We start from the raw sequence: 57,671 nt of genomic DNA on the forward strand, positions 1-57,671 counted from the left end.
GCGGGCGGGCCGGCCCCCCCCCCCCCCCCCCCCCACACCCCCCGGGGGGGGGGGGGGCCCCCCCCCCCCCGCGACCCCCACCGGCCCGCAGCTGCCGTACTACCGCCTTCTCAGAACAGACTGAGCAGTGCCTCCGCAGGGTCCGTCAGGCCCGTCTCGCCGTCCGGCAGGGGCAGTTCGAACCAGACCGTCTTGCCGCGCGGCGTCCGGCGTGAGCCCCACGCCGCGCTGAGCAGGCCGACCAGCTGCAGCCCCCGGCCGCCCTCGTCGGTGTCCCGCGCCCTGCGGCGCCTGGGCTGGACGAGGCCGGAGTCCCAGACCTCGCAGACCAGGGTGCGGTCGAGGAGGAGGCGGAGCCTTATCTCGCCCTCGCCGTACCGCAGGGCGTTGGTGACCAGTTCGCTGACCAGGAGCTCGGCGGTGTCGACCAGCGGCTCCAGGTCCCAGGTGAGGAGCTGGCCGCGCGCGTACTCACGGGCGCGGCCCACGCTGCGCGGCTCGCGCGGCAGCGTCCAGTCGCCGACCGACTCGGCCGGCAGCCCCTGGACACGTGCCATCAGCAACGCGATGTCGTCCTCGCCGTGGTGCGTGTCGAGGGTGTTGAGGACGTGGTCGCAGACGTCCTCCAGCGGTCGGGAGGGGTCGGTGAGGGCGCCGACGAACGCCTGGAGGCCCTCGTCGAGGGGGTGGTCGCGGGATTCGACCAGGCCGTCGGTGTAGAGCGCGAGGAGGGCGCCCTCCGGGAGTTCGACCTCGACCTCCTCGAAGGGCTCGCCGCCGACGCCCAGGGGCATGCCGGGCGGCACGTCGAGCATCAGGGCGTCCTCGCCCGGTTCGACCAGTACGGGGGGCAGGTGGCCGGCGTTGGCGAACGTACAGCGCCGGGTGACGGAGTCGTAGACGGCGTACACGCAGGTCGCGAGGTAGACCTCGGAGAGGTCGGCGTCGCGGGGCTGGCGGGCCGTGCGGGTGGCCTGCTGGACCCCGCCGGGGGTGCCGAGGCCGCGGGCGATCTCGTCCAGCGCGGAGAGGACCTCCGCCGGTTCCAGGTCCAGCAGGGCCAGGGTGCGGACGGCCGTACGGAGTTCGCCCATGGCGACGGCCGCGCGCAGGCCGCGGCCCATCACGTCGCCGACGACCAGCGCCGTGCGGTGGCCGGGGAGTTCGATGACGTCGAACCAGTCGCCGCCGACCTCGGTCGCCGCGTTGCCGGGCAGGTAGCGGCAGGCGATGTCCAGGCCCGAGGCCTCGGGGTCGCCGGGCGGGAGCAAGGACCGCTGCAGTATCAACGCGCGTTCGTGCTCCCGGCGGTACAGGCGCGCGTTGTCGATGCAGACGGCGGCGCGGGCCGCCAGCTCCACGGCCAGGTCCCGGTCGCGGTCGCCGAACGGCTCGCTGCCCTTGGTGCGGGCGAACTGGGCGAGGCCGACGATCGTGTCGTGGGCGACCATCGGGACGGCGAGGGTGGACTGGACGAGCCCGCCCTCCTCCGCCGGCACGTGCTGCGGGCGGGCGGTGCGCAGGGCGTCCGCGCACGGGGAGTTGAAGGGGTAGTGGTGGACGGCGCCGACGGCGACCGGGGCGCCGCCGCCCACGAAGGGCTCGTCGGAGACCGCGCTGGCGAAGGCCACCCGGCGCAGTTCGGCGCTGCCGTCGGCGAGCCCGGGCGGGGTCTCGTCGCCGGCCAGCAGGCCCTGGTAGAGGTCGACCGTCGCGAGGTCGCAGAAGCCGGGCACGACCACGTCGAGGAGTTCGCGGGCGGTGGTCTCCAGGTCGAGGGAGTTGCCGATGCGGGCACCGGCCTCGTTGAGGAGGGCGAGATTCCGCCGGGCGGCGGCGGCCTCGCGGGCGGCGGCGCGGCGGGCGGTGATGTCCTGGCCGAGCCAGGCGATGCCGATCGGGCGGCCGGTGCCGCTGTGCACCCGGTAGAGGTTGATGGACCAGTGCCGGCGTTCCTCGGAGCCCGGCACGAAGCCCGTGACGTGCATGTCCGTGATGGAGTTGCCGCTCTCCAGGACCCGGCGCATGGTGGCCGCGACCCGCTCGGCCTCGGAGCGCGGCAGGTAGTCGTGGACGCCCTTGCCGCGGTGGTCGTCGGGGGTGCCGCCGAAGATGGAGGAGAACCGCACGTTGGCGCGGCGGATCCGCAGGTCGGGGTCGATCAGCAGGAAGCCGAAAGGAGATTGACCGAATATCGACTGCGAGGCCGCGAGGTCGGTCTCGATGCTGCGCAGGGTACGGACGTCGACCACGATGCAGACGGCGGCGTGCTCGCCCTCGGCGGTGCGGGTCGGCATCACGTAGACCTCGGCGAGGCCCTCCTCGCCGCGTTCGCCGTCCGGGCCGTCGGGCATCCGGAACGGCACCACGCCGGTCCACTCCCGGCCGTCCAGGATCTCGGCCATCTTCCGCTGGCCGTGCTCGCGCAGGTCGGGGTCGACGAACGCCTCGATGGGGTCCATGCCGACGGCGCGCTCGGCGGGGATGCCGAAGACCTGCTCGGCACGGAGGCTCCACTGGTCGACCAGGCCGCCGGCGCCGATGGAGAACGAGGCGACCTTGATGTAGTCGTAGATCGAGCCGGGCGGACTGCTCTGCCACATGGCGTCGCCAGGGGCCGCGACGACCTCCGCGGTCCCCGCCCTCACGCCGTCCGACGGGTCCTCGGACTCCGTGGCCTTAGCTGGTATCTCGCTCACGCGAACCGTCCCCTCCAGCTCACCGCGCCCGGCACCGGTCACCGGATGCGGCTGCCCGCAGTATCCAGCACTACGGTGCCGCCTGACACGGTGTTCACGATCACAGCACGGTCCCGACGATTTCCGGACCGGACCGTGACAACACTCCCAGTCTTCTAACCAGGGAACACGCCGTCGAATCACGCACTTCGGCACCCGTTCTCCGGCCACTCCCGCGAGTGGACGGCGGGGTACGGCGTGTACACCCCCGTTCACCCCGTTCACCCGGGTACGGCCAGCTCGAACCAGACCGTCTTTCCGGTGTCGCCGGGCCGGGTGCCCCAGCTGCGCGAGGAGCCGGCGACCAGCTGCAGGCCGCGGCCGCTCTCGTCGTCGGGACTGGCGGCGCGTTCGCGCGGCGGGTCGGGCAGCGGGTCGGACACCTCGACGCGCAGGGTGTCGGCGAGGTCGGCGGGGCGGACGAGGCGGACGCCGATGGGGCCGGTGGCGTGCCGCAGCGCGTTGGTGACCAGCTCGCTGACGAGCAGGGCGGTTATGTCGGCGAGGGTGTCCAGGCCCCAGCCGCGCAGTTGGTCTCGGACCGCGGTACGGGCGGTGCGCACGGCGCCCGGTTCCGCGGGAAAGGTCCACTCGGCGGTGTCACCTTCGGTGTCGATCACACCGATCACTTCCCGTGCAGCGTGCCCGCCCATGTCCGGTTTCATGGGGTTAATGGGCACATACCCGATATCCGGGATGCAGTACCGCACTGAAAGGCGCACTGTGGTGCGAACGGCTTACGCCGGGGGGCCGTGCGCCTGGTCGGGCGGGGGGTGCGGGTGACGGGCGGCTGCGGGTGAGTGGGGGCTTGTCGCGCCCACGCGGCGGTAGCCGCACATTCAACACAGCCCCGCGCCCCTATGGGGCGTTCCAGCTCGCGGCGATCTTCTGAACCGCCGGGACGTCCTGGTCCAGCCAGTTGACGGTCCAGAGCTGCTCCGGTGTCAGCCAGCGGAGTTCGTCGTGGTCCTGGAGGGGTTTGGGGTCGGGGGAGCCGGGGCGGAGCCGGGCCGTCCATACCTGGAGGACGTACGGCGCCTTCAGGGGCCACTCCCCCGGCACGCGTGCCAGCGTCTCCGTCTCGACGCCCAACTCCTCGCGGAGCTCGCGCACGAGGGCGTGTTCGGGTGTCTCGCCGGGCTCCACCTTGCCGCCGGGCAGCTCCCAGCGGCCGGCCAGGTCCGGGGGCGCGCTGCGGCGGGCCGCGAGCAGGCGGCCGGCGTCGAGCAGGGCGGCTCCGACCACCACGATCCGTTCGCTCATGGGCCGGAGCCTACGGGAGGGTCAGTTACGGCCGGCGCCGTCCCCGTTGCCGTTGGTGTGGCCGATGCGCTCGACCCAGTAGAGCTGCTTGTGTCCGCGGTCGTCGAGACTGTCGGCGATCTTCTGCGCCTCGGCCCGGGTCGCGTACCGGCCGACCCGGTAGCGATTGCCGTTGTCGTCCTGCCGTATGACAAGCCAGGGGAGAGAGACCGTGCCTTCCGTCATCGCGCCCCTCCGATTCTCCCGGCTCCCGCCCATCCCCGCCCCGCTAAGGAAACCGCACTCCGCATATGCCCGAGCGTACGCCTAACCTTTACGCAGCGAATACGCCTTTTCACAAAGAGGTACGCAACCAGCCAGAACGGTGGGGGCGCACGATGACGAATGCGCCGCTCGCACGCCTCCCGCTTCGGGTCGCGGGCATGCCGGGAAGAGCCGGGGCCACCTGGGAGAACGGCCGGATTGCAACGGCGGGGCACGGGTCCGTACCCCGGTGGTGAAGGTGTCAACTATCGCAAGGGTGTGCGCTACTTCACGGGCAGGTGGTACGAGGCACGGTAGCGGTCGGCCGGGATGACGACGTCGGCGGTCTCCACCGGGCGGCCGGAGGCGTAGTACGTCCGCTGGATCACCAGGACGACATGGCCGGGGACACCGCCCAGGGTGAGCAGTTCCTCGGCGAGACCGGGGCGGGCGCCGACCTCCTCGGTGACGTTGTCCACGATGACGTCGATGGCGCGCATCCGCTCGACCACGCCCATCCCGCCGAGGGGGCCCTCCTCGGGCAGCATCACGGGGGTGCGGCCGGTGACGGCGAGGGGCTCCCAGGAGGTGGAGAGCATCATGGGCTCGCCCCCGTCCCGGAACAGGTACCGGGTGCGCATCACGCGGTCGCCGAGGTGCAGGCCGAGCCGGTCGGCGATCGCGGCGCCGGCCTCGGCCTGCTCACTGCTGGACTCCCAGGTGCCGCGCGCGGCGGCGTCGGACTGCTCCTGGCGGAACGGGGTGGCGCCGCCGGCCGGCCGGAACCCGGAGCGGGCCACCCGCCGGGGCACCGGCCGCTCGCGCACATAGGTCCCGGAGCCGGAGCGGCCCTCGACCAGCCCCTCCGCCATCAGCACCTTGCGGGCCTCCAGGGCGACGGTGTCGGAGACGCCGTACTCCTCGCGGATGCGGGCCTGGGAGGGGAGCCGGGTGTGAGGCGGCAGCGAACCGTCGACGATCTTCTTGCGGAGATCACCCGCGACACGCAGATACGCCGGCTGCTCACCGAAAGTCACTGGCCGCTCCCATCAGGTTGTACAGACAGCTACAGCCTGGCAACCGTGGGTTGTGCCGTGCAAGCAAAGGCCAGAGAATCACTCGATGTGATGACATGCGGCCGGGGAAGCCTTTACGCAGGCACTTTCTCCCCGTTATGGCCGCGCTCACACCTCCATGCCGGAGCCACTTCCTCCGCTGCCGGAGCCGTCGCCTCCGTCGTCGTACGAGGGCGGGGTCGTGGCGAGGCCCAGAGCCTTGCGGGCGGTGACCGTCCGCTTCGGGTCGAGCAGCGCCGAGCCCTTGTCGTAGTGGCCGTAATAGGTGTCCACGTCCGTGGACTTGGCGGCCTTCGCCCATTCCGCGCGGGCCTTGCCGAGGTCCGCGACCAGGTCGTCCACCGGGCCCTTGGCGTCCTGGGGCCAGGTGTGGGCGCGCAGCATCACGCTCTGCTGGGAAAGGGCCGTGGTCACCCGCTCCGCCCAGGCCCGGTAGCCGGGCAGGTCGTCCTCGACGTACTCCGCGTCGGGGACGGTGTCGAGCGCCGCGGTGAGGACGTGCGCGGCGCCGAGGTAGGCGACCTGGTCGGCGTCGAGCACGCTCTCGTCGTTGCGCAGCGAGCCGGACAGGGTCCTGCCCTCGGTGGTGTTGCCGAAGACGCAGGCGACCTCCCGGTCGCCGAACTCCCAGCTGTCCTCACTGGGCGTGAAGTAGTACACGTCGACGTCGCCGGGGATCGCCCAGCCGTCCATCGCGTACCCGTCCTCCAGGCCGTAGCAGCGGTCACTGGCGGAGTCGCCGACCTTGTCGTCGCCCGGGTAGGACGAGCCCTTGAGGCGGTAGGTGGCGAAGACCTCGCCGTCGTGCGCCTTCGCGCAGTCCACGGCGGTGACGTCGGAGACCAGGTCGCCGGTGAGGGTCCCGTCCGGAGTGTCGAAGCAGTCGCCGGTGGACAGGGAGAGGCTGGAGCTGTCGCTCGCGCCCTCCTTGACGCCCTCCCAGAAATCGGCCGCGCCGCCGGTGGCCAGCACCAGCACCCACAGGGCCAGTCCGAGCCCGGAGAACACCGACCCGGTGACCGCCATCGCCCTGCCCCGCTCGCCCCGCCGGCGGATCTGGCCGAGCGCGACCAGCCCGAGGACCAGCCCCACCCCGGGCAGGCAGCACAGCAGCCCGAGCACCAGGGAGGCGATGGCGAGTCCGTTGACGGGCGCCGGGACGGCGTAGGGGCTGTACCCCTGCCCCCAGCCCTGGTACGGCCCCGGATACGGCGGCTGCTGCCCGTAGGGGGGTGGCTGCTGCCCGTAGGGAGGTGGCTGCTGCCCGTACGGCGCCTGTGGGTACTGCGGGTACTGCGGCAGGCCCGACTGAGGCGGCTGATACGGCCCTTGTGGCTGGTGGGGGCCGGGGGGCGGAGGTATGGACACCGGTACCGTGCTCCTGAGGGGGCGTCGGGCCGCGCGGAAACGGACGGCTGGACTGACGTACGACTGCGCGCATCGTAAGCGCGCCGTGAACGGGGGCGGAATGAGGGTGGGGAAGGCGGCTGCCCCGCCGGGCGCCCTGGCCTTCGGCCGTCCCTTCGGCTCTCCGCCCTTCCCCGAGCACTCCTGGGAGGACGACGAATGAACGACACCGTCAGCGCCGTCAACGCGCTCTGCGCGCGCTGGGCGCGGCAGACCAGACAGGGCACGGTCTTCTCGGCCGCCGGTGTCTGGCCGTTGCTGGCCCTTCTCGCCGACGGCGCCGGCGGACCCGCCCGGGACGAACTGACCCGCGCCCTGGGGATGCAGGCGGACCAAGCGGTCGCCGGTGCGCGGGAGTTACTCGCCGGGCTCGACGCGATGTCCGGCGTCGAGTCGGCCCTCGGACTGTGGACCGACCGGGCCCTGGAGGTGCGCGAGCCGTGGGCGGCGGGGCTGCCCGCCGACGCGCACGGGATGCTCGGCCCCGATGTGGCGGCCTCCCAGGAGGCGCTGGACGGCTGGGCGGCGAAGCGCACCGGCGGGCTGGTCGAGCGGATGCCGGTCAAGCTGGCCGAGGGCGCGCGGATGGTGCTGGCGACCGCGCTGGCGCTGCGCACCGACTGGCGGCACCCGTTCCGGGAGACGGTGCTGCGGCCCGGCTCCGGGCCCTGGCAGGGCCGTACGCTGGCCGGTCTGCACCGCAGCAGCGTCCGTCCGGACCGGATCGGGGTGGCCGCCGGGCCGGACGGGCACGTCACCACGGTGAAGGTGCCGGGCGACAACGGCATCGACGTCCATCTCCTGCTCGGCGCGGAGGGGATGGCGCCCGGACAGGTGCTGCACACGGGCATCGCCGTCCTGGAACGCGCCCTCCCGGTCACGACCGGCGGCCATCTCCCCTACGGGCCCGCCGGACCGGGCGTGGTCGTGGAGCGGCAGCCGTCCGTCACCCCCGATCCGGTCCGACTCGACGTGACGACCCCGGGCTTCACCGTCCGCGCCGACCACGATCTGCTCCAGCTCCACGCCCTGTTCGGCCTGTCCACGGCCGCGGACGCCCGCGAGGGCCACTTCCCCGGCATCAGCCCCGCACCCCTCGCCATCGGGGCGGCCGGGCAGTCCGCCGTCGCCGAGTTCGGGCCGCTGGGCTTCCGCGCCGCCGCGGTGACAGCGGTGGTCGCGGCGCCGGGCGGCGGGCCGCCGCGGTACACACACGAGTCCACGGTCGTGCGGGTCACCGTGGACCGTCCGTTCGGCTTTCTCGCCGTGCACCAGGAGAGCCGGTTGGTGCTGGCGGGGGGATGGGTCTCGGAGCCGACGGAGGCGAGTTAGCCCTCGGGGGGGGGCGCGTCGGTCGGGTGCGGCGCCGTGGTGGCTGGTCGCGCAGTTCCCCGCGCCCCTGAGGGGGCGCTGTCGCTCGGCCAGGTCTCAGCCTGAAGGGAGTTCGTGTCCGACGGGTTTGCGTGGCGGGTGCACCGCACTGGTGTGGGCCGGGCAGCACAGGGGCAGCCGGATCGTGAAGACGGTGCGGCCGGGCTCGCTGGTGACCTCTGCGCGGCCGCCGTGGGCGGTGGAGACGGCGGTGACGATGGCGAGGCCGAGGCCGCTGCTGCCGGTGGCGCGGGAGCGGGAGGCGTCGCCGCGGGCGAAGCGTTCGAAGACGCGGGGCAGGAGGTCGGGCGGGATGCCGGGGCCGTCGTCGGCGACGCGGATCACCGCCTGGCCGGCGTCGGTGCGGACGGTGACGGTGACCCTGGTGCCGGGCGGGGTGTGGGTGCGGGCGTTGGCGAGGAGGTTGGCGACGACCTGGTGGAGGCGGTCCGGGTCGCCCTCGACGAGGACCAGCTCGCCGGGCATCAGGAACTCCCAGCGGTGGTCGGGTCCGGCCGCGCGGGCGTCGGCGACGGCCTCGGCGAGCAGCGGGCCGAGGCCGACCTCCTCGCGGGCCAACGGGCGGCCGGTGTCCAGGCGGGCGAGGAGCAGCAGGTCCTCGACGAGGGTGCGCATCCGGCCGATGCCGGACTCCATGCGGCCCAGCGCGTAGTCGGCCTGCGGGGCCGCCGTCCTCGGGGCGCGGCGCACCAGTTGGAGGTGGCCGGCGACGGAGGCGAGCGGGGTGCGCAGTTCGTGGCCGGCGTCGGCGAGGAAGTCGCGCATGCGCAGTTCGGTGGCGTAGCGGTCGGCGAGGGCGTTCTCGACGTGGCCGAGCAGCCGGTTGACGGCCTCGGCGAGCCGGCCGGTCTCGGTGGCGCAGTCGGCCTCCGGGACGCGCTCCAGGGAGCGGACCTCGCCGTGTCCGAGCGGCTCGCGGGAGATCCGGGTGGCGGTGGCGGCGACGCGCTGCAGGGGCCGTAGCTGACGGCCGATCACGGTGGCCGCGACCAGCGCGGCGACGGCGAGGGCGGCGGCCGCGACCGCGGACTCGACGGCCAGCAGCCGGCCGAGCATCTGGTTCACCGGACGCACCGGTACGGCGGTGACGATGGTGATCTCGGCGTCCCGGGAGTCGGCGCGCACGGCCTTGGCGCGGTAGCCGCCGCGGCCGGGCAGGTCCAGGGTGCGGTGGTGGCCGTCCGCCTCGACGGTGGCGAGGATGCGGCGCTGCGCGGCGGTCGGGGCGGTCAGCTGCCCGGCGTCGTCGACGACCGCCGCGTGCCGGACGGCGCCCCGGCGGCCGCTGACGGAGACCCCGATGGTGCCGGCCGGGACCCCGAACGCCCTGAGGTAGGGCAGGCCGCTGGTCGGGGCGCCGATCTGGCCGCGGGCGGCCGCCGAGTGCTCGGCGAGGGCGTCCAGACGCTGGTCCAGGCCGGTCATCAGGTAGGTGCGCATGGCCAGTCCGGTGATGGTGATGATCACCACGGAGAGCGCGGCCAGCAGCAGGCTGCTGGAGAGGATCATCCGGGAGCGCAGGCTGCGCGGGCGGTGGCGGCCGGGTCTCGGGGCGCTCGGGGCGCTCGGGGCGGGTGTCGTCCGCATCGCGCTCACCGCCGCGCTTCGGCGGGCTTCATCAGGTAGCCGACGCCGCGCACGGTGTGGATGAGGACGGGCAGGTCGCGCTCGATCTTGCGGCGCAGGTAGCTGACGTAGCTCTCGACGATGCTCAGGTGCCGGTCCTCGTCGGTGGCCCAGACGTTGTCGAGGAGTTCCTCGCGGCCGAGGACGCGGCCGGTGTGGCGCATGAGGTAGCGCAGCAGCTCGAACTCCCGGCCGGTGAGCCGGACCGGGAGACCGGCCCGGTGCACCTGCCGGGTCTCCTCGTCGAGGGTCAGGTCGCCGACGACGAGCAGCGAGGCGCCCGGCCGTCCCGCGTCGCAGCGGCGCAGCAGGGCGCGCAGCCGCAGCACCACCTCGTCCAGGTCGAACGGCTTGGGCACGTAGTCGTCGGCGCCCGCGCGCAGGCCCGCGACCCGGTCCTCGACGCTCTCCCGGGCGGTCAGGAACAGCACGGGCAGGTCCGGCCGGTAGGCCCGCAGGCGCCGCAGCACCTCCAGGCCCTCCAGGTCGGGCAGCCCGCGGTCCAGGACCACCGCGTCGGGCCGGAAACCGCGGGCCGCCCGCACCGCCGCCGCGCCGTCCAGCGCCCGGTCGGTCTGCCAGCCCTCGGCGCGCAGCACCGTGGCCAGCAGGTCGGTCAGGTCTTCCTCGTCGTCCACGACCAGGATCCGTGGGGTACCGGTGGATAACTTCATGGCCGGTGACCGTCCACCTCCCGGCCGTGAGACGCGTGGGTGCGGACTGTGAAAGACCTGTCGGGTGCTGTTGCTCAGGCGCCGCCGGTGAAGCGGAGCCTGAGGGTCCGGGCCTCGGGGCGCAGGGCGAACTCGGGCCAGACGTCCGGTCCGCAGGCGCGGGAGCCGAGGCCGTGCTGGGCCGCGTCGACGATGAGGTGGCTGGTGGTGGACTCCGGGAGTTCGAAGGGGTGGGCGGCGCGGTCGATCTGCTGCGGGGTGTGCCGGGCGAGGGTGAAGCCGGGGCGCCGGCCGCGGGTGTCGGGGAGGGCCTCCACGCGCAGGGCCGCGGTGCCGTCGCTGGTCAGCGTGAGCCGGCGCACCTGGGAGCGGTGGCCGGTCTCCTGGGGGCGGGCGTAGTCGACGGAGAGGTCCCGCACGGTGGCCGAGAACCGGCCGGTGCGGGCCGCGCGCAGGCTGTCGGGGTAGGACTCCAGCGGGCCGAGGCCGAACCACTCCGCGCCGTCCACGGGGGCCGTGGCGTCGGGCAGTTCGAAGCGCACCCCGATCCGCGGCCACACCGTCCGCCAGCCGTGCGCGGGCTGGATCTCCACGCGCAGTTCCAGTGCGCCGTCGTCCAGCGTCCAGACCGACTCCACCATGACCGACAGGGCGGAGTCCGCGGCCGAGACCCGGTCGACGGTGCGCAGGGCGTCGGCGGCCTGCTCCACGGTGACGCGCCGGGCGGTCAGCCGGTCGAGGCCGTCGCGCCGCCACAGCTCGGCGCTGGACACGTCGGCGAGGCTGGCGTCGCTGCCCTCCAGCCGGTCGGCCGTGCCCTCGTCGTTGTCGGTGGGCGCCCGGAACAGTTCCAGCCGCGGGCCGGTCACCGGGCGCCCGGCGAGGCGGGTGAGGGCGCCGCCGGTGAACTCGGCGATGCCGAGCGTCAGCGTGCCCTCGGCGGGCCGCCAGCCGGTCCGCGGCCGTACGGCCGGGACGGGACGGGGTGTCGAGCAGTCCAGCTGGGCGGTGGCGATCTCGTGCCCGGCGGGGGCCCAGGCCGTCTCCGCCGCCAGCACGGCCTCGACCGTCAGCCAGGTCTCGGCGTCGGCCGCCACGGCGACCGGCGGCAGCGCCACCCGCGCCGACTCGCCCGCCGCCACGGCCGGGACCTCCCACTCCCCCGCCTCCACGGGGGTTCCGTCGTGCTCGATGCGCCAGCGGAAGCGCAGGTCGGAGGTGTCGGCCGAGTGCCGCAGGTTGGTGAGGGCGAGCTTGCCGCCGTCGAAGGCGAACCGGATCGGCTGCACGACCGCCTTGAACTCGTGCAGGCCGGGCGTCGGCACGTCGTCGCTGAGCACCATGCCGTCCATCACGAAGTTGCCGTCGTGCACGACCTCCCCGAAGTCACCGCCGTAGGCGTAGTACGGCGTCCCGTCCGGGGCGGTGGCCGAGATGCCGTGGTCGCGCCACTCCCAGACGAAGCCGCCGTGCAGCCGGGGGTGACGGTGGACGAGTTCCTCGTACTGGTCGAGGGCGCCGGGGCCGTTGCCCATCGCGTGGGCGTACTCGCAGAGCAGGAACGGCTTGGTGCGCTGCCGGGCGCCCTGGGCGGGGGTGCAGCCCAGCAGCGGGAAGGTGGAGCCGTCGATGCCGATCTGCTCGGTCTCGGGCACGGTGGAGTACATGCGGGAGTAGACGTCGGTGTAGTCGCCGGTGTAGTCGCCCTCGTAGTGCACGGGACGCTCGGGGTCGCGGGCGTGCACCCAGGCCGACATGGCGGCGAGGTTGGCGCCGGTCCCGGCCTCGTTGCCGAGCGACCAGATCACGACGCTGGGGTGGTTCTTGTCCCGTTCGACGGTGCGCTCGACGCGGTCCAGGCAGGCCGCGCGCCAGGCCGGGTCGTCGGTCGGGTTGCCCGTCCAGCCGACCTTGTCGAAGCCGTGGGTCTCCAGGTCGCACTCCAGGACGACCCAGAAGCCGAGTTCGTCGGCGAGGTCGAGCAGCCGGGGGTGCGGCGGGTAGTGGCTGGTGCGGATGGCGTTCACGTTGAACCGCTTCATCCGGGCCAGGTCCGCGCGGGCGTGCGTCTCGTCGAAGACCCGGCCGCGCTCGGGGTGCGCCTCGTGCCGGTTCATCCCGTGGAAGACGACCCGGCGGCCGTTCACGAGGAACCGGTCGCCCCGGATCTCGACCGTGCGGAAACCGGCCCGCAGGGTGACGGTCTCGGCGGCCGAGGACACGGTGACGTCGTACAGGCGGGGCAGTTCGGCCGACCACGGCTCGACGCGCGCGAGGTCGACGGGGGCCACGTCGGCCGCCGTCGCCCACACCCGCTCGACGCCCAGTTCGGGGATGCGCAGGGTGACGGGGAACGCGGTCGCGTCGGCGGTGACCTCGGCCTCGATCCGGCCGCGTCCGTCGTCGTAGGCCGTCCGCAGCCAGACGTCCTCGATGCCGCCGGCCGGGCGGGCCAGCAGGGTGACGTCCCGGAAGATGCCCGGCAGCCACCACTGGTCCTGGTCCTCCAGGTAGCTGGCCGCCGACCACTGGTGGACGCGTACGGCGACGACGTTGTCACCGGGGCGGACGGCGGAGGTCACGTCGAACTCGTGGGCCAGCCTGCTGCCGCTCGCGGCGCCGATCTCGACGCCGTTCACCCACACCTTGAACAGCGACTCGACCCCGTCGAACCGCAGCACGACCCGTTCGGCGTCCGACCAGCCGTCGGGGACGTCGAAGTGGCGGCGGTAGTCGCCGGTGGGGTTCTCGTCGGGGACGTGCGGCGGGTCGATCGGGAACGGGAACTGGATGTTCGTGTAGGCGGGACGGCCGTAGGCGCCGTCGCCCTCCAGCACCCAGTGGGCGGGCACCGGGATGCTGTCCCAGCCGTGGTCGTCGAAGTCCTCGGACGGGAAGTCCTCCGCCACCGCCGCCGTGGGCGACAGCCGGAAGCGCCAGAGCCCGTTCAGCGAGCGGGAGGGGGCGTCGGAGTGCAGCCACGAGCGGGCCGGGCGCAGGGCGCCGTGCCAGGGGGCGGGGTCCGATACGTACGCGGAGAGCTGGGAGGGCAAGAGTGCTCAACTTTCTTGGAGATGAGGGGCGTTGTTGGGGGGCGGGATTGGGGGCGGTCAGTGGAGTACGACGGTGCGGATCTCCCAGGGGCCGAGGAGGAGGTCGAGTCCGTCGCGGACCGGCTCGGCGGCGAGCGGCCGGCCGAGCAGGTCGACCGTGGTGGCCGCGGTGAAGGCGCCGGTCACCCGGACGGCCCGCGCGGTGTCGCTCAGCGCGGCCAGCCGGAGTTCGATGCCGGGCCCCTGCGGGTCGTCGGTGACCCGGCGGATGCTCGACACCTGGACGTCCCGGCCGTCGACCCGCAGCCCGGCCGTGTCCGGGGGCAGCCGGCCGCCGGGCGGCGCGGTGCCGCGGGTGACCAGGACGTCGCCGCGGAACTCCTCGGCGAGCGCGACCGCGTCGGCGCCCTGCCAGCCGGACGCCCGGGGCAGCACGGCGAACCGGTTCTCGATGCGCGTGCCGAGGTCCTGGGCGCCCGGGGCGGGGATCTCGCTCGCCGCGGGTTCGTCGCGCAGGGGGTGGATGTTGACGCTGATCGAGCCGATGGCGCGCAGCAGGGTGACGGCGAGTTCGCGGCCGTCGCCGACGAGTTCGTACTCGGCGGAGTGGTCGAGCAGCACGGTGGCCGGGCCGGCCGAGACGAAGCTGCTCGCGGGGAAGGTCGGGAGCGGGTACTCGCCCCAGCCGCCCTCGGCGGTGAGTCCGCGCTCGGTGACGGCGAACTGCCCGGCCGAGGCGGAGGTGGTCACCGGCCGGGGCAGCGGCACGTGCAGGCGCAGCCGGTGGTCGGCGGAGCGGTTGAGGAACGCGGTGGAGACCCGGACGAAGGGCTCGCCCGCGCGCACTTCCACCAGCGTCTCCACGGGGGTGGGCACGGTACGGGCGGCGCGCCGGTCGCGGTCCTCGGCCGAGAGCGCCTCCGGCCAGTCGTAGACCCGGGTGACCAGCAGCCTGGCGCGCAGCGGGCCGGCTTCGAGGAGTTCGACGGCGACCCGGGCCGGTTCGGACACCAGGACGTCGTGGGCCGGGGGCGCGTAGTTGTAGCTGTCGCCGCGGTCGCCGCCGTCGACGAGCCGGCCGACCCCGGTCAGGACGGTGCCGTCGGAGCCGGTCACGTCCAGGGTGCCGTCGGCGGCGACGGCGGCCTCGACCAGGCCGTTGGCGAGGGTGTCGGCGGTCGCCGTCACCGGCTGCGGCGCGGGGGCGGGGGCTGTGGGCCCCTCGCCCGGCCCGACCCGGAAGGCGGCGAGACCGGCGGCGGGGACCGGCAGCGCCACCAGCGCGGTGGCCCGGGGCCGGGCCAGGGTCCGCACCCGCCACTCCCCCGGGTGGGCGGCGGCGGCAGCGGCCACCTCGCCGCGCAGGGTCATCAGGTCGAAGGGGCCGTCCGGCACCTCGGCGAGATGGAAGACCAGCGCGTTCGGGGTGAGTTCGTAGCGGTCGATCAGCAGGCCGAACAGCTCACGGCGGTGGATCCGGCGGAGCACGCGTTCCAGCTGCGAGGCGTCGAGCCGCTCGTCGCTGAGGACGGTCGGGGCCTGCGCGACCGGCTGCACGGGGTGCGTCGAGCCGTCGGCGGTGGTCGCGACGAGCGCGCTCCCCTCCGGGGCGGCCGCCACGTCCACCTCGACCAGTGCGGTACGAGGGGAGGGCAGCGGGTTGGCGACCAGGTAGCCGTCGCCCGGCACCCGGGCGGCGGGTTCGGCGAGGGCCGCGTCCCGGACGGCGCGGGCGGTCTGCGCGGCCTCGGCGAGGCGGGCGGCGACCTGGTCGCAGGTCTCGTCGGTGCCGGAGCCGACCACCGAGTCGTGCGCGGTCGACTCGATGATCTTGTGCCAGGCGAGGTCGAGGAAGGCGGACTCGTCGCGCCGCGACCACAGGGCGTTCATCCGCTCGGCGTGGTCCACGGTCCGCTCCGCCACGGCCATCCGCTGCTTGAGCCCGAGCCGCACGGACAGCACACCGGGCAGGATGTTGCCCCGGACATGGCTGCGGAGTTCACCGGTGACGACGGCGGTCGCCTCGTCCCGTACGTGCTTGCGGAGGTACTCGTCGAGCGTGGCGACGGTGATCGGCCGCTCCTCGGTGGACGCCTGCCGCAGCCACTGCGCGAGCCGCGGGTCGGGCGCGTTGTGGTCGGTGCCGGACATGGCGAGGACCGGGTCACCGCCCCACCGCCCGGCGGTCATCGCGGCGTACTCGGCGAGCGCCTGCCGGATCCGGTCCGGCACCAGCAGCACGTCGAGGCCGTTGTCGTAGCCGTCGAAGAGGAACTCGGTGCGGACCTCGGAGCCGTCGGGGGCGCGCCAGCGGAAGGCGTGGCCGTCGACCGAGCCGGGCACCCCGCGCCACAGCGCCGCGTGCTCGATGCCGGCCCGGGCCAGGATCTGCGGCATCTGCGCGATGTGGCCGAACATGTCCGGCAGGTAGCCGATCGGCATGGCGCCGCCGAGCCGCTCCGCGGCCGCCCACCCCATCCGCAGGTTGCGGACGATGGTCTCGCCGGTGCAGAGGAACTCGTCGAGCAGGATCAGCCAGGGGCCGACCGCGAGCCGCCCCTCCCGGACGAGTGCGGCGACCCGGTCGCGGTGCTCCGGCCGCATCTCCAGGTAGTCCTCGACCGCGGCCATCTGCCCGTCGACGGTGAACCGGAAGTCCGGGTCCGACTCGGCCGTCTCCAGCACGGTGTCCAGGGCGGTGACCAGCCGGTGCCGGAACACCTGGAACGGCTCGTACCACTCACGGTCCCAGTGGAAGTGGGGAACGAAGACGGCCGGGTCGGTCATGGTGGGGAGCGCCTTCCGCGTGTGGGGGGTCACTTGAGGGAGCCGGCGGCGAGTCCGGTGCGCCAGAACCGCTGCAGGAGCACGAACACGATGATCACGGGCACGATCGACACCAGCGAGCCGGTGATCACGGACTCCTGGAGCAGCGGGGAGCGGGCGGTCTGCCCGTTCCAGGTGAACAGGCCGAGGGTGATCGGGAACAGCGACTCCTTCTGCAGCATCACCATCGGGAGGAAGAAGTTGTTCCAGATGCCGACGAACTGGAACAGGAAGATGGTCACCAGCGCGGGTGACATCAGCTTGAACGACACCGAGAAGAACGTGCGGAACTCGCCGGCGCCGTCGAGCCGCGCGGACTCGATGAGTTCCTGCGGCACGGCGGCGTTCGCGAAGATCCGCGCGAGATAGACGCCGAACGGGCTGACGATGCTGGGCAGGAACACCGCGAGATAGGTGTTGACCAGTCCCACCTGCGAGAACAGCAGGAACAGCGGCAGCGCCAGCGCGGTGGAGGGGACCAGCACCCCGCCGAGGACGACCGAGAACAGGAACTCCCGGCCGCGGAAGCGGAACTTGGCGAGGGCGTAGCCGCACAGTGCCGAGATCAGGGTGCCCACGGCGGCGCCCAGTACCGCGTAGACGACGGTGTTGAGGATCCACCGCACGAAGATGCCGTCGTTGAAGGTGAACAGGGTGCGCAGGTTGTCGAAGAGCTGGAAGTGCGAGAACGCCAGGCCGTTGGTGGCGGCGAGGTCGCCCTGCGGCTTGGTCGCGGCGACGATCAGGAAGTACAGCGGCAGCAGGAAGTAGACCGCCAGCACGAGCATCAGGGCCATGACGGCCGTCCGGCTCATGCCGTTCTCCCGGACGCGGGGTCGGTTGCTCACAGGCCCGCCCTCTTCGAGGTCAGTCGCATGAAGCCGAAGCTCAGGACGAAGGTGATGACCGCGATGACCACCGAGATGGCGGCGGCCTGCTGGTAGTTGTTCCCGACCGCCACGGTGTACGCCAGCATGTTCGGGGTGAACGTGCTGGAGATGTTCGAGGAGATCTGCCGCAGCACCGCCGGCTCGGAGTACAGCTGGAGCGTCCCGATGATCGAGAACACCGTGGTCATGACGATGGACGGGGCGATGATCGGGACCTTGATGCGCCAGGCGATGGTCCAGTTGCCGGCTCCGTCGATCCGCGCGGCCTCGTAGAGCTCCTGCGGGACGGACTGCAGCGCCGAGAACATGATCAGCATGTTGTAGCCGGTCCACAGCCAGGTGGAGACGTTCGCCGCCGACCACAGCACGGCGCCCGGGCCCAGGAAGTCGGGGTGCAGACCGATGCCGTTCAGCAGGTCGACGACCGGGCTGAGCTGCGGCGAGTACAGATACGACCACATGATCGCGGCGATGACGCCGGGCACCGCGTACGGCATGAACGCGGTGATCCGGAAGAAGCCCTTGAGCCTGAGCAGGGGGGTGTCCAGGATCAGTGCCATGACCAGCGCGGCGAACAGCATGACGGGCACCTGCACGATGCCGAACAGGCCGATGCGGCCGATGCTGGACCAGAACTCGTCGTTCTGGAACACCTGCGTGTACTGCTCGAAGCCGCCGAACGTCGTGTACGAGGTGCCGTACTGGCCGCCGGAGCGGCGCACCACGCGGAAGCTCTGCCAGAGCGCGTAGCCGACGGGCACCAGGTAGAACAGCACGAACGGCAGGAAGAAGGGCGTCAGGAACGCGACGACGGTGCCGGCCCGGGGGCCGCCGGCGTCCAGGCGCGGACGGCGGCGGCCCCGGGGCGGTGCGGGCACCACGTCGGTGGGACGGGTGGCGGTGTCGGTCATCGAGCGGTCACTTGCCCGCCGTCGCCGGGATCGCCTGGTCCTTCATCGACTTCAGCGCGGCGGACTGGGCGGTCGCGAGGGCGTCGGTGAGCGTGCCGTCACCGGCCGCCGCCTTGGCCATCGCGTCCTGCAGCGCCAGGTTCACCGTCTTCTGGGTGGGGCCCCAGGCGAAGTCGGTGTCGATCTTCTTGGAGGACGCGGCGAAGACGTCGAATATCTTCTCGTTGTTGTAATAGGGCACGCCCTTGGACAGCGCCGGGAGCTTCAGCCCGTCGTTCGCCGCCGGGTACAGGCCGCCCAGCTGGTTCTCCATCGCGAGGGCCTCGGGGTCGGTGTTGAGCCAGGTGTTGAACTCGACCGACTCGTACAGGTGCTTGGCGCCCTTCATGAACGCGACGGTCGAGCCGCCCCAGTCGCCGGACGTCCCGTCGGCGCCCCAGGTCGGCATCGGGACGATCGACCACTTGCCGGCCTGCTTGGGCAGGTTGTCGCGGAGACCGCTGTAGCCCCAGGCGGCCCCGATCTGGGTGGCGATCTGGTTGTCCTGGTAGGCGGCGAACATCTGCGTCGACCCGTTGGCGAGGTCGGTGCGCACGAGCTTGTCGTCGATCAGCTTCTGCCAGTAGCCGGCGACCTCCTTGCTCTTGTCCGACTCCACGGTGACGTGCCACTGGTCACCGGAGTAGCTGTACATGTTCGCGTTGTTCTGCCACAGGAGCCCGTTGAACCACTCGGCGTTGTTCGGGTCGAAGAAGGTGATGGTGAGCTTCGGGTCGGCCTTGTGCAGCTTCTGGGCGGCGCTCTCGTACTCGTCCCAGGTCGTCGGGATCGCGACGCCGTACTTCTTGAAGAGGTCCGTGCGCACGTACATGGCCATCGGACCGGTGTCCTGCGGAAGGGCGAACACCCCGGTGCCGCCGAAGCTGGACTGCGACCAGGTCCACGGGACGAACTTCGACTCGGCGGCGGTGGCCGCCTTGCAGGCCGAGGCGTCCACGAAGGCGTCCTGGGAGCGCAGGGTGGGCAGCTCGTCGTAGCCGACCTGGGCGAGGTCCGGTGCCTTGCCGGCCTTCAGCGCGTTGCCGATGGCGCCGTACTGGTCGTTGGAGATGTTCTTCGTCTCGACCTGGATGTCGGGGTGCTTCCGGTTCCAGAGGTCGACGACCTTGTCCATGCCGTTGACGGTGTTCCAGTACTGGAGGGTGACCTTGCCCTTGCCGGGCGCGCAGGAGGCGGCCGACGCCTTGTCCGACGAATCGGACGAGGAGCATCCGGCGAGTACGACGATGCCGGCCGTGGCGGCGGCGACGGCGAGGCGGGTTCTCGTGGCTGTGCTGCTCATATCTTCCGTTCCAGAGATCGCCTGGCAAACGTTGTCAGGCGGGTCGACGTTGACACCTGGAGGCGGATGCCTTCTGGTTGGAACAAGGGGCCGAGAGCGGTACCGTGAGCGCTCACGGGAGCGGTAACGGGAAGTGATTGGGAGTGTGGGCTCCGCTCCGGCCGAGTGTCAAGGCTCAGGACGGCGGGCGGGGGGCATACTCGGTGTCCCTGCGACGCGGGCGCGTCGGCAATTACGCGGAGGTGAGTGATGGCGTCGTCGGGGACCGGACCCCGCAGGGTGACGATCGACGATGTGGCCGAGGCCGCCGGGGTGTCCCGGCAGACCGTGTCACGGGCGCTCAACGACAAGGGCGAGATCGGAGTCTCCACCAAGCAGCGCGTCCTAGACGCGGCCCTCGAACTGGGGTACCGGCCGAGCCGGTTCGCCCGGGGGCTGGTCCGGCAGGACACGTTCAGCGTCGGACTGGTGATCCCCGATCTGCTCAACCCGTTCTTCACCGAGGTCGCCGCCGCCGCGCTGGAGGCGGCCCGGGCGCGCGGCTGGCACGTGGTGGTGTACGACACCGGCGACCGCGTCGAGGAGGAGCGGGGCACCCTGGAGGTGATCGCCTCCCAGGTGGACGCCGTGGTGGGCTACCTCAGCCTGCCCGAGGACGAGATCGCCCGGCTGACCCGGGGGCTGCCCGTCGTCCTCATCGACCGCAAGCACCGCACCGAACGGTTCAGCTCGATCCGGATCGACGGCGAGGCGGGCGTCCACGCGGCGATACGGCACCTCACCGGGGCGGGCCACCGCAATATCGGCATGCTGGACCACGCGGAGCGGTCCGAGCCGAGCGTGCGGCACGAGTGGTTCGACGGCGCGATGTCCGCGTGCGGACTGGACTCCGGGGCGGTGGCCCGCGCGGACCAGAGCGTCGAGGGCGGGGAACAGGCGCTGCAGGAACTCCTCGGCCGGCACCCGGACCTCACCGCGGTCTTCATCTTCAACGACATCATCGCCATCGGGGCGTTGCGGGCCGCCCGCCGACTGGGCCGCGAGGTGCCCCGGGACCTCGCCGTGATCGGCTTCGACGGCCTGCGGCTGGGCGCCCTCGTCGAGCCGCCGCTGACCACCGTCGCCCTGGACACCCGCGGGCTCGGCGCGCTCGCCGTCGAACAGGCGGCACGCCTGCTCACCGGGACCGGCCCGCTGCCCGCGGAGGAACTGACGGTGGGGGCGCAGCTGCGGTTGCGGGAGTCGGCGTAGGGGAGTGCGGGCGCGCGGCTTGCGTTGGTCGTGCGGCTTGGGGTCGTACGGCTTTCACGCCTCCGCTCTCTCGACGGGGTTCCCGTCCGTCATGCCCAGGCGGGCCTGTTCCTCCTCGACGATCCGGCGGGCCAGGTCGGTGTCCGACACGTCGACCGCGTCCGGGGTGGCCTCGGCGACGGCGCTGCGGCGGGCGTAGGCGTCGAAGAGGCGGGTCTTCCTCTCCAGCATCCGCACCAGGCGCTCGTCCACTCCCCCGGTGGCCAGCAGCCGGTGCACCCGGACCGGTCTGACCTGGCCCATGCGATGGGCCCGGGCCACCGCCTGGTGCTCGATGGTGGGTTTGATCTGGGGTTCGCAGATGACGACGACGGAGGCGGCCTGCATGTTGAGGCCGACGCCCGCCGCCTGGATCTGCGCCAGGAGCACCGCGGGGCCGGGGGCGGCGGCGAAGTCGTCGACGATCTGCTGCCGCCGGGCCGCCGGGACCGCGCCGGTGAGCGGGCCGAGGAGCGCGGTGCCGTCGGCGAGTTCCTCCCGGACCACTCCCAGGACGTCCTTGAAGTAGGAGAAGACCACGGTCTTCTGCCCGTTCTCACCGGCCTCCCGGACGATCTCCCGGAGCCGCTCCAGCTTGGCCGACTTCTCCGGGCGCAGATAGGCGGCCCGGCGCATCGCCATGAAGTTGCCGGCGCGCACGGCCTCCCGGTACGCCTCCTCGTCCGAGGCGCTCAGCTCCTCCCACTCGTCGGTGTGCTGGAGGCTGGGGAGTTCGGTGAGCACGTCGTCCTGGTTGCGCCGCAGGTAGACGGGGGCGACGGCCCTGCGGAAGGCGACCGAGCCGGCCAGCGCGTCCCCCTCGCCCAGCGCGTCCGCGACCCCGCCGTCCAGCATCCCGACCAGGCTGCGGAACTCCGCGACCCGGTTCTCCATCGGGGTGCCGGTCATGAAGAGGGTGCGCGCGCAGCGCTCCGCCCACTCGGCGACCGCCTGGGACCGTTTGGCCTTCGGGTTCTTCACCGAGTGCGCCTCGTCGACCACGAACAGGCCGACCTCGCCGCCGCCCGGTACGGGGAATCCGCGCAGGGCGTCGAAGGTGGTCACGGCGACCCCGCCGCGTCCCTTCCAGTCGGCGAAGGCGTCGTGCCGGTCGGGGCCGTGGAGCAGCAGGACGCGCAGCGCGCTGCGGGCCTCGACCTCCCGGGTCCAGTTCACCAGGACGCTCGCCGGGCACACGACCATGAAGTGGCTCTGTCCCTCGGCGGCCAGGTGGGCCAGGACGGCGATGGCCTGGATGGTCTTCCCGAGCCCCATCTCGTCGCCGAGGATCACCTTGCGCTGGGCGAGCGCGAACCGTGCGCCGAACGCCTGGTAGCCGCGCAGGGAGACCCGCCGGTGGGTGTCGTCGAGGTGCTGGGTCCGTACCCGTTCGGCGACCTCGTCCGGCAGGAAGCCCTCGGCGGCGGCCGCGTCGGGCGCGCGTCCGGAGATCTCCGCGAGCAGGCTGTAGTACTCGGCGGAGCGGAGTTCGAAGTCCGCCCAGGCGGCGAGGTCGGAGGCCGGGCCGCGCAGCAGGTCCACCGAGGCCTGGGCGAACAGTTCGGGCAGCCGGGCCCGTTCCGCCTCGTCCGCCAGCGCGCGGATCGCGGTCACCGCCGCCAGCGCGCGGGCCTTCTTCTCCCGGCCCGCCAGCAGCATCCGCAGCCGCCCGGCGGCGGGCCGGGCGTCGGCCAGCAGCGGGTCCAGCCGCTGCGCCAGGGCACCCGCCCGGTCGACGGCGCGCCGGGCGTCCGGGCCGGCCTCCACGAGGGTGTGCAGTGCCGTGACGAGCGCGGTGGTGTCCGGCTCCGGACGGTCCACGTCGATATGGACGGCCACGGTCTCGTGCGCGGCCTCGGAGAGCCTGCGGGCCGCGGCGAGCACCTGGTCGACGGTGCGCTGCCCGACGCCGGGGATCTGCCGCAGCCGGTAGGGACCGGCGTCCAGGACGCTGCCCACCGTGCGCAGCCCGCTCTGTTCGACGCCGCCCAGCCGCAGCCGGCCTCCGGTGACGTCCTGCAGCCGCGCGACCGGAATGGCGTCGAGTTCCCGTCGTACCGCCGCGTCGTGAATCGGTGTCAGCACCGCCCGTACCGCCTCGACGGCCCTGCCGTGGTCGCCGACCACGTTCCGGGCCGCCCCGGCCAGCCGCGCGCCCCTCGCGACCACGTCCCGCTCGTCCCGCCCCACGCGCCCGCCCCCCGCCTTTCGCCGTTCCCCCATCCTCCCACCGCCCCCGCCGGCCCCATCGGTCGTACGGGGCACCCGCCTCTCGGGCTCCGCCCGGCGCGTCGCTACAGTTCTCGATCACATGACCGACACAGGAACACCACAGGGAACTGCCGTTCCCCGCCCCCGGGTTCCCGTGCTCGGCCGACCGATTCTCCGGGGGAGCACCATGAGACGCAGCATCTTCCTGACGGCGGCCACCGCGACCGCGCTGTCCGCCTCGCTGTTCACGGGGCTCGCCCCGGCCCGGGCGGACGGCGCCGCCGGGCCCGTGCTGACCGACGCCGACGGCTGGTACAGCCAGCCGGGCGTGCTCTTCGTGACGGCGCACTCCGACAGCCCGATCACCCGTATCACGGCCCACTTCACCCCGGTGGACGCGCCGGACGGGGCGCCGGAGGCCGGATCGGCCGAGGACTTCACCCAGTACCTGGGGCAGGACGCCCGGTCCGGCACCTGGCGGGCGCCGGTCCACCTGGCGGACCTCGGCGACTACCGGGTGACCGTCGACCTCCAGGACGCCTCCGGGGCCACCGTCGCCGGTGCCGTCTCCCCGTACCCCCTGGAGTACCGGACCACCGTCACGATCCCCGATCTGACCGCGACCCCGAGCGTGCCGGACTACCTCCACCAGGAGGTCACCGTCGGCGGCACCGTGGTGGCCAAGGACCCCCGGGACCCGGACGCCCCCGCCGCCACCGACGGCATGACCGTCGCCGTCGACACCGGTCACGGCCGGCTGACCGCGACCGCCGGCGCCGACGGCCGCTTCACCACCGCCTTCGTGCCCACCGCACCGTACGTCCAGTTCTCCGCCGCGCCGCAGGCCTCCGGCGCCTACCCGGGGGCGGTCGACGTACCGACGTCACCGCAGTACCTGCACACCGCGCAGGCACCGGTCCGGTTCACGGCCAGCACCCACGCCCTGGACCTGAAGCAGGGCGCCACCGGGACCGTCACCGGCCGCGCGGAGATCCGGACCACCGCCGGCTGGCAGCCGCTGCCGCACACCGCGATCACGCTGCAGGGCGACGGGGTCGTGGCCGGCGAGACCACCACCGACAGCCACGGCTCCTACACGCTGCACGTCTCCTCGCTGAGCCCGGCCCCGGACGCCGAACTCTTCGCCGGAGCCGACGGCCTGCCCTTCCAGCAGCTCGCCGCCGAGCCCTTCAGCCTGCATGTCGCCTACACCACCGACACCGGCATGAGCGCCTTCCTCGACGACGACGGGACCCTGAAGGCCTCCGGCTACGTCCTCTTCGAGGACGCGCACGCGAAGTGGCCCGCCAGGCCCACCGTCACCCTGCAGTACTCCCAGGACGGCAGGACCGGCTGGAAGAACGCGACCACCATCCCCATCAAGATCCGCCACAACAAGCCGCTGGTGGACGAGACGTTCGCCCGCACCCTCACCGCGCCGGACACCGACGCCTACTGGCGGGCCCGCTTCGACGGCAACCCCGACCTGGCGACCAGCACCAGCAAGCCCGTCCACCTCTACCGCTACGCGACCCGCGTCACCGGCTTCCACGTCTCCCCCGACCCGGTCCGCAAGGGCCACCCGGTCACCTTCGGCGGCACCCTCCAGTACAAGAAGGGCACCACCTGGAAGCCGCTCTCCGGCGGCGCCCCCACCCTCTACTTCAAGCCCCGCGGTTCCCGCACCTACCACTACGTCTGCGAGCTGGGCAGCGACAGCCACGGCCACCTCATCGGCAGCACCACCGCCCAGCAGGACGGCACCTGGGCCCTCGCCATCAGCCGCGAGACCGGAGCCCACTACCTCAGAAGCAGCCGGGTCACGGACTACGTCGACGTCCGCTGACGCTGACGGACCGCCGGCGCGCGGTGTGGCAGGAGCATCCACGCGACACCGTGCATCAGTCCAGCAAGTCCGTCGGCCGTCTGCCGTGGCCCCACCGGGCCGCAAGGCCCTCTCCGAGCCGACGGGCGACTGCGCACCACGAGCGCCATCACCACCGATCCCAGAACGACGCTCGCAACCTGCACGGTCACCCTGGCCGAGATGGTCCCCGCCGATAACGATCCGGTGGTCGTCGTGGGCACCGCGTATCCCGTGCTCTACGCGCGCGACCTGGTCGTCGGGCCCGCGGGTGCAACCGCCGCCATGGGCCGGAAGAACGTGAACCGGGCGGCAGGCGAAGCCTCCAGCCCCGTCGGACGAGCGCCTGCGTCGGTGTCACCACGCCCTGGGGTATCGAGGTCAGCGGTGTGTGGAACCGCTGGTCGGACCGGGCCCGGCGCCCATCGCCGTGCCCTTCTCCGTCTCACTGGACCCCCAAGGTCGTGCGCGACGTCAGCATGACCGGCGCCCGGCTCAATCACCGGGTGCACTACGCGGGTGTACGGCTGCTGTCGCACAGGCGCACCGCGTCACTGTTCGAAACCCGCTGGGGCACAGGGTGCGGCTCGGATCCGGTGACCGGCTCGATCTGCGCCTGGAGGTGGGCACCCGGAGACCCACGGGTGACCTACCCACGATCAAGCACCCCTCAATAGGGTTGATTGACATGGGCAACCGCGTCGCCCAACGACAGACCGGCCGGAACTCGATGTCACGAACTGATGCGGTGTGGGAATGATCAGTAGTGACTACGCGTGGATCCTGCCGTCGGTGATCGCCGCCGGATGGATCCTGTCGTGGTGGGGACCGCCGCGGATCCGGTCGATCCTGCTGTCGGTCTCGGCCGTCGTCGCCGTGCTCTGCCTCGCCGTCGGAAACCTAACCAAGGGCGAGCCGGTCAGCCCGGAAGACGCCAGCTGCTCACCGGCCTTCACATGTATGTACTGGCACCCGATCTACTGGGTCGAGGCCGGGCTGATCGACTTCGGATGCTGCCTGGCGCTGCTGGTCGTGACGGTCCTCGTCGACACAGTCGTCCGCCTCGGACGCAGGGCCTTTGCCGGCTCACCACGCTGACCGGTCCTCCAGCGGACGGTCCGCTGTGAAAGTGATGCGTTGAGGGGCCGGCTTCCCGGGAAGCCGGCCCCTCAACAGACGTTGAAGTGGAACGTTTGACATAACGCTCGGACCCGCGAAAACACGGCGTCCGGAGGACGAGGTCGGCGCAGAATCAGCGCGGCCGTACAGAACCAGACCTTCGGCAGCTTCGAGGGACTCGTTGAAACAGCGAGCCTCGTATCGTCGCCGACCAGAACAACGACGGGCGCGCCGTCTGCGCGATCTCGACTGTTCGGTGGACTTGTCGACGCCTGGCGTTCCGAGCGGCGCCAGGGCCAGGCCGTCTACTGCCGTGGCGCGTAAGCACTCACCTTCGGAGACGGATCGCGACAGAAGCCGCAGTGGCGATGCCGAGGAAGATCGTCAGCTCGTGAACCCTTGCGAAGAACGACGTTGAGCTTGCCGCACACAGCGCGGAGAGATTGGTACCCTCAGCGCTCGCCGAGTTCCCGGAGACGCGCATCGGCAGCGACACCGGTTTCCTGCCGAACCGTGTGCTGGATCGCGCGGCACAACGTATAGCGGAACGATAAAATCCGAATACCGAGTCTCCATGGTAACACCGGGCGCTCCTAGCACCATCAAAGATGGGAACACCAGTTCGCTATCGATGACCTTGGGCCTGCGGCTCGATTACGTAGCAAGGGCGTTGCCTTGAAGGGCATTTCGGGATCTCCACCTATGACGGCATAGGACGGTGCTAGCGTGACGGACCGTGTATCACGATCTGTCCCACCCGCCTCACTTGCCTGATGAAGGACTGGTTCGCCGTGTCAAGGCACTGGCTTGCACGGTGCCGTTGCAGGCTTTGGACCAGCGCAAGGCGTCGCTGGAATGGGCGGATGCCAAGATCTATCACATGGCAGAAATCGCGCTGCACACGATCGATCAGGTCACCATCGCGATGGACTTCGACACGGGAGCCGAGCACGCCAAGGTGCTTGAGCAGGTGCGGCACTTCGTCGCGACTCAGGCGCCCGACAGAGGTGACGCCGAGCATGCTGCGGTCGCCGACTGGGTGCTCCAGAGGCTGATCAATGTCGGTACTGTTGAACGCGGATTCTCTTGGCCTTATGGACTGGTCGGCGACGAGGGGTCCTACAGCCGCTTCGATTTCGAGTTCAAATTGCTGGTGGAGCAGTCGACGCCCGACGGCTTTTCGCTGCGGGCGACCGACGAGGCCATCAACGTGCTCGTCGGTGCATTGGACACGGACGTGGAGTCCGCGCAGATCGCCGCCGAGGTCAAACTCGACAACCTCATCAGACGGGGCAGGCTCGCCGATGCGAAACTCGCCGCCGAACAGGCAAGGTACCGCACGGTTCAGTACGGAGAGACCCTGCGTCGTTACCTCGACGCCACCCGTCGCGACGTACGCACCGTGGACTGGGAACGCGTGGTGCCGGACCTGCTCCTGGAGGCACTCCAGCACATTGAGGGCCGCTACAAGGCGGAACACGCCATCCTGACCAACATCACCGCAGCACGAGACGACTCCGACGATCCACGCCACAAACAGCGGGCAGCGGAACTCGTCGAAATCGTCCGCGACTGCATCCGCCGTCACATGCAGCTTCAGAAAGCCGTACAGGAAGCGGGCGACCAGTTCCGTTCCGAGCAGGACCGTCAGTTGTTCTCCGGTGAACCGCAGCGCGCAGCGCTCCATCTACATGGACAACTACTGGTACCACTGCTCGCGCTGTCGGTGGGCAAAGCGCTCGGGCCGGTACATGACTTCTTCCGAGGGGCACTCGCCCCGGCACCCCCCGAAGTCCTCACACTGCCCTCGCTGGTGGAGCGTCTCCTGCAACCGCCACTGGAGTCACAGCGGTTCGCCGGCGAGATCCGAAAGCCGGCACCCGATCCCGTTGTGGAACAGGAGTTGTTCACCTCCGAGCACTTCAGGCAGGCGCGCGAGATTCTCTCTCTGCCAGCTGGCTCGGCGTTGTTGAGTGACTTGCTCGCTCGCGCACGTCGTCATGAACCGCAGGTCGCCCGGCTGGTGATGCATCTGGCCGCGCACGCCTTCAACCCAGCCGTCGGGGACGCGGTACGTGAGGAAAACTCCGAGGTGCTGATCGCCGTGCCCACCGGGGAGGCTCTGGACAGCAGAGAATTCGGTGGCGATGAACTGTGGCTCACGACCGCCGGAGTAAATCACACCGTTCCCGGATCGCAAGGACCCGACTTGGCTCGGTACGAGGAGTTCGGTGATGAGATCCCGCTTCACGGATGACGACGCCGAACAGGCTGCGCAGTTGCTCGCCTTCGCGCTGCGCCCCCGGCTGTTGCCGAGCCGTGACAACGCCTATCGCGAACTCCTGCGCCGTTACCGCCACGACGGTCCGTTCCGGACCCTTACCTGGCGGATCGCCACTGGCCTGGGGCTCAGGGTGCTTGGGGAACACGAGGACATCGGCCTCGCGATCGCGGCCGTCGGAAGTTCTCCCTTCGAAACGAAGATGGAGACTTACGCCCGCCGCACCCAGAGAGAAGGCGGCTACACCGAGCGCTTTCTGCACGGCATCATCCATCTCGCCGTCGCTGCGGTGTCCTTCCCCCGGCCGGACGACCTGGCCAACAATGAGTACGTCGGCAGGGTCGGCGTCGATGTGGTAGACGCCGTCGTCCGTGAAGCCTGTGACCGGCTGCGGGAAAAGGCGGCGTCCCGTGAGGAGTCGGCCGACGTCCCCAGTGACGCACCGGAACTGGAGTTGGCGTGGCACTCGTATGCCAACCGTCCCGAGGCGTTCCCCACCAAAGACAAGCGCCGGGCGACAAGCACCACGAAGGGCATGGTTTCGCGGGCTTTGAACTTCCTTGCGGAGCAAGGCTTCCTGACACAGGTCAAGAATGCCGGCGAGGACATCTTCCAGACCACGCGGCGCTATCAGCTTCAGGTGCGCGAACTCGCGGCCACCAGCGCTTTCGAGGAGTTGGTGGCGTTGGGAGTGGTTCCGCCCATGGCGGTGGCGACCACCCCCGGGACCACGATGGAGGGTCTGGAGGATGTATGAGCTCTCCAGGGTGCTCCTCCAGTCCGTCGGGCCCAAGGCAGCGCGCTACGAGAACGTTCTCCTGGACTTCAGCGGCGTCGGGGACCCCATCGCCGACCGCCCCATCGCCTTGTTCAACGTCGGGGACGGTCAGCCTGTACGGCGCCCGTCCCCGGCCACAGTGCTCTTTCTGGAGAATGGCGGCGGCAAGTCCGTACTGGTCAAGCTGATCTTCTCCGTTCTACTCCCCGGGGCCCGTCAGGTGGTGGGTGCTCGTGATCCCCGTACCCTGAGCGGGTTCGTGCTCGACGGCGATGTGTCCCATATCGCGCTGGAGTGGACGCATGCCCGCAGCGGGCGTCGGCTGGTGACGGGCAAGGTCGCCGAGTGGCGCAACCTCAAGGCATCGACAGAGGCGTCCAATCTGACGGAGCGCTGGTACCACTTCCGTCCCACGCGGCGGACCACTCTCGACACGCTTCCAACATCCGAGGACGGCCGTTATCTGCGGTTGGCCGAATTCATCGGTGACCTCGACAAGGACCAACGAGTCGATCCAGAGCTGGAGTTCAAACATTTCCGTGTCCAGTCGGAGTGGACCGAACGGCTTACGGACCTCGGCCTGGACCCTGAACTTTTCCGCTATCAACGAGCGATGAACGCCGGAGAAGGCGAAGCGGCTGATGTCTTCTCCTTCACCACCGACGCTGCCTTCGTCGAGTTCTTGCTCTCGGCCGTACTGTCGACGGGGCCGGCACAGGACCTGGCCGAGCTGCTGAACTCCTACGGCGACAAGCTTGGCCGACGCGGCGCGCTGGCCTTGGAGCGGGATTTCGTGGCCGGCGCGCTGGAGTTTCTCGAACCGCTGGCCGGTGTACATACCATCGCGCTCAGCGCCCAGGAGGAACAGCAGACCGCAAGGAAGACACTGGACGCCTTCGTCCGTTCGGTAAAGGTACGTGCCTCCCAGGAGGAAGAGGCGGCGGAGACCAGCGAAGGAATCGCCGCACGTCTCGGCAAGGACTTCCGGCGAGCCACCCTCCAGCATGAGAAGCTCGTGGCCGCGGCCCGGGAACTAGGGCGTCTCACCGCGCTGTTGAAGCTGCGCGAGGCCAAGGATGAACAACAGCAAGCGCGCAGGGCGTGGGAACAGGCCAAAGCGACCGAGCGCGCCTGGGACATCGTTCCCCGTCTGGTCAAAAGCCTGGAAGCGACTGCCAACGCGAACCGGCTGCGTGAACTGGTCCGCCAGACCCAAGAAGCGGCTCTCCCGGCGCTGCGGGCCCGGGACAACGCCCTCCAGGTTCTAGCCGGAGCGCTGCGCACCATGTCACGGAGTCTCACCGAGCAGGCAGAGACGGCGCGGCGCGCAGCCGAGGAGGAACACACCCTGGCCGAGCAGGCCCAGGTCGCGCACAACGCGGCAATCAGCCGCGCGGCCGAGAACCAGGCACGGGCCAGGGCGTTCGAAACCCGTGTGCAGGAAGTACGGGACACGGTCGCTGGCGCGGTGCGCGACGGCTTGCTGAGCGAGGGCGTGACGGCGCGTGACGCCGTACGCCAGGCCAAGGAGGAGGCCGGGAAAAACGCCGAGGAGATCGCCCGGCAAGAGTCCTCTGTGGAGAACGCGACGGAGCTTCACGAAGCCTCCCACCGAGCCTGCCAGGACTCCGAGCGGGCCGTGGCCACGGCCCGGCACGCCCTCGACCTGGCTCACCGCGACTGGACGGCCGCCGACACTCGCACCCGCGTCCTGGAAGCGGAACTCCAGCCGCTCGCCCTGCTGGACATCGACCGCCTCGATCTGGAGGTGGACGCTCCCCGCCTGGCCGGCAAGCTCGGTCACCGACGTGACGCAGCTGATGCGGCCAGGGCCGAAGTCCGTATCGCCATGGCACGTGACGAACGGGCCAGGCTCGCGCTGGAGACCAACGAACTGCTGCCGCCATCCCCGGAGGCGGCGGAAGCATGCGAGACGTTGCAAGAAGCCGGTGTCGACGCCTACACCGGCTGGGACTACCTCGCCGGAATGCCCCGGGTCGAGCAGCGCCGTAAGCTCATCGAACGCATACCGCACCTGGTCACGGGCGTGCTCCTGAACGACCCCGAGCAGGCTCCCCGCGCGGCAGAAGTCCTGGCCGCCCGGAAGTTGTGGCCCAGTACGCTGGTGAGTCTGGGAACCACCACCGCGGTGCACGAACCAGCCGAGCCACTTTCCGGGCTGGAGTACGTGGTGCCCCCGCATCCGGCTCTCTACGACGAGCGGGCGGCGGGGGAGGAACGGCTCGCCCTCGGCCGCCGCCACGACGAACACCGGGCACGTATGGCGGAGCTGGACTCCCGACAGCGTATGTTCGTCTCTCTGCTCACTCGCCTTGAGGAATGGCAGACGGACTTCCCTGAGGGAAGCCTTGCCGAGCTCCGCGAGAAGGTCACCGCCCGGACAGAGGCGCACGACGACGCCCGACAAGCACTGGCCCGGCAGAGCGAGAAACGTGAACTCGCAGCCACTCGCCTCAAAGCCCTCCGCGAATCCATCCCCCCGCTCCGTGCGGCACAGTCGGTACTGGAAGCCCGCAAGTCCACGTTGAGTACGCTGGCCGGGCAGGAGGACCGCATCCCCGGCTGGCAGAGCGCCGTGGAGGAGGCCCGTACGGCGGAGGGCCGGGAACGAGAGGCCGCGCAGCAGGCCGAAACGGCCGCCGGAGGTCATCGGGCCGCCAGTGCTGAGCATGTACGCACCATGGACCGTCTGACCGGCTCCGCGCATCGCCTGACCGCCGAACTGGACGAGCTTCCGGGCGCCGAGGCGGTGCCGGAAAGTCACGCGACGGTCCCGGCTGAACCTCTGACCGTGCTGCGCCGGGCTTACGAGGCTGCCGCGATCGAGTACGAACGGGCTGCTGTCGGGGCCGACCTGCTCTCCGACATGCGTCAGGCGGAGCAACGAGAGAAGGAGGCGGCACGGGAGCTGGACGAGGCCCTTCCCGAAGTCCGCGCGGCCGCCCAAGCGTTGCTGTACGGCCCTGACGGCGTGGACGGCGCGACCCGGGCTGCCGCCCGACGCCGCGCCGAGCAGACGGTCTCGGACCGCCACACCGCGTCGGCCGAGGCAGATGCTCTGGTCGCAGAACACCGAGCGGTCCTCAAGGACTTCCCGGAATCGCTCACCGACGTGGACCTCGCTCCCTACGGCGCACCTCTGCACGTCGTACACGGCATGCGCCTGATCGAAGCGGCGGAGCACGACCGGAACGAGGCCGAGCGTATCCGGCGCGAACTCGGCTACCACAGTGAGCGTGCCGAGGCCACCGCTGTCAGCCTGCGCTCCTCCGCCAAGAACTTCGCGGACCTGATCACCGTGCTGTCCCGTTCGGCCGAGCCTCGCGAAGACGACGTCCCGTACGAGGGTGGTGTCGCGGCCGCCGGGGACAGGCACACCGTGCTGAAGACCGAATATGACCGGACCGGGACGAAGGCCGAGACGGCACTCGCCGAAGAAAGGACACTGACCGATCAACTCGTCGGATTCGCGGCGGAGGCGCGGTTCGGGGCGTTGACGTCTTCCAGCCATGCAGTCATCCAGTCCTGCCCTCGTGCCGACATGCCGAACCGGGCCGCTGAGTGGAGCGATAGCCTCCGTCCCAGACTGCGCAGCCTCACCGTGGACCTGGACTCCATCGAACGGCACCGTCGACAGATCGTGCTCCAACTGTGCCAGCAGGTCCAGGAGGCGCTGCGTACGTTGAAGCGGGCACAGACTCTTTCCCGGCTTCCCAAGGGGCTGAGGGAATGGTCCGAACAGGAATTTCTGCGGATTCGCTTCACCGAGGTCTCCGAACAGGCGCTGGAGGACCGGCTCGGCACTGTCGTGGACGAGACCGCCGAGGCAGCAATCCGAGGAAAGGAGATCAAGAAGGACGGCCTGACCCTGCTTCTGCGAGGCGTGACCGAAGCGGTGGCCCCGAAAGGGTTCCGGGTGCGGATTCTCAAACCGGATGCCGTCCTGCGCACGGAACGGGTGCCGGTCTCGGCCATGAGGGACGTGTTCTCAGGTGGTCAAGTACTGACTGCGGCCATTGTCCTCTACTGCACCATGGCAGCGCTGCGCGCGAATGAGAAAGGCAGAGTGCAAGACCGCCGGAACTCTGGCGTGCTGTTCCTGGACAACCCGATCGGTCGTGCCTCGGCCGGCTATCTGTTGAGGCTTCAGCAGTCGGTCGCCCGTGCGCTGGGGGTCCAACTCGTCTACACCACAGGTCTGAACGACCTGGCGGTCCTGGACTCGTTCCCGCACGTGATCCGACTGCGCAACGACGCCGACCTGCGTGAGCACCGCAAGTACCTCACCGTGGTGGGTGACAGACGCAAGCACCTTCTCGAACCGCTCGAAAAAGGCGACGGCCCGGTGATCACGTCCATTAGATACCACGCCCGCGCCCGTGCGGAGCATGACCGTCACCAGGATCCCGAGGAAGAACAGGACCGTTGACCGACCTGAGTCGTCCCGCGCGTGACTTGCTGGATGCGTTGCGTGAAGATGCTCGTACGCGTAAGAAATGGGACGGTACATATAAGACCGGCGTCCATTTGCCGCAACTCCGCAGCGCCTTCCGCGCGGTACCTCGTCCGGTCATGGACGACGAACTGGAAGCGGCGGCTTTGCGCCGCTATTTGGGCGAGTTGTACCGGCACGGAGTCGTCACCGCGATGAACGGCGACGACGGGGAGAAGATTCCGTTACCGAAGGGAGTTTGGCTGCTCCCCATGCGCAAGAGGGTCCCGAAGATCAAGGAACAGGCCCCTGCCTGGCATCCACGGATGCGGGAGGCGGCCCGCCACTGGGACGGTGCCAGGCACAGAACCAGGGTCGGCCTGCGGGCGCTCAACAACTGGTTCCTCTCCGACCCTGATCTGACGCCTGTCCCGATACGCGAGCGCGCTCTCGATGTCTTCGGCAGCCGTGCCTACTCCGGATACTTCGAAGTCGAGGAAAAGGCGTTCGATGAATTGGAAGGCTCCTTCTTTTCGAACCAGGGCGCCTTGCACGAGTTGGTGCAGGCATATTCGACACCGCCTCAACTCGTCACCGAAAGGCTCGTCCAGGAAGGTGGCGGCTACTACGGCCAGATCGGTGACGGTGACGTTCTGCTGGTCGTGGAGAACGTCACCACATGCTGGTCGTTGATAGAGGCGTTGGACGGGACAGGGGATCACTCGGTCGGCTACGTGGTCTGTGGGATGGGGAAGGCGTTCTTGGCTTCGCTCGCCAGTACCAAAATGCTTCGACGCGGCAAGATCGCGGAGATCCGCTACTTCGGCGATCTCGACCCCACGGGGCTGCATGTGCCTGCTGTAGCCGCCGAGAGGGCGGCCAAAGACAGAGACCTTCCCGATGTGCTCCCTGCGGTCGGTCTCTATGACGCGCTGCTACGCATTGGCACACCGTTGCCGCGCAAGGAGAAGCAGCAGGAAGCCGACCGAGTCTGGTGGCTCGACCCTTCGCACCGGGCCCAAGCGACCGCCCTGATGTACAGCGAGGACCGCCTGGCCCAGGAGTGGGTCGGCCTGCGTCATCTGAACGGGAACAGCTACTGGCTCGAGGGCTTGCACAGATGAACGGGAACTTCGCACTCCCGGGCCGTGATCCGAGTTTCATCGGACGTACCGAACTGGTGGACGAAGAGCTTCCTGGGCTCCTCGACCGGGAGAGAGACGGGGGTACCGGTCCTGCTCAACGGCCGGGCGGGCATCGGTAAAACGGTGATGAGCGGTGAACTGGCGCATCGGCAGCGCTCCCGGTATGTGGATGTGGGTTGGATCGACGCGGCAGCCGCCGGTTCCGGCCGTCTCGCCGAACGGGTCGACGCCTGTCTGGCCGCATTCCACGGCGGAACGGGACCTCGTCTCCTGGTGCTGGACGGAGTGTCGACCCCGGAGGACGTCGTCGGGTGTTTGCCCCGAGACGAGACCAGAGTCCTGATCACCTCGCGGACCGACGCAGGGCTTTGGCATCGAGTCGCCCGTGTGATCCAGGTGCCAGTGCTGTCCCGGAACGAGTCGGTCTGCCTGTTGAGGACTTTGGTCCCTGCCCTTGGGGAGGACGATGCCTTACGTCTGGCGGGTGCGTTGGATGACCTGCCGCTTGCCCTGGAGAACGCGGCGAGTTGGCTGACGAGCGGCATGACGCCGCAGCAGGTGCTGGAACAGTTGGAGGCGAGTGCGTCGAGTCTTCTCGGCGGGTGTCGCTCAACCGATTTTCCAAGATCGCTGGCAGGCCGACTCTCGGAAGCGATGAAAGCGCTCGCGACCGGATCACAGGAAGAGCGGTGGATGCTTCGGCTTCTTCACGCACTGGCCGTTCTCGGCCCGAAGCCGTTTCCCACCCGTGCGCTGCGGGGCGATCGGTGGGAGATGCCGGACGGGGAATCGCAGTACCTTCTGACCCTCCCCACGTTGCACCGCAGGCTGGGAGGTCTGCACGACCGAGGCCTGATAAATCTGCGGGCCGGGTGGGCGGAGCTCGACGACATCAGCGGCGCGGTGATCCGAGATCTGCTCGCCGCCCGCCGTCAGGACCAGGCCGGTGCCTTTGCGTTGGCAGAACAGTTGTTGGTGGCGGCGGTACCAGAGCGTGCGGCATCGGAGGAAGCCTGGAGCGATTGGGCTCTGGCCGCTCCTCCCGTCCTCGCATTCGATCCTGCGAGCATCCAGACAGGGCCGGGGCGAAAAGCACTGCTTGACACATACAGCTACCTGGTCGACAGCGGCAGATACATGGAAGCCATCGACGGTCTCGGCAAGCTTCGCGCGGCATGGGCGGAGTACCTCACCTGCCATCGTGACGATGACCTTGTGGTGATGTCGGTACTGGCTCGCGCCCACTTCGGATGCGGACACTTCGAAGACGCCGAGCAACTCAACTTGCAGGTCTACTGGGAGCGGGAGGAAAAACTGGGGCCCCGCCATCCCGGAACTCTGGAAGCTTCGGTGTGTTATGCACTCGATCTCGGTGCCAAGGGCTACTACTCAGAAGCGTGCAATCTTGCCGAACAGTCCTGGCTGGAACAGTGCAGGCTCTTCGGTCAGGAGAGCCGGCAGGCGATGCGTACAGCAAGCCATATGGCACGGCTTCGGACTCCACAGGACCCCGACCACGCTTACCACCTGGGCCGGCGCGTTCACCGCCTCCAGGTGAAACACCTCGGCGTCCACCACCAGCACACTCTCGACACAGCCCATCACCTGGCACTCTGTCTCGTCGCCCTGAACGAATTCCGGCAAGCTCTCCCGCTGCTGAAGGAGACCCTGAAATATCGGCGGGATACCTTGCCTCCCGGTCACCCCGACACTCTCTGGACCGCTGCACACTACTACCTGCTGTCGGCCGACTTGGGTCGCCAGGTGCCCCAGTCAGCCCTGCGAGGGACTTACGACGGCCTTCGCGGATTTTTCGACGGGGATCACCAAGTCGTGCGCCTCCTGGCGGCAATGGCAGAGTGCTGACCATGTGGCATCAAGTCCACATTGCCTAGCGAGCCGCTGCTGGAGCGCCCCCCCACCTGAGCAGATCTTCCGAGACGGTTGCTCCGTAGTGTTTGCGTCCTTGATGAATGAATTCGAATCAGCCACTCGCCGTTCTCTCAGCGAAATCCCCGGCCCGCAGCCAGTTCGCTGCTCCTGGAACGCGTGGCTGCCTGCCAACGGGATGGGCGTCCTGTCCGTGGGCGACAGCCCGGTGTTTCCATCCGACCCCGATGGGCTACGGCTCCATGGGACACATGCGCTGAGTACAGGCATCCCACTCCATGCACCGCCATTGGTTCGTCAGGCCGCAGGAAGCCGTCAGCGGGTGTACGGATCGGCCAGCGACAGTGGTGTCCGAGCCGCTTCCAAAGCTGACTCCGGAAAGGCAGGGCCGGCGGTGTAGAAGCGGGCACGAGTACGGCCGACCGGTGTCAGAACGCCAGCCGCAACCAGGTCCCGCAGGTCGCGTTGGGCCCGCTGCAGGCTCAGATCCTCTGCTCGTTCGTAGCGTGTACGACGCACCCTCCCGGACATCGCCACATCATGCAGAGCGGACACCACCCTGTCCTCCAGCCCCCGGACCTCCGCGAACTCACCGAGCAGAAGCCACACCCGACTCGAGCGATCCAGGCGGCTGTGTACGGTCTGCGCCTGCTGGTGATATGCAGTGAGGTTGAAACGGACCCAGTCGGAGACGTCCTGGTCCGGGCGGTAGGTGGCCCCCCGGCGCTGCAACTCTCGGTAGTACTCCCAGGTGTTTCCGGGGCGCCCCAGCCAAGCCTCGATCGAGGAGAACTCGGGGGCCAGCTCTCCCTCTCGCGCGATCATGAGGGTTTGCAGGGAACGGGACATGCGGCCGTTTCCGTCCGCCCACGGATGGATGGAAACGAGGTGCAGATGCGCCATGGCAGCCCGTACGAGCGGGTGCGTGCCGTCGTCCGCATTCAGCCACTCGACCAGTTCGCCCGTCAGCGCCGGCACATCAGCCGCGTCCGGCGCCGTGTATGCCGCGATGCTGGGGTCTCGGGCGTCCGTCACATACACCGCTCCGCGCCGCCACTGCCCCGCCGGCTTCCGCGAGGTGTGCCGGTGCCCCTGCAACATCCAGTGGAGCGCGTTGAGGAGTTCCTTGCCATAACGGAAGTCCGCGACATCGTGCAGTGTCTGGATGTAGGTCATCATCCGCTGATAGGCGAGCGTCTCCTCCCGATCCTCCTCGGAGACATCGACATCCCGCTCGCCTTCCAGAAGGTCCTCGACGTCGACCGTGGACACTTTGAAACCCTCGATCGAGTTGGATGCAGCCACCGCATCCGCGGTCAAGAACTTACGCAGCCCTTCGGTCCACTTCGCCGGAGTCGACCGAACCTGCAGGCGCAACGACCGGCGAAGGTCTTCGACCTCACCGAGAACACGCTGGTCCTCGGCGTTGAGAGCAGGCGTGGGGAAGAGCATGGTCCCACCATAGAGTGACGTAAATATTACGTCAATGCGTCAGGCTCTGTCGACGGTTCCGGCATCAAGTGCACACTTGATCACCGAAGGGGTCGAGCCCACACGAGGGCCCGACCCCGAATCCGCACGTCAAATCGATCGCATCAACGTAAAGTAATTCAGCGATCACACGTTGAAGCGGAACTCCACCACGTCCCCGTCCTGCATGACGTAGTCCTTGCCCTCCATGCGGGCCTTGCCCTTGGCGCGGGCCTCGGTGACGGAGCCGGTTTCGACGAGGTCGGTGAAGGAGATGACCTCGGCCTTGATGAAGCCCTTCTGGAAGTCGGTGTGGATGACGCCGGCGGCCTCGGGGGCGGTGGCGCCCTTCTTGATGGTCCAGGCGCGGGATTCCTTGGGGCCGGCCGTGAGGTAGGTCTGCAGGCCGAGGGTGTCGAAGCCGACGCGGGCGAGGGTGGCGAGGCCGGGCTCCTCGGCGCCGACGGACTCCAGGAGTTCGAGGGCGTCCGCCTCGTCGAGCTCGGCGAGGTCCTGCTCCAGCTTGGCGTTGAGGAAGATCGCCTCGGCGGGGGCGACCAGGGCGCGCTGCTCGGCCTTGAAGGTGTCGTCGGTCAGCTCGTCCTCGTCGACGTTGAAGACGTAGAGGAAGGGCTTGGTGGTGAGCAGGTGCAGGTCGTGGAGGAGCTCGGCGCGCTCCGAGCCCTGGAGGATGCCCTGGGAGAACAGGGTGTCGCCCTTCTCCAGGATCTCCTTGGCCTCCTCGACGGCCTTGACCTTGGGCGCCACGTCCTTCTTGATGCGCGACTCCTTCTGGAGGCGCGGCAGGACCTTCTCGATGGTCTGCAGGTCGGCGAGGATCAGCTCGGTGTTGATCGTCTCGATGTCGTCCTTCGGCGAGACCTTGCCGTCGACGTGCACGACGTTCTCGTCCTTGAAGGCACGGATGACCTGGCAGATCGCGTCGGACTCACGGATGTTCGCGAGGAACTTGTTGCCCAGGCCCTCACCCTCGGAGGCGCCGCGGACGATGCCCGCGATGTCGACGAAGTCGACCGTGGCCGGGAGGATCCGCTGCGAGGCGAAGATCTCGGCCAGCTTGGTCAGACGGGCGTCGGGGACGCCGACCACACCGACGTTGGGCTCGATCGTGGCGAACGGGTAGTTGGCCGCCAGCACGTCGTTCTTGGTCAGGGCGTTGAACAGGGTCGACTTGCCGACGTTGGGCAGGCCGACGATTCCGATCGTGAGCGACACGTTGCGACTTCCCGTAGTGAGTGGGTGAGTGAGCCGGGGGGCTGCCAGTGCCGGCGGGCCGGCCGATCCACCAGTTTACGGGGTTCGGGGCCCCGGGCCGGCGGTCGCGTCGAACACCTGGACAGGCTCTGCTCTTCGGCTTGGTTTCGGCGTGTCCGGGTCGCGATTGGGCACATTAACCGACCTAAGTTGGTCCGGTGGAGCATCACAGGACCCGACCCCGACAGCACGGCCCACGCCGTGGCGCCCCCCGGGCGCCGCTGCCACCCCAGGCGAGACGGCGGCCCGCGACGGCCGAGCGCCGGCCCGCCGGGGGAAGGTCCCGCACGGCGCCGGTGGACGCTCCGAAGAGGCTGCCGAACCCGCGGCTCACCGGGCTCGGCTGCGGCCTGTTCTGCCTGGCCGCGATGTTCCTGCTCGGCTTCCTGGACGACCTGCTGTTCGGCGCGTCCCTGACGGTGTACGGCGTGCTGTTCCTGCCGGTGTGCGCGCTGACCGCGCTGTGGGTGCGCGGGGGCGATCTGCTGACCGCCCCCGTCGTCGTCCCGATCGCCTTCGCCGCCGGCCTGCTCACCGTCTCCGACGGCGGCGGAGGCTTCCTCGGCGGCCTGATGGGCCTGGTGACGGCCCTGTCCACACAGGCCGGCTGGCTCTACGGCGGAACGCTGATCGCCGGGGTGATCGTCATCGTCCGTCGGATCCGGCTGATCCGACGCCGACGCCGGCTCAGGGCCTGAGCCGGCGGTCCGGAGGCCGGAGGGCCGGGCGGCAGAGGGACGGGCCGGGCGCGCTAGGAGGCGTGGTGCGCCGCGCGCATCGCCGCGCCCACGATCCCCGCGTTGTTCTGCAGCTGCGCCGGCACGATCTCGGCCTTGATGCCCTTGATGTACGGCAGGAACTTGTCGGCCTTGCGGCTCACCCCGCCGCCGATGATGAACAGGTTCGGGGTGAACAGCATCTCGACGTGGGCCAGGTACTTGTTGACCCGGTGGGCCCAGTGCTCCCAGCTCAGCTCCTCGTCCTCCTTGGCCTTGCTGGAGGCCTTCTTCTCCGCGTCGTGGCCGTCCAGCTCCAGGTGGCCCAGTTCGGTGTTGGGGACCAGCTCGCCGTCGACGAACAGGGCGCTGCCGATGCCGGTGCCGAAGGTGAGCAGGAGGACGACACCCTTGCGGCCCCGGCCGGCGCCGAACTCCACCTCGGCCACGCCGGCCGCGTCCGCGTCGTTGACCACGGTCACCGGGAGGCCGCCGAGCCGCTCGCTGAACAGCGTGCGCGCGTCGGTGTCGATCCAGCTCTTGTCGACGTTCGCCGCCGTACGGATGTGCGTGCCGTCGCTGATCACCCCCGGGAAGGTGAGTCCGACCGGGCCGCTCCACCCGAAGTGGTCGACGACCTGCTTGACCCCGTCGGCGACGCCGTCGGGCGTCGCCGGATGCGGGGTGAGCACCTTGCACCGCTCCTGGGCCAGGTCGCCCTTGTCCAGGTCCACGGGAGCGCCCTTGATCCCGGAACCACCGATGTCCACACCGAAGATCTGCATGGCTCCACGTTACGTCGTACGACTGACAGTCACGACGCCGGACGGCCCGCGATCACACAGTCGTACGACCCGCGGTCACACCGTCGTACGACCGGCCCTCACGCCCCGGCGCCGCTGCCGCCGCGCTCGGCGACCAGCGTGGCCGCCTCTTCGCGCAGGTCACGGCGGAGTTCCTTGGGCAGCGAGAAGGTGATGGACTCCTCGGCGGCCTTGACGATCTCGACGTCCCCGTAGCCGCGCTCGGCGAGCCACTCCAGGACCTCCTCGACCAGGACCTCCGGGACGGAGGCACCGGAGGTGACACCGACCGTGGTGACACCCTCCAGCCAGGCCTCGTCGATCTCGCTGGCGAAGTCGACCAGGTACGCGTCGCGGGAGCCGGCCAGCTTGGCGACCTCGACGAGCCTCTTGGAGTTGGAGGAGTTGCGGGAGCCGACCACGATGACCAGCTCGGCCTCGGCGCCCATCTGCTTCACGGCGAGCTGACGGTTCTGCGTGGCGTAGCAGATGTCGTCGCTGGGCGGGGAGATGAGCTGCGGGAACTTCTCCTTGAGGGCGTCGACGGTCTCCATCGTCTCGTCCACGCTCAACGTGGTCTGGGAGAGCCAGACGACCTTGGACTCGTCGCGGACCTCGACCTTGGCGACGTCCGCCGGGCCGTCGACCAGCTGGATGTGGTCGGGGGCCTCGCCGGAGGTGCCGATGACCTCCTCGTGGCCCTCGTGCCCGATCAGGAGGATGTCGTAGTCCTCGTTCGCGAAGCGGACGGCTTCCTTGTGGACCTTGGTGACCAGCGGGCAGGTGGCGTCGATGGTGGCGAGGCGGCCGCGTTCGGCCTCCTCGTGGACGACGGGGGCGACGCCGTGCGCGGAGAACATCACGATGTTCCCCGGCGGGACCTCCTCGGTCCGCTCGACGAAGATCGCGCCCTTCTTCTCCAGGGTCTGCACGACGTACTTGTTGTGCACGATCTCGTGCCGGACATAGATCGGGGCCCCGTACTGCTCCAGGGCCTTCTCGACGGCGATCACGGCGCGGTCCACACCCGCGCAGTAGCCACGGGGGGCGGCGAGCAGGACACGGCGGCCAGGCGAAGCAGTCATGGCACCCATCGTAAGGCCGCGTTCGGGGGGGCGAAGATCGCGTCCGGGTGACGATCCCGGGGAGACTGACGGAAGAGCGGACGAGCGGGAGACATACGGCCGCGGGAGGCACAGATGTCCGGGACCGGTACGGCGACCCCGCCGCCGCCCGAAGCCGGTGGACGCGGCCGGTTGCGGCGCAGTCTCGGCTTCCGGGACCTGGTGGTCTACGGGCTGCTGTTCATCGCCCCGATGGCGCCGGTCGGCATCTTCGGCACGCTGGACGCGAAGTCGCACGGCGCGGTGGCCCTGGTCTACGTCGTCGCCACGGTGGCGATGGCGTTCACCGCGTTCAGCTACGCGCAGATGGTGCGGGTGGTGCCGCTGGCGGGGTCCGTGTTCGCCTACGCGCGCGTGGCGCTCGGGAAGGAGGCGGGGTTCGTCGCCGGATGGATGGCGATGCTGGACTACCTGCTGATCCCCGCCGTGGCCTATCTCTTCTCGGGCATCGCGATGAACGCGCTGGTGCCGGAGGTCTCGCGGTGGGTGTGGACGGCGCTCGCGGTGGCCGTGACGACCTTGCTGAACCTGTGGGGTGTCCGGGCGGCCGCCCGCGTCGGCTTCCTGGTGCTGGCCATGGAGATCACGGTGCTGCTGGTGTTCATGGTGTCGGCGGTCGTGGTCCTCGCGCGGGACGGCGCGCAGCGGGGGCTGTGGTCGCCGTTCACGGGGGACGGCACGCAGGGCGCGTTCGCGCTGTCGGCGGTGCTCGGCGCGGTGTCGGTGGCCGTCCTGTCGTATCTCGGCTTCGACGCGATCGCCACCTTCGCCGAGGAGGTCACCGGCGGTTCGGAGAAGGTCGCGCGGGCGCTGCTGTTCTGTCTGGCGCTGGCCGGCGTGCTGTTCGTGGCGCAGTCGTACCTGGTGGCGCTGCTGGAGCCGACGACGTCCGCGCGGCTGGCGGCGGATCCGGCCGCCCAGGGGGCCGCCTTCTACGACGCGGTCGACGTCTCCGTCGGGACCTGGCTGCACGATCTGGTCGCCGTCAGCAAGGCGATCGGGGCGGCGTTCGCTGCGCTGGCCGGGCAGGCGGCGGCCGGGCGGCTGCTGTTCGCGATGGGCCGGGAACGGCGGCTGCCGCGGGTGCTGGCCAGGACGGACGGCGGGGTGCCGCGGGTGGCGGTGGGGTGCGCGGCGGTGATCACGCTGGTGGCGGCGGTGTGGGCGGCACGCCGGGGCGACGGGATGGACCGGCTGGTGTCGGTGGTCGACATCGGGGCGCTGGCGGCGTTCACGTTGCTGCACGCGAGCGTGGTGAGCTGGTTCGCGGTACGGCGGGAGGGCGGCGGGCCGGTGAGCTGGTGGCGGCATGTGGCGATGCCGGTGGCCGGGGCGGCGATCACGGTCGCGGTGATCGCGGCGGCGTCCGGGGCGGCGCAGGTGGTGGGGGCAGTGTGGTTGGCGGTGGGGCTGTTGGTGCTGGTGGCGCAGCAGGGGTTGCGGGGCAGCTGACCTGGGTGCGGGCGGCTGCCGTGGATGCGGACGGCTGACCCGGGTGCGGGCGGCTGGCCTGGGTGGGAGAGCGGGCGCTGTCAGTCGGCGCCGTTACGCTCGCCGCATGGCTTTGAACACGTCCGCCGAGACCCCTGTCCCCGTCGGTGAGATCTCCCGGCTGATCGGCGGGTGGATCGACCGGCTCGGGGCCGTCTGGGTCGAGGGGCAGATCACCCAGCTGTCGCGGCGGCCGGGGGCCGGGGTGGTGTTCCTGACCCTGCGGGATCCGTCGTACGACATCTCGATCGGCGTCACCTGTTTCCGGCAGGTGTTCGACACCGTGGCCGATGTGGTCGGGGAGGGCGCCCGGGTCGTCGTCCACGCGAAGCCGGAGTGGTATGCGCCGCGCGGGCAGCTGTCGTTGCGGGCGGTGGAGATACGGCCCGTGGGGGTCGGGGAGCTGCTGGCGCGGCTGGAGCAGCTCAAGAAGACCCTTGCCGCGGAGGGGCTGTTCGCCGCCGGGCGGAAGAAGCCGTTGCCGTTCCTGCCGCAGCTGATCGGGCTGGTGTGCGGGCGGGCCTCGGCCGCCGAGCGGGACGTGCTGGAGAACGCCCGGCACCGGTGGCCGGCGGTGCGGTTCGAGGTGCGGAACGTGCCGGTGCAGGGCGTGCACGCGGTGCCGCAGGTCGTGCAGGCCGTGAAGGAGCTCGACGCGATGGAGGAGGTGGATGTGATCATCGTCGCGCGCGGGGGCGGCAGCGTGGAGGATCTGCTGCCGTTCTCGGACGAGCAACTGGTGCGGACGGTCGCCGAGTGCCGTACGCCCGTGGTGTCCGCCATCGGGCACGAGCCGGACAACCCGCTGCTCGACTACGTCGCCGACCTGCGCGCCTCCACCCCCACCGACGCCGCCAAGAAGGTCGTCCCGGACGTCGGGGAGGAGCTGGAGCGGGTGCGGATGCTGCGGGACCGGGCCCGGCGGTGTGCCGAAGGGCTCGTGGCGCGGGAGGAGCGGGGGCTGGCGCACGCACTCGCGCGTCCGGCCATGGAGGACCCGCACCGGATGGTCGACGAGCGGGCCGATCACATCGCCTCGCTGGTCGACCGTTCGCGGCGCACCGTCGGGCATCTGCTCGACCGCGCCGACTCCGAGCTGACGCACACGCACGCGCGCGTGGTGGCCCTCTCCCCCGCGGCCACGCTGCAGCGCGGGTACGCCGTGCTGCAGAAGGACGACGGCCAGGTGGTGCGGGACCCGGCGGACGCCGCGCCGGGCGAGGCCCTGCGGGCGCGGGTCGCCGAGGGTGAGTTCACGGTGCGGGTCGACGGCTGACACCGCGCGAGCAGACGAGAAAGGTGTGTTGATGAGCAGCAGGACGGAAGAGGCCGGTCTCTCCTACGAGCAGGCGCGGGACGAGCTGATCGAGACCGTACGGCGGCTGGAGGCCGGCGGGACGAGCCTGGAGGAGTCCCTCGCGCTGTGGGAGCGGGGCGAGGAACTGGCGAAGGTGTGCCGGCGCTGGCTGGAGGGTGCGCGGGCCCGGCTGGACGCGGCGCTGGCCGAGGAGGAAGCGGAGGAGGAAGAGACCGAAGAGGGAGAGTGAATGGGCGGGCGAATGTGAAGCGGATCACCACGCCCCGCTTTTTGTTGAAGCTTGAACCTTCCTCGCGTACGGTGATGCCGTCAGCCTATCCGGACCACGGTCCGGTACGGATCGGACGTCACCCCCGAGGAAGTTCCGCAATGTCTCTCGTTCTTGACCCCACCGCCCAGGACCTGCTGTTCCGCGAGGCCCGCACCGCGAACACCTTCACCGACGAGCCGGTGACCGACGAGCAGGTGCAGGCGATCTACGACCTGGTCAAGTTCGGCCCGACCTCCATGAACCAGTCGCCGCTGCGCGTCACCCTGGTCCGCTCCCCCGAGGCCCGCGAGCGCCTGGTGCAGCACATGGCCGAGGGCAACCAGAAGAAGACCGCCACCGCCCCGCTGGTCGCGATCCTCTCCGCGGACAACGAGTTCCACGAGGAGCTGCCGGCGCTCTTCCCGCACTTCCCGCAGGCCAAGGACCTCTTCTTCGGCGAGCGCTCGGCGCGTGAGGGCAGCGCCGCCCTGAACGCCACCCTGCAGGCCGCGTACTTCATCATCGGCGTCCGCGCCGCCGGTCTCGCCGCCGGCCCGATGACCGGTCTCGACCTCGCGGGCGTCCAGAAGGAGTTCCTGGACGACGACCACACCCCGCTGATGGTCGTCAACATCGGCAAGCCGGGCCCGGACGCCTGGTTCCCGCGCTCCCCGCGGCTGTCCTACGACGACGTGATCACGACCGTCTGAGTCGCGCCGCACCTGACGCGAGAGGCCCCCGGCAACGGCGCCGGGGGCCTCTCGCGTCAGGTCAGGGGCGTCAGGACATCTTCAGCGCCGCGGCCATCTTCGTCAGCTGGGTGAAGGAGGCGGTGCCGGCCACCACCGTGGTGGAACCGTGGGTGCCGTCCAGCACCAGGGCGTCGTAGCGGCCGCCGGTGTAGTGCGTCCAGGTGCGGTCGCCGATCTTCTCGGTCCTCTTCGTGGCCGACGCGCCCTGGCTGGCGTCGGTGATGAAGTCCGCGGGCTTCTGAGTGGACTGCTCGATCTGGACGTACTGACCGTCGGGGGTCTGGTAGCCGAGGTGCCAGCGGTCGCCGTCCTCGCCCTGGAAACGGACCGAGGTCGCCTTCCAGCCGGCGGACAGGCCCTCCGGCGCGGCCACCGGATAGCTCGCCGCGCGCCGTGCCGTCAGCAGCTCGACCCGGTAGTCGACGCGCTGGATGTCGGGAGCGTGATCGTCGTGCGGGACGAGCAGGTAGATGAAGCCCGCCGCGAGACCGATCAGGGCCAGGGAGAGAATCATGTCCCGGACCGTCTTCTGCTTGCCGTTCGTGCCTGCCACGCCCCCTATCGTCGCAGGTGCCCCCTGCGCTCATCCGTGGGGTCCCCTGCTCATTTTGTCAGCCTGACGATAGAGTCGACGGGAAAACCCTCATCCGGCCGTCGTCGTATCAGAAAGGTGCGCTCCGATGACCGAGAATCATCATCACCTGCCGTCCGAACTCGATGTCCCCTCCGAGGCCCCCGACCGCAACCTCGCCCTGGAGCTCGTCCGGGTGACCGAGGCCGCCGCGATGGCGGCGGGTCGCTGGGTGGGCCGCGGCGACAAGAACGGCGCCGACGGTGCCGCCGTGCGCGCCATGCGGACCCTCGTCTCCACCGTGTCGATGAACGGCGTGGTCGTCATCGGCGAGGGCGAGAAGGACGAAGCGCCGATGCTCTTCAACGGGGAGCACGTCGGTGACGGAACCGGTCCCGAGGTCGACATCGCCGTCGACCCGATCGACGGGACGACGCTGACCGCGAAGGGCATGCCCAACGCGATCTCCGTGCTGGCCGCGACCGAGCGCGGGGCCATGTTCGACCCGTCCGCCGTGTTCTACATGGACAAGCTGGTCACGGGCCCGGAGGCGGCGGACTTCGTCGACATCAACGCGCCCATCTCCGTCAACATCCGCCGGGTCGCCAAGGCGAAGCGGTCCTCGCCGGAGGGCGTGACCGTGGTCGTCCTGGACCGGCCGCGGCACGAAGGGATCATCAAGGAGATCCGGGAGGCCGGGGCCCGCATCAAGCTGATCTCCGACGGTGACGTCGCCGGCTCGATCTACGCGCTGCGCGAGGGCACCGGCGTCGACATGCTGCTCGGCATCGGCGGCACGCCCGAGGGCATCATCTCGGCGTGCGCGGTGAAGTGCCTGGGCGGAACCATCCAGGGCAAGCTGTGGCCCAAGGACGACGCGGAGCGGCAGCGGGCGATCGACGCCGGGCACGATCTGGACCGGGTGCTGACCACGGAGGACCTGGTGACCGGGGAGAACGTGTTCTTCGTCGCGACCGGGATCACCGACGGGGAGCTGCTGCGCGGTGTGCGGTACCGGTCGGAGACGGCGCTCACCGAGTCGATCGTGATGCGGTCGAAGTCGGGGACGGTGCGGCGGATCGACTCCGAGCATCGGCTGCGCAAGCTGCGGGCGTACAGCACGATCGATTTCGACAAGGCGAAGTAGGGCTGCGGCGCGTTCCGGGGAGGGGGTGCGGCTGCGTCGGCGGCTGCGGGTGCACCGTGGCTGGTCGCGCAGTTCCCCGCGCCCCTAGGAGGTTGCGCCTGAGGGTGCTGCGAGGTGCCGCTGGTCGCGCCCACGCGGCGGCAGCCGCACATCAGCACAGCCCCGCGCCCCCAAGAGAAGGGGCGCCGGCCCCCTGCGGAGTCCAAAAGGCGCCCTCTGTGCGGAGAGGGCGCCTTTTGTCAGCCTGCTTGGGGTATGCGGTTCGCCGTCGTCGCTCGGGCCGCCTTCTTCAGTTCCATGTCGCGGCGCCTGCGGCGGGCGAGGACGACGCGGCGTTCGGCGGCGGTGAGGCCGCCCCAGACGCCGTAGGGCTCGGGCTGGAGCAGCGCGTGTTCGCGGCACTCGACCATCACCGGGCAGCGGGCGCAGACCCGCTTGGCCGCCTCCTCCCGGGACAGCCGGGCGGCGGTGGGCTCCTTGGAGGGTGCGAAGAACAGGCCAGCCTCGTCGCGCCGGCACACCGCCTCGGTGTGCCAGGGGGCGTCTTGGTCCCTGTCCCGCACCGGCACCCGCTGGGCCGGGACGGCAGCGACCTGCAGGGACGAATGCGGCGGTTGCAGCACGGTCTACTCCTGACGACGGCTTCGCGAGCGAGAGACGATGCAGCAAGGCCTACCCGCTGTGCGCGGGCCTATGCACAGCGTCCCCAACGGCCGTGGTGCGGCGGCCTGTTCACACCCCCGGGCGCCGCTCGCCGTGGAGAGATTCGCGACCGTCAACGGTCCAGGTGTTTGCGCAACTTCCTGTCGACCTTGTCGTGCACCCGCTCCAGGATGTCCTCGATGAGCTTTCCGCGCCTCGGCCGCGCCTCCACGTTGCCGAGGACGGCCCAGCCGTCGATGTAGACGACCGGGGCATCGGGGTCGATCGAGTCCAGGGTGTCCGCCTCGAAGTTGCCGAGCACCCCGCCGCCGGTGCCGCGCAGCGACACGTTCTCCGGGACGCGGATCTGGATGTCACCGAAGACCGAGATCGCCTTGATGTAGACCTGCTGGTACTCGAAGATCGCCTCGCTGAGGTCGATCTCGACCGAGCCGAAGACCGAGTACGCGTGCAGGCGGCGGCCTGCGCGCCAGCGGCCCCGGCGGACGGCGCTGCTGAAGACGGCCACCACGTTGGCGTCCGCCTCGGCCGGGAGCGCGCCGGGCTCCGGTCGGGGCGGTACCGGCGTGTAGGGCGGGGCGGCCGGGCGGGCGTGGGCCGCGGGCAGGTCCCGTATGAAGACCTCCAGCTCGCCCACCGTCTTGGCGCCCAGCACCCCCTCCACGCGCTCGGCGTGCTCGTCGGCGGTCAGGCGCCCCTCGGCGAGGGCCTCGCGGAGGATGTCGGCGATGCGGTCACGGTCGGCGTCCGAGGCGCGCAGCTCGGCCACCGGCGCTCCGGCACGCTCCTGACCGGCACGCTCCTGAAGGGTCTGCTTCTGAAGGTCCACGGCAGCAGCGTACCGAAACGCGATAGATCGCGACTACCCCTCGTCGCGACCTGTGGAAAACCCGTGCCGTTTCGCATGTTCCTCGAACTGAGCCTTACCTCACAGGCTCTCCGTCGGCGGCAGGTTCTACGCTGGTGAGCGCCCGCCAGCGTCGGCGGGCGGCCGTCCGTCAGAGTGAGGAATGGGCTGAGATGCCTGAGTTCGCGTATACCGATCTGCTCCCCCAGGGCGAGGACACCACCCCGTACCGGCTGGTGACCTCGGAGGGTGTGTCCACCGTCGAGGGACCGGACGGGCGGACGTTCCTCAAGGTGGAGCCGGAGGCGCTGCGCAAGCTCGCCGAGGAGGCGATCCACGACATCCAGCACTACCTGCGGCCCGCCCACCTCGCCCAGCTGCGCCGGATCATCGACGACCCGGAGGCGTCGGGCAACGACAAGTTCGTCGCGCTCGACCTGCTGAAGAACGCGAACATCGCGGCGGCGGGTGTGCTGCCGATGTGCCAGGACACCGGCACGGCGATCGTGATGGGCAAGCGCGGGCAGAACGTGCTGACCGAGGGCGGCGACGAGGCGGCGCTGAGCCGCGGCATCTACGACGCGTACCTGAACCTCAACCTGCGGTACTCGCAGATGGCTCCGCTCACCATGTGGGAGGAGAAGAACACCGGGTCGAACCTCCCCGCCCAGGTCGAGCTGTACGCCACCGACGGCGGCGCCTACAAGTTCCTCTTCATGGCGAAGGGCGGCGGCTCCGCCAACAAGTCCTTCCTCTACCAGGAGACGAAGGCGGTCCTCAACGAGGCCTCCATGATGAAGTTCCTGGAGGAGAAGATCCGTTCGCTCGGCACGGCGGCCTGCCCGCCGTACCACCTCGCGATCGTCGTCGGCGGTACGAGCGCCGAGTACGCGCTGAAGACCGCCAAGTACGCCTCCGCGCACTACCTGGACGAGATCCCGGCCGAGGGCTCGGAGCTCGGGCACGGCTTCCGGGACAAGGACCTGGAGCAGAAGGTCTTCGAGCTGACCCAGAGGATCGGGATCGGCGCGCAGTTCGGCGGCAAGTACTTCTGCCACGACGTGCGTGTGGTGCGGCTGCCGCGGCACGGCGCGTCCTGCCCGGTCGCCATCGCGGTCTCCTGCTCCGCGGACCGGCAGGCCGTCGCGAAGATCACCGCCGAGGGCGTCTTCCTGGAGCAGCTGGAGCGGGACCCGGCGCGGTTCCTGCCCGAGACCACCGACGAGCACCTGTCCGACGAGGACGTGGTGCGGATCGACCTCAACCAGCCGATGGACGACATCCTCGCCGAGCTGACCAAGTACCCGGTGAAGACGCGGCTCTCGCTCACCGGTCCGCTGGTCGTGGCCCGTGACATCGCGCACGCCAAGATCAAGGAGCGGCTGGACGCGGGCGAGGAGATGCCGCAGTACCTGAAGGACCACCCGGTGTACTACGCCGGTCCGGCCAAGACGCCCGAGGGCTACGCGTCCGGTTCCTTCGGCCCGACCACGGCCGGCCGTATGGACTCCTACGTCGAGCAGTTCCAGGCCGCCGGCGGCTCCAAGGTGATGCTCGCCAAGGGCAACCGCAGCAAACAGGTCACGGACGCGTGCGGTGCGCACGGCGGCTTCTACCTCGGTTCCATCGGCGGCCCGGCGGCGCGGCTCGCGCAGGACTGCATCAAGAAGGTCGAGGTCGTCGAGTACGAGGAGCTCGGGATGGAGGCGGTCTGGAAGATCGAGGTCGAGGACTTCCCGGCGTTCGTCGTCGTCGACGACAAGGGGAACGACTTCTTCCAGGACCCGGCGCCCGCGCCGACGTTCACGACGATTCCGGTGCGGGGTCCCGGGCTGGCGTAGCACCTCGGGTGCGGCGGGGAGCGGATCTCGCCCCCGCCGCCCCTACCCGTCCCATCCCAGGGGGCCGCGCCCCCTCACCCCCCGCTTCGGCCTGAACGGCCCCGTCCTCAAACTCCCCCAGAGGGGGCACCCCCGGACGGGCTGGGTGGTGCCAGGGCCGTGGGCGGGGTCGCGCGTCAGTGGGGGATGCAGCCGAACCAGTTCACCGTGTCGCCGTCGGCGGTGTAGCCCATGCAGCGGATGGTGCGGTCGTGGAGCTTTTCGGTGTGGTCGACCGGGCCGGCGAGGTAGTCCGTCGTGTGGTGGGCCTCGACGAGGTCGTCGATGTCGACGCGGTACCAGCGGCGCTCGCCGGAGGGCAGGCTGCAGCCGTGGCCGGTCATGTTGCGGCTGGGGTCGCCGCTCCAGACGGGGCGTTCGGCGCGGTCGCAGTGGACTGTGCGGCCCGCGGCGCCGGCGGTGCCGGCTCCCGCACCCAGCAGGGTCGCCGCGCCTATGGACACCGCCGCGATGGCGCCGAGCAGACCCTTGGGAGTGAAGTGCATCGATCGGTCCTCCTGCCAGCCGTGGTGGCGGCGGGAGTCGCCGGGCCACCTTTGGGCCGATAGTCACATTTGTTTGTGATGTACCGCCCGGTGGGCGGGGGCGCGGTCCCCCGACCCGGTGACGCCGGTGGTGCCAATGGGCCCACGGTCCGGAACAACCGCCGCGTCCCGATCGCTGACAAGGACATGAGCGACTACCGCATCGAACACGACTCCATGGGCGAGGTCCGGGTCCCCGCCCACGCCAAGTGGCGGGCCCAGACGCAGCGGGCCGTCGAGAACTTCCCCGTCTCCGGGCAGCGGATCGAGCGCGCGCACATCGAGGCGCTGGCCCGGATCAAGGGGGCGGCGGCCAAGGTGAACGCCGAGCTGGGGGTGGTCGACAAGGACCTGGCCCGGGCGATCGAGGAGGCGGCGGCCGAGGTGGCCGAGGGGCGCTGGGACGACCAGTTCCCCGTGGACGTCTTCCAGACGGGCTCCGGGACCTCTTCGAACATGAACGCCAACGAGGTCCTGGCGACGCTCGCGACCGAGCGGCTCGGGCGGGACGTCCACCCGAACGACCACGTCAACGCCTCGCAGTCGTCCAACGACGTGTTCCCGTCGTCGATCCACATCGCCGCCACCGCCGCCGTGACCCGGGACCTGATCCCGGCCCTCGAACACCTCGCCGACGCGCTCACCAGGAAGTCCGAGGAGTTCGCCGACGTGGTGAAGTCCGGGCGGACCCATCTGATGGACGCGACGCCGGTGACCCTGGGACAGGAGTTCGGCGGGTACGCCGCGCAGGTGCGGTACGGGGTCGAGCGGCTGCGGGCCTCGCTGCCCCGGCTCGCCGAGCTGCCGCTGGGCGGCACCGCCGTCGGGACCGGGATCAACACCCCGCCCGGCTTCTCCGCCGCCGTGATCGAGGAGGTCGCGCGGGCCACCGGGCTGCCGTTCACCGAGGCCCGCGACCACTTCGAGGCGCAGGGCGCCCGGGACGGGATCGTGGAGACCAGCGGGCAGCTGCGGACGATCGCGGTCGGCCTGACGAAGATCGCCAACGATCTGCGCTGGATGGCCTCGGGGCCGCGCACCGGGCTCGCCGAGATCGCGCTGCCGGACCTGCAGCCGGGGTCCTCGATCATGCCGGGGAAGGTCAACCCGGTCGTTCCCGAGGCGGTGTTGATGGTGGCCGCGCAGGTGATCGGGAACGACCAGACCATCGCGGTGGCCGGGGCGGCCGGCAACTTCGAGCTCAACGTGATGCTTCCGGTCATCGGCAAGAACGTGCTGGAGTCCGTCCGGCTGCTCGCCAACGTCTCGCGGCTGCTCGCCGACCGGACCGTGGACGGGATCACCGCGAACCGGGAGCGGGCCCGGGAGTACGCCGAGTCCTCGCCGTCCGTGGTCACGCCGCTCAACAAGTACATCGGGTACGAGGAGGCCGCCAAGGTGGCCAAGAAGGCGCTGGCGGAACGTAGGACGATCCGCGAGGTCGTCCTCGACGGCGGGTACGTCGAGCGGGGCGACCTGACCGTTCGGCAGCTGGACGAGGCGCTGGATGTCCTGCGGATGACGCGGCCGTAACCGGGTACGAACGTTTCGCGCCGCCCGGCCAGAACCGTGACGTCCGCCGCAGCGTCGTATGCCTGTGGCACCTAATATCTGTGCATGGCAGACGGTGGAGCGGTGAGACGCGTGACGCGCGGGGAAACGGGCGGTGCGACCGGGGACGGGACCGGTTTCTGGACACCCGGCAGCCGGATCCTGTGGCGGTACCGGGAGAACGCCGGGCCCGGCTTCCACATCGCGCGCCCCGTCACCGTCGTCCGGGACGACGAGGAGCTGCTCGCCGTCTGGCTGGCCCCCGGCACCGAGTGCGTCCGGCCCGTGCTCGCCGACGGCTCGTCGGTCGGTGAGGAGCCGCTGGAGTCCCGCTACACCAAGCCCCGGTCCGTCACCCGCGGCCACTGGCACGGCACGGGCGTGCTGAAGCTGGCCCGGCCCGGTCAGCCCTGGTCGGTGTGGCTGTTCTGGGAGCCGGGCTGGCGGTTCAAGAACTGGTACGTCAATCTTGAGCAGCCGCTGGTCCGTTGGGGCGGCGGAGTGGACTCGGAGGATCACTTCCTGGACATCTCCGTGCACCCGGACCGCAGTTGGCGCTGGCTCGACGAGGACGAGTTCGCGCAGGCCCAGCGGGACGGCCTGATGGACGCTCAGACGGCCGATACGGTAAGGGCGGCGGGCCTGGCCGCGGTCTCCGCCGTACGGGCCTGGGAGCCGCCTTTCTCGGACGGCTGGCAGCACTGGCGCCCGGACCCGTCCTGGGCGGTACCGTCACTGCCGGAGGACTGGGACCGTACGCCCGCGCACGTGTCCTCATGAGACCCTTGATGCGCCCCCGGTCCACAACCGTAGGATCGTCCTCCGCAAGGAAGCGCGATCACAACTCCCGGATCATGCGCCGGGCTTGACCGTACGTCACCGAGGGGCGGCAGGACGTGAGCGAGGGGTACGAGGGCAGCACGGGCGAACGGCGCGCGGGCCGCAGATCGTTCGCCGGTGGCACAGGAACAGCCTCCAGCCACGCCGGAATTCCGTTCCTGGGGCACCTAATCCGGGTATCGGGACTTCGGCGGGACCATCTGCGCGCGCGGCGCGCAGCCCCGGACGGACGGATTCGACTCGCGTGACGGAGCACCCCACCTCCTACGAGCGCCCACAGCCGGGCGCCGACCCCGCTCAGACCCGCGGGGCGCTCCTGCGTTCCTCGCAGCCACCACCACAGGGACAGACCCAGGCGCAGTCCCCGCCGCTCGGCGCCGCCGCCTTACCGGCGCAGGCCCGCGCGGGCGAGACGCCCTCCGGTCCCGGTACCAGTACGTCCAAGGAGCACTCCGTCAACGGCCCCGAGCACGCCCAGCCCACCAGCGCTGAGCCCGACCCACACCGGCCGCGCCCCACCCCGGAGGGCATCCCCCCGCAGCCCGGCGCCGAGCCGGAGCGGGCGGTGGGCCCCCAGGAGCGCCGCAGCGGACGCGGGCTGCCGCCCGGCCGGCCGATGCCGATGCGGCGGGACGGCGACCGGCTGCGGTTCGTGGGCGCCGCGACCCGGCGGATCGCCCGGGGCATCGATCTCGACGAGATCGTGATGGGGCTGTGCCGGGCGACCGTGCCGACCTTCTCGGACGCGATCCTGGTCTATCTGCGCGACCCGCTGCCGGTCGGCGACGAGCGGCCGGTCGGCCCGGTGGTGCTGCGGCTGCGCCGCACCGACCGGATCCCGGAGGAGCGGGACACCGAGGGCGGCTTCCCGCAGCTGCCGGTGCCGGAGCCGGACCCGGCCGACATCGGCCTGGCCGCGCTCACCGCCGAGCTGTGCGAGGTACGGCCGGGCGGCGCGCTGAACGAGGTGCTGCGGGGCGTACGGCCGGTCTTCGCCGACTCCCCCGCGGCCCGCGCGGCCCTGCCCGAACTTCTCGGCGAGGGCAACGAGGCGCTCGTACCGGGCGCCCAGCACGCGATCCTCGCCCCGCTGCGCGGCCGCCGCCGGGTGATCGGCGCGGCGCTGTTCCTGCGCCGCCCGGAGCGGCTCGCGTTCGAGACGGACGACCTGCTGGTCGCCGCCCAGCTGGCCACGCACAGCGCGCTGGGCATCGACAAGGCGGTGCTGTACGGCCGGGAGGCCTACATCGCCGACGAGCTGCAGCGCACCATGCTGCCGGAGAACCTGCCGAGCGCCACGGGCGTGCGGCTGGCCTCGCGCTATCTGCCGGCCGCGGAGACCGCGCGGGTCGGCGGCGACTGGTACGACGCGATCCCGCTGCCGGGCAGCCGGGTGGCGCTGGTCGTGGGCGATGTGATGGGCCACTCGATGACGTCGGCGGCCATCATGGGGCAGCTGCGGACGACGGCCCAGACGCTGGCCGGGCTCGACCTGCCGCCGCAGGAGGTGCTGCACCACCTCGACGAGCAGGCCCAGCGGCTCGGTTCCGACCGGATGGCGACCTGCCTGTACGCCGTCTACGACCCGGTGTCGCACCGCATCACCATCGCCAACGCCGGGCATCCGCCGCCGGTGCTGCTGCATCTGGGCGGGCGGGCCGAGGTGCTGCGGGTGCCGGCCGGGGCGCCGATCGGGGTCGGCGGGGTCGACTTCGAGGCGGTGGAGCTGGACGCGCCGGCCGGGGCGACGCTGCTGCTGTACACCGACGGTCTGGTGGAGTCCCGGCTGCGGGACGTGTGGACCGGCATAGAGCAGCTGCGGGAGAAGCTCGCCGCGACGGCCCAGCTGACCGGGCCGGATCATCCGCCGCCGCTGGAAGCCTTGTGCGACGAGGTGCTCGACATGCTCGGGCCGGGTGACCGCGACGACGACATCGCGCTGCTCGCGGCCCGGTTCGACGGGATCGCGCCGAGCGACGTCGCGTACTGGTTCCTGGAGCCGGAGGACGCGGCGCCGGGGCGGGCCCGGCGGCTCGCGCGGCGGGCGCTGGCCCGCTGGGGGCTGGAGGAACTCTCCGACTCCGTCGAGCTGCTGGTCAGTGAGGTCGTCACCAACGCGGTGCGGTATGCCTCGCGGCCGGTGACGCTGCGGTTGCTGCGGACCGATGTGCTGCGGTGCGAGGTGGGCGACGACGTGCCCCAGCTGCCGCGGCTGCGGCAGGCGCGGGCGACGGACGAGGGCGGCCGGGGCCTGTACCTCGTCAACCGACTGGCCAGACGGTGGGGAGCGACCCGGCTCAGCACCGGGAAGGTCGTCTGGTTCGAGCTGAACAGGTAGCGCCGCAGGGGGGCTTGAGGTCGTCGGGCCCGACGAAGCACCCGATGCCCCCCTCTGGGGACATCGGGTGCCGGTCGTTCGTTATTGGCCGTCCGCCGCCGCCGGGTCCAGCGGGTTGTCCGTGATGCCGCCCGTCGGGGTCTCCTCCGGGGTGGAGGGGGCGGTGGTCGTCGGGGTCGCGGAATTGGTGGGGGTCTGGGACGGGGCCTGCGACGTCGGGGTCTGGGACGGGGTCGCGGACTTGGTCGGGGTCTGGCTGGGAGATTCGGACGCGGTTTCCGACGGAGTCGAGCTGTACGTCGGGGTCGCCGTCGGCTTGACCGCCGCGCCCAGCGTGGTGTTGAGGTCGAACTTCTGCTTCTTCGTGACGCCGAAGGTGTACGCCGCCCAGATCTGTGCCGGGTAACCGCCACCGTTGATCCGGCCGGTGCCGGGGATCAGACCCGTGGCGCCGGTCAGCGTGACCTGGTTGTGGGTCTTGGCGTCCTCGCCGAACAGCCCGACCGAGGTGACCAGGTCCGGCGTGTAACCGGTGAACCAGGCCGACCTGTTGTAGTCGGAGGTACCCGTCTTGCCGGCCACCTGCTGGCCCTTGCGCAGCGGGTTCTGGGCCACCGAGACCTTGGCCGTACCGTCGTCGACCACACCGGTGAGCACCGAGGTCACCTGGTCGGCCGTGGTGCGGCTGATGACCTGGCCGCCGATCGGGCTCGGCAGGTCGACCTTCTTGCCGGTCTTCTCCGCCGACGCGAGGATCGACGGGGTCACCTTCGCCCCGTGGTTGTCGAGGGTGGCGTACACCCCGGCCATCTCCAGCGGGCTGGCGCCCATGGTGCCCAGGGTCATCGCGGGCACCGCCTGGAGGTCGGTGGTGTCCAGGCCGAGGTCGTCGGCGGTCTTCAGCACGTTCTTCATGCCGACGTCCACGCCCATCTGCGCGAACACCGAGTTGACGGACTTGTTCATCGCCGTCTGCACGGTGATGTTGCCGTAGTCGGCGTCGTCCTCGTTCGGCGGTGCGAAGGCGATGTCGCTGCCCTTGACCGCGCGGCCGCTGGTGCCGTCGTAGATCGTGTTGGCGTTGATCGCCTTGCCGTTCTGCGTCTCGGCGTTCTGGTCGACCGCGGCGGCGAGGATGATCGGCTTGAAGGTGGAGGCCGGCTGGTAGTCGGCGCGGGTCGCGTTGTTCGTGTAGTGCTTGTAGTAGTCGACACCGCCGTACAGGGCGACGATCTTGCCGGTCTTGGGGTCGACGGAGACGGCACCGGCCTGGACGTTCTTGTCGACCTTGCGCTTCTTGCCGTCGAGCTTGCTGGTGAGCTGGCTCTTGACGGCCGCCTCCAGCTTGGTCTGCCTCTTCGGGTCGATGTTCAGGGTGATCGTCCAGCCCTGGTCGACGACCAGGGCCTCCGCCTCGGACCTGGTGATGTTCTGGGTCTTCATCAGCTGGTTCTCCAGCTGCGTGTTGGCCAGTTCGACCAGGTAGCCCTTCTGGCCCTCCAGACCGGAGGCGGCCTTCGGGGCCTTGGGGATCGGGAACTTCATGCCGTCCCGCTTGGACTTGTCGAGCCAGCCCTGGCCGACCATGTTGTCCAGGACGTAGTTCCAGCGCTGCTGC

General features: G+C 70.5%; 42 protein-coding genes (1 of these 42 cut by a window edge). 19 read left to right on the forward strand and 23 right to left on the reverse strand.

The window, feature by feature from the left end; translation table 11 throughout:
• Positions 1 to 110: 110 nt before the first annotated feature.
• The 6 genes from ACGFZS_RS11685 to ACGFZS_RS11710 form a co-directional block, all read right to left on the reverse strand.
• The gene (locus ACGFZS_RS11685) at positions 111 to 2,699 is read right to left on the reverse strand and encodes a SpoIIE family protein phosphatase (RefSeq protein WP_393794939.1); all 2,589 of its coding nucleotides are present in this window, start codon (positions 2,697 to 2,699) and stop codon (positions 111 to 113) included.
• A 260-nt stretch (positions 2,700 to 2,959) separates the two neighbouring features.
• Positions 2,960 to 3,403: an ATP-binding protein gene (locus ACGFZS_RS11690; RefSeq protein ID WP_355723211.1), complete on the reverse strand. Its 444-nt coding sequence runs from the start codon at positions 3,401 to 3,403 to the stop codon at positions 2,960 to 2,962.
• A 193-nt stretch (positions 3,404 to 3,596) separates the two neighbouring features.
• Positions 3,597 to 4,001: a (deoxy)nucleoside triphosphate pyrophosphohydrolase gene (locus ACGFZS_RS11695; RefSeq protein WP_393794940.1), complete on the reverse strand. Its 405-nt coding sequence runs from the start codon at positions 3,999 to 4,001 to the stop codon at positions 3,597 to 3,599.
• A gap of 21 nt (positions 4,002 to 4,022) precedes the next feature.
• Positions 4,023 to 4,226 carry an SPOR domain-containing protein gene (locus tag ACGFZS_RS11700; RefSeq protein WP_359222846.1) on the reverse strand — a complete coding sequence of 68 codons (204 nt, stop codon included), beginning with the start codon at positions 4,224 to 4,226 and terminating at the stop codon, positions 4,023 to 4,025.
• 302 nt (positions 4,227 to 4,528) lie between these two features.
• Positions 4,529 to 5,281 (reverse strand): GntR family transcriptional regulator, encoded by a 753-nt coding sequence (locus tag ACGFZS_RS11705; RefSeq protein ID WP_359222848.1) that lies wholly within the window; start codon positions 5,279 to 5,281, stop codon positions 4,529 to 4,531.
• 147 nt (positions 5,282 to 5,428) lie between these two features.
• Positions 5,429 to 6,688 carry a DUF4190 domain-containing protein gene (locus tag ACGFZS_RS11710; protein ID WP_393794941.1) on the reverse strand — a complete coding sequence of 420 codons (1,260 nt, stop codon included), beginning with the start codon at positions 6,686 to 6,688 and terminating at the stop codon, positions 5,429 to 5,431.
• A 198-nt stretch (positions 6,689 to 6,886) separates the two neighbouring features.
• Here ACGFZS_RS11710 and ACGFZS_RS11715 point away from each other — a divergent pair, with 198 nt between their 5' ends.
• Positions 6,887 to 8,059 carry a serpin family protein gene (locus ACGFZS_RS11715; protein ID WP_393794942.1) on the forward strand — a complete coding sequence of 391 codons (1,173 nt, stop codon included), beginning with the start codon at positions 6,887 to 6,889 and terminating at the stop codon, positions 8,057 to 8,059.
• Positions 8,060 to 8,155: 96 nt separating this feature from the next.
• On the opposite strand, the gene ACGFZS_RS11720 is transcribed toward ACGFZS_RS11715, so the two are convergent.
• The 7 genes from ACGFZS_RS11720 to ACGFZS_RS11750 form a co-directional block, all read right to left on the reverse strand.
• Positions 8,156 to 9,706 carry a sensor histidine kinase gene (locus ACGFZS_RS11720; RefSeq protein ID WP_393794943.1) on the reverse strand — a complete coding sequence of 517 codons (1,551 nt, stop codon included), beginning with the start codon at positions 9,704 to 9,706 and terminating at the stop codon, positions 8,156 to 8,158.
• Positions 9,707 to 9,711: 5 nt separating this feature from the next.
• Positions 9,712 to 10,419, reverse strand: a complete 708-nt coding sequence (locus tag ACGFZS_RS11725) for a response regulator transcription factor (protein WP_393794944.1) — start codon at positions 10,417 to 10,419, stop codon at positions 9,712 to 9,714.
• Between the two features lie 74 nt (positions 10,420 to 10,493).
• Positions 10,494 to 13,472 carry a glycoside hydrolase family 2 TIM barrel-domain containing protein gene (locus ACGFZS_RS11730; RefSeq protein ID WP_393794945.1) on the reverse strand — a complete coding sequence of 993 codons (2,979 nt, stop codon included), beginning with the start codon at positions 13,470 to 13,472 and terminating at the stop codon, positions 10,494 to 10,496.
• A 57-nt stretch (positions 13,473 to 13,529) separates the two neighbouring features.
• Positions 13,530 to 16,259 carry an alpha-mannosidase gene (locus tag ACGFZS_RS11735; RefSeq protein WP_393794946.1) on the reverse strand — a complete coding sequence of 910 codons (2,730 nt, stop codon included), beginning with the start codon at positions 16,257 to 16,259 and terminating at the stop codon, positions 13,530 to 13,532.
• A 29-nt stretch (positions 16,260 to 16,288) separates the two neighbouring features.
• On the reverse strand, positions 16,289 to 17,113 hold the full coding sequence (locus ACGFZS_RS11740) for a carbohydrate ABC transporter permease (protein ID WP_393794947.1): 825 nt from the start codon (positions 17,111 to 17,113) through the stop codon (positions 16,289 to 16,291).
• Between the two features lie 29 nt (positions 17,114 to 17,142).
• Positions 17,143 to 18,099, reverse strand: a complete 957-nt coding sequence (locus tag ACGFZS_RS11745; protein ID WP_393794948.1) for a carbohydrate ABC transporter permease — start codon at positions 18,097 to 18,099, stop codon at positions 17,143 to 17,145.
• Between the two features lie 7 nt (positions 18,100 to 18,106).
• The gene (locus tag ACGFZS_RS11750) at positions 18,107 to 19,441 is read right to left on the reverse strand and encodes an ABC transporter substrate-binding protein (protein ID WP_393794949.1); all 1,335 of its coding nucleotides are present in this window, start codon (positions 19,439 to 19,441) and stop codon (positions 18,107 to 18,109) included.
• Positions 19,442 to 19,690: 249 nt separating this feature from the next.
• On the opposite strand from ACGFZS_RS11750, the gene ACGFZS_RS11755 reads away from it, so the two are divergent.
• Positions 19,691 to 20,692, forward strand: coding sequence for a LacI family DNA-binding transcriptional regulator (locus tag ACGFZS_RS11755; RefSeq protein WP_393794950.1), 1,002 nt, complete (start codon positions 19,691 to 19,693; stop codon positions 20,690 to 20,692).
• A gap of 54 nt (positions 20,693 to 20,746) precedes the next feature.
• Here the strand turns inward: ACGFZS_RS11755 and ACGFZS_RS11760 are convergent, their stop codons facing one another.
• Positions 20,747 to 22,954 (reverse strand): DEAD/DEAH box helicase, encoded by a 2,208-nt coding sequence (locus ACGFZS_RS11760; RefSeq protein WP_393794951.1) that lies wholly within the window; start codon positions 22,952 to 22,954, stop codon positions 20,747 to 20,749.
• 175 nt (positions 22,955 to 23,129) lie between these two features.
• Here ACGFZS_RS11760 and ACGFZS_RS11765 point away from each other — a divergent pair, with 175 nt between their 5' ends.
• The 7 genes from ACGFZS_RS11765 (at position 23,130) to ACGFZS_RS11795 (ending at position 36,448) form a co-directional block, all read left to right on the forward strand.
• Positions 23,130 to 24,788 (forward strand): hypothetical protein, encoded by a 1,659-nt coding sequence (locus tag ACGFZS_RS11765; protein WP_393794952.1) that lies wholly within the window; start codon positions 23,130 to 23,132, stop codon positions 24,786 to 24,788.
• A gap of 810 nt (positions 24,789 to 25,598) precedes the next feature.
• Positions 25,599 to 25,904: a hypothetical protein gene (locus ACGFZS_RS11770; protein ID WP_393794953.1), complete on the forward strand. Its 306-nt coding sequence runs from the start codon at positions 25,599 to 25,601 to the stop codon at positions 25,902 to 25,904.
• Positions 25,905 to 26,661: 757 nt separating this feature from the next.
• The gene (locus ACGFZS_RS11775; protein WP_393794954.1) at positions 26,662 to 28,182 is read left to right on the forward strand and encodes a hypothetical protein; all 1,521 of its coding nucleotides are present in this window, start codon (positions 26,662 to 26,664) and stop codon (positions 28,180 to 28,182) included.
• Positions 28,160 to 28,963: a hypothetical protein gene (locus tag ACGFZS_RS11780; RefSeq protein ID WP_393794955.1), complete on the forward strand. Its 804-nt coding sequence runs from the start codon at positions 28,160 to 28,162 to the stop codon at positions 28,961 to 28,963. Before ACGFZS_RS11775 ends, ACGFZS_RS11780 begins: the two co-directional genes overlap by 23 nt.
• Complete coding sequence (locus ACGFZS_RS11785) at positions 28,956 to 33,434, forward strand: hypothetical protein (RefSeq protein ID WP_393794956.1); 4,479 nt, start codon at positions 28,956 to 28,958, stop codon at positions 33,432 to 33,434. Before ACGFZS_RS11780 ends, ACGFZS_RS11785 begins: the two co-directional genes overlap by 8 nt.
• Entirely contained in the window at positions 33,431 to 34,561 is a 1,131-nt protein-coding gene (locus tag ACGFZS_RS11790; protein WP_393794957.1) for a hypothetical protein, read from the forward strand. The genes ACGFZS_RS11785 and ACGFZS_RS11790 overlap by 4 nt, the downstream gene beginning before the upstream one ends.
• A 24-nt stretch (positions 34,562 to 34,585) precedes the next feature.
• On the forward strand, positions 34,586 to 36,448 hold the full coding sequence (locus ACGFZS_RS11795) for a tetratricopeptide repeat protein (protein ID WP_393794958.1): 1,863 nt from the start codon (positions 34,586 to 34,588) through the stop codon (positions 36,446 to 36,448).
• A gap of 339 nt (positions 36,449 to 36,787) precedes the next feature.
• Here ACGFZS_RS11795 and ACGFZS_RS11800 read toward each other — a convergent pair whose 3' ends face one another.
• Both ACGFZS_RS11800 and ychF read right to left on the reverse strand, forming a co-directional pair.
• Complete coding sequence (locus tag ACGFZS_RS11800; protein ID WP_393794959.1) at positions 36,788 to 37,924, reverse strand: Fic family protein; 1,137 nt, start codon at positions 37,922 to 37,924, stop codon at positions 36,788 to 36,790.
• A gap of 165 nt (positions 37,925 to 38,089) precedes the next feature.
• Complete coding sequence (gene ychF / locus ACGFZS_RS11805) at positions 38,090 to 39,178, reverse strand: redox-regulated ATPase YchF (protein WP_393794960.1); 1,089 nt, start codon at positions 39,176 to 39,178, stop codon at positions 38,090 to 38,092.
• A gap of 197 nt (positions 39,179 to 39,375) precedes the next feature.
• Here ychF and ACGFZS_RS11810 point away from each other — a divergent pair, with 197 nt between their 5' ends.
• Complete coding sequence (locus ACGFZS_RS11810; protein WP_393541887.1) at positions 39,376 to 39,915, forward strand: DUF6542 domain-containing protein; 540 nt, start codon at positions 39,376 to 39,378, stop codon at positions 39,913 to 39,915.
• Between the two features lie 53 nt (positions 39,916 to 39,968).
• Here the strand turns inward: ACGFZS_RS11810 and ppgK are convergent, their stop codons facing one another.
• Together ppgK and ACGFZS_RS11820 are read right to left on the reverse strand one after the other, a co-directional pair.
• Positions 39,969 to 40,718 carry a polyphosphate--glucose phosphotransferase gene (gene ppgK, locus ACGFZS_RS11815; protein WP_359222883.1) on the reverse strand — a complete coding sequence of 250 codons (750 nt, stop codon included), beginning with the start codon at positions 40,716 to 40,718 and terminating at the stop codon, positions 39,969 to 39,971.
• A gap of 98 nt (positions 40,719 to 40,816) precedes the next feature.
• Positions 40,817 to 41,830 carry a 4-hydroxy-3-methylbut-2-enyl diphosphate reductase gene (locus ACGFZS_RS11820; protein WP_393662769.1) on the reverse strand — a complete coding sequence of 338 codons (1,014 nt, stop codon included), beginning with the start codon at positions 41,828 to 41,830 and terminating at the stop codon, positions 40,817 to 40,819.
• Between the two features lie 105 nt (positions 41,831 to 41,935).
• On the opposite strand from ACGFZS_RS11820, the gene ACGFZS_RS11825 reads away from it, so the two are divergent.
• The 4 genes from ACGFZS_RS11825 to ACGFZS_RS11840 all read left to right on the forward strand — a co-directional run bounded on the left by ACGFZS_RS11825 (position 41,936) and on the right by ACGFZS_RS11840 (position 45,629).
• Positions 41,936 to 43,312, forward strand: coding sequence for an APC family permease (locus ACGFZS_RS11825; protein ID WP_393794961.1), 1,377 nt, complete (start codon positions 41,936 to 41,938; stop codon positions 43,310 to 43,312).
• A 106-nt stretch (positions 43,313 to 43,418) separates the two neighbouring features.
• Positions 43,419 to 44,627, forward strand: a complete 1,209-nt coding sequence (gene xseA, locus ACGFZS_RS11830) for an exodeoxyribonuclease VII large subunit (RefSeq protein ID WP_393794962.1) — start codon at positions 43,419 to 43,421, stop codon at positions 44,625 to 44,627.
• Positions 44,628 to 44,658: 31 nt separating this feature from the next.
• On the forward strand, positions 44,659 to 44,898 hold the full coding sequence (locus tag ACGFZS_RS11835; RefSeq protein ID WP_393794963.1) for an exodeoxyribonuclease VII small subunit: 240 nt from the start codon (positions 44,659 to 44,661) through the stop codon (positions 44,896 to 44,898).
• A 140-nt stretch (positions 44,899 to 45,038) separates the two neighbouring features.
• On the forward strand, positions 45,039 to 45,629 hold the full coding sequence (locus tag ACGFZS_RS11840) for a malonic semialdehyde reductase (RefSeq protein ID WP_359222889.1): 591 nt from the start codon (positions 45,039 to 45,041) through the stop codon (positions 45,627 to 45,629).
• A 70-nt stretch (positions 45,630 to 45,699) separates the two neighbouring features.
• Here ACGFZS_RS11840 and ACGFZS_RS11845 read toward each other — a convergent pair whose 3' ends face one another.
• The gene (locus tag ACGFZS_RS11845; protein WP_393794964.1) at positions 45,700 to 46,224 is read right to left on the reverse strand and encodes a DUF4245 domain-containing protein; all 525 of its coding nucleotides are present in this window, start codon (positions 46,222 to 46,224) and stop codon (positions 45,700 to 45,702) included.
• Positions 46,225 to 46,351: 127 nt separating this feature from the next.
• Between ACGFZS_RS11845 and glpX the strand changes: the two genes are divergently transcribed.
• The gene (glpX, locus tag ACGFZS_RS11850; protein WP_355718223.1) at positions 46,352 to 47,389 is read left to right on the forward strand and encodes a class II fructose-bisphosphatase; all 1,038 of its coding nucleotides are present in this window, start codon (positions 46,352 to 46,354) and stop codon (positions 47,387 to 47,389) included.
• A 239-nt stretch (positions 47,390 to 47,628) separates the two neighbouring features.
• Here the strand turns inward: glpX and ACGFZS_RS11855 are convergent, their stop codons facing one another.
• Together ACGFZS_RS11855 and ACGFZS_RS11860 are read right to left on the reverse strand one after the other, a co-directional pair.
• Complete coding sequence (locus ACGFZS_RS11855) at positions 47,629 to 48,012, reverse strand: WhiB family transcriptional regulator (RefSeq protein WP_359222892.1); 384 nt, start codon at positions 48,010 to 48,012, stop codon at positions 47,629 to 47,631.
• A 152-nt stretch (positions 48,013 to 48,164) separates the two neighbouring features.
• A complete protein-coding gene (locus tag ACGFZS_RS11860; RefSeq protein ID WP_393794965.1) occupies positions 48,165 to 48,881 on the reverse strand; it encodes a DUF1707 domain-containing protein in 717 nt (238 codons plus the stop codon).
• A 191-nt stretch (positions 48,882 to 49,072) separates the two neighbouring features.
• Here ACGFZS_RS11860 and ACGFZS_RS11865 point away from each other — a divergent pair, with 191 nt between their 5' ends.
• Positions 49,073 to 50,740 (forward strand): fumarate hydratase, encoded by a 1,668-nt coding sequence (locus ACGFZS_RS11865; RefSeq protein ID WP_393794966.1) that lies wholly within the window; start codon positions 49,073 to 49,075, stop codon positions 50,738 to 50,740.
• A gap of 176 nt (positions 50,741 to 50,916) precedes the next feature.
• On the opposite strand, the gene ACGFZS_RS11870 is transcribed toward ACGFZS_RS11865, so the two are convergent.
• Entirely contained in the window at positions 50,917 to 51,285 is a 369-nt protein-coding gene (locus ACGFZS_RS11870) for a hypothetical protein (protein WP_359222897.1), read from the reverse strand.
• 186 nt (positions 51,286 to 51,471) lie between these two features.
• Here ACGFZS_RS11870 and ACGFZS_RS11875 point away from each other — a divergent pair, with 186 nt between their 5' ends.
• From ACGFZS_RS11875 to ACGFZS_RS11885, 3 genes are all read left to right on the forward strand, one after another.
• The gene (locus ACGFZS_RS11875) at positions 51,472 to 52,857 is read left to right on the forward strand and encodes a class II fumarate hydratase (protein ID WP_393794967.1); all 1,386 of its coding nucleotides are present in this window, start codon (positions 51,472 to 51,474) and stop codon (positions 52,855 to 52,857) included.
• Between the two features lie 84 nt (positions 52,858 to 52,941).
• Positions 52,942 to 53,655: a DUF402 domain-containing protein gene (locus ACGFZS_RS11880; protein WP_393794968.1), complete on the forward strand. Its 714-nt coding sequence runs from the start codon at positions 52,942 to 52,944 to the stop codon at positions 53,653 to 53,655.
• Between the two features lie 304 nt (positions 53,656 to 53,959).
• Positions 53,960 to 56,053 (forward strand): SpoIIE family protein phosphatase, encoded by a 2,094-nt coding sequence (locus tag ACGFZS_RS11885; protein ID WP_393794969.1) that lies wholly within the window; start codon positions 53,960 to 53,962, stop codon positions 56,051 to 56,053.
• A gap of 81 nt (positions 56,054 to 56,134) precedes the next feature.
• Here the strand turns inward: ACGFZS_RS11885 and ACGFZS_RS11890 are convergent, their stop codons facing one another.
• Positions 56,135 to 57,671 carry the 3' portion of a transglycosylase domain-containing protein gene (locus ACGFZS_RS11890; protein ID WP_393794970.1) on the reverse strand. Its footprint extends 905 nt past the window's final position, so only the last 1,537 of its 2,442 coding nucleotides appear in the window; its start codon lies off the right edge, out of view; it ends in the stop codon at positions 56,135 to 56,137.

It is taken from the genome of Streptomyces sp. NPDC048288 (genome assembly GCF_043201555.1).
Taxonomy (GTDB): Bacteria; Actinomycetota; Actinomycetes; order Streptomycetales; family Streptomycetaceae; genus Streptomyces.

Coding starts and splice junctions, on each gene's coding strand:
- ACGFZS_RS11690 (WP_355723211.1), bottom strand. CDS start 3,403: ATGAAACCGGACATGGGCGGGCACGCTGCACGGGAAGTGATCGGTGTG.
- ACGFZS_RS11695 (WP_393794940.1), bottom strand. CDS start 4,001: ATGAGCGAACGGATCGTGGTGGTCGGAGCCGCCCTGCTCGACGCCGGC.
- ACGFZS_RS11700 (WP_359222846.1), bottom strand. CDS start 4,226: ATGACGGAAGGCACGGTCTCTCTCCCCTGGCTTGTCATACGGCAGGAC.
- ACGFZS_RS11715 (WP_393794942.1), top strand. CDS start 6,887: ATGAACGACACCGTCAGCGCCGTCAACGCGCTCTGCGCGCGCTGGGCG.
- ACGFZS_RS11720 (WP_393794943.1), bottom strand. CDS start 9,706: ATGCGGACGACACCCGCCCCGAGCGCCCCGAGCGCCCCGAGACCCGGC.
- ACGFZS_RS11725 (WP_393794944.1), bottom strand. CDS start 10,419: ATGAAGTTATCCACCGGTACCCCACGGATCCTGGTCGTGGACGACGAG.
- ACGFZS_RS11735 (WP_393794946.1), bottom strand. CDS start 16,259: ATGACCGACCCGGCCGTCTTCGTTCCCCACTTCCACTGGGACCGTGAG.
- ACGFZS_RS11740 (WP_393794947.1), bottom strand. CDS start 17,113: ATGAGCCGGACGGCCGTCATGGCCCTGATGCTCGTGCTGGCGGTCTAC.
- ACGFZS_RS11745 (WP_393794948.1), bottom strand. CDS start 18,099: ATGACCGACACCGCCACCCGTCCCACCGACGTGGTGCCCGCACCGCCC.
- ACGFZS_RS11750 (WP_393794949.1), bottom strand. CDS start 19,441: ATGAGCAGCACAGCCACGAGAACCCGCCTCGCCGTCGCCGCCGCCACG.
- ACGFZS_RS11755 (WP_393794950.1), top strand. CDS start 19,691: ATGGCGTCGTCGGGGACCGGACCCCGCAGGGTGACGATCGACGATGTG.
- ACGFZS_RS11760 (WP_393794951.1), bottom strand. CDS start 22,954: ATGGGGGAACGGCGAAAGGCGGGGGGCGGGCGCGTGGGGCGGGACGAG.
- ACGFZS_RS11765 (WP_393794952.1), top strand. CDS start 23,130: ATGAGACGCAGCATCTTCCTGACGGCGGCCACCGCGACCGCGCTGTCC.
- ACGFZS_RS11780 (WP_393794955.1), top strand. CDS start 28,160: ATGAGATCCCGCTTCACGGATGACGACGCCGAACAGGCTGCGCAGTTG.
- ACGFZS_RS11785 (WP_393794956.1), top strand. CDS start 28,956: ATGTATGAGCTCTCCAGGGTGCTCCTCCAGTCCGTCGGGCCCAAGGCA.
- ACGFZS_RS11800 (WP_393794959.1), bottom strand. CDS start 37,924: ATGCTCTTCCCCACGCCTGCTCTCAACGCCGAGGACCAGCGTGTTCTC.
- ppgK (WP_359222883.1), bottom strand. CDS start 40,718: ATGCAGATCTTCGGTGTGGACATCGGTGGTTCCGGGATCAAGGGCGCT.
- ACGFZS_RS11820 (WP_393662769.1), bottom strand. CDS start 41,830: ATGGGTGCCATGACTGCTTCGCCTGGCCGCCGTGTCCTGCTCGCCGCC.
- ACGFZS_RS11825 (WP_393794961.1), top strand. CDS start 41,936: ATGTCCGGGACCGGTACGGCGACCCCGCCGCCGCCCGAAGCCGGTGGA.
- xseA (WP_393794962.1), top strand. CDS start 43,419: ATGGCTTTGAACACGTCCGCCGAGACCCCTGTCCCCGTCGGTGAGATC.
- ACGFZS_RS11835 (WP_393794963.1), top strand. CDS start 44,659: ATGAGCAGCAGGACGGAAGAGGCCGGTCTCTCCTACGAGCAGGCGCGG.
- ACGFZS_RS11840 (WP_359222889.1), top strand. CDS start 45,039: ATGTCTCTCGTTCTTGACCCCACCGCCCAGGACCTGCTGTTCCGCGAG.
- glpX (WP_355718223.1), top strand. CDS start 46,352: ATGACCGAGAATCATCATCACCTGCCGTCCGAACTCGATGTCCCCTCC.
- ACGFZS_RS11865 (WP_393794966.1), top strand. CDS start 49,073: ATGCCTGAGTTCGCGTATACCGATCTGCTCCCCCAGGGCGAGGACACC.
- ACGFZS_RS11870 (WP_359222897.1), bottom strand. CDS start 51,285: ATGCACTTCACTCCCAAGGGTCTGCTCGGCGCCATCGCGGCGGTGTCC.
- ACGFZS_RS11875 (WP_393794967.1), top strand. CDS start 51,472: ATGAGCGACTACCGCATCGAACACGACTCCATGGGCGAGGTCCGGGTC.
- ACGFZS_RS11880 (WP_393794968.1), top strand. CDS start 52,942: ATGGCAGACGGTGGAGCGGTGAGACGCGTGACGCGCGGGGAAACGGGC.